Annotated in this window: 41 protein-coding genes and 1 pseudogene (1 of these 42 only partly in view); 25 read left to right on the top strand and 17 right to left on the bottom strand. The window is 70.2% G+C overall.

Going from position 1 to position 57,671, the window contains the following annotated elements; genetic code table 11:
* The 3 genes in view from ACGFU6_RS08515 to ACGFU6_RS08505 are tightly spaced (at most 3 nt apart) and all read right to left on the bottom strand, a layout consistent with a single transcriptional unit that may run on beyond the window.
* Positions 1-468, bottom strand: the 5' portion of a protein-coding gene (locus tag ACGFU6_RS08515) for an NAD-dependent epimerase/dehydratase family protein (protein WP_393609035.1). Its footprint begins 606 nt before the window's first position; only the first 468 of its 1,074 coding nucleotides appear in the window; its start codon is at positions 466-468; its stop codon lies beyond the left edge, outside the window.
* A complete protein-coding gene (locus tag ACGFU6_RS08510) occupies positions 465-1,181 on the bottom strand; it encodes a 2-C-methyl-D-erythritol 4-phosphate cytidylyltransferase (protein ID WP_393609034.1) in 717 nt (238 codons plus the stop codon). Before ACGFU6_RS08510 ends, ACGFU6_RS08515 begins: the two co-directional genes overlap by 4 nt.
* Before the next feature lie 3 nt (positions 1,182-1,184).
* Entirely contained in the window at positions 1,185-2,687 is a 1,503-nt protein-coding gene (locus tag ACGFU6_RS08505; RefSeq protein ID WP_393609032.1) for a CDP-glycerol glycerophosphotransferase family protein, read from the bottom strand.
* 631 nt (positions 2,688-3,318) lie between these two features.
* On the opposite strand from ACGFU6_RS08505, the pseudogene ACGFU6_RS08500 reads away from it, so the two are divergent.
* From ACGFU6_RS08500 to ACGFU6_RS08475, 6 genes and pseudogenes are all read left to right on the top strand, one after another.
* Positions 3,319-5,561 (top strand): annotated as a pseudogene (locus tag ACGFU6_RS08500) (MMPL family transporter).
* A 7-nt stretch (positions 5,562-5,568) separates the two neighbouring features.
* On the top strand, positions 5,569-6,714 hold the full coding sequence (locus ACGFU6_RS08495) for a histidine kinase (protein WP_393609031.1): 1,146 nt from the start codon (positions 5,569-5,571) through the stop codon (positions 6,712-6,714).
* Positions 6,715-6,762: 48 nt separating this feature from the next.
* Positions 6,763-7,665, top strand: a complete 903-nt coding sequence (locus ACGFU6_RS08490) for an FAD-dependent monooxygenase (RefSeq protein WP_393609030.1) — start codon at positions 6,763-6,765, stop codon at positions 7,663-7,665.
* Between the two features lie 93 nt (positions 7,666-7,758).
* Positions 7,759-10,926: a discoidin domain-containing protein gene (locus ACGFU6_RS08485; protein WP_393609028.1), complete on the top strand. Its 3,168-nt coding sequence runs from the start codon at positions 7,759-7,761 to the stop codon at positions 10,924-10,926.
* A gap of 253 nt (positions 10,927-11,179) precedes the next feature.
* A complete protein-coding gene (locus ACGFU6_RS08480) occupies positions 11,180-12,889 on the top strand; it encodes an MFS transporter (RefSeq protein WP_393609027.1) in 1,710 nt (569 codons plus the stop codon).
* Positions 12,886-14,313, top strand: coding sequence for an amidase (locus tag ACGFU6_RS08475; RefSeq protein WP_393609025.1), 1,428 nt, complete (start codon positions 12,886-12,888; stop codon positions 14,311-14,313). The genes ACGFU6_RS08480 and ACGFU6_RS08475 overlap by 4 nt, the downstream gene beginning before the upstream one ends.
* Before the next feature lie 57 nt (positions 14,314-14,370).
* Here the strand turns inward: ACGFU6_RS08475 and ACGFU6_RS08470 are convergent, their stop codons facing one another.
* Together ACGFU6_RS08470 and ACGFU6_RS08465 are read right to left on the bottom strand one after the other, a co-directional pair.
* Positions 14,371-17,142 carry an FUSC family protein gene (locus tag ACGFU6_RS08470; RefSeq protein WP_393609024.1) on the bottom strand — a complete coding sequence of 924 codons (2,772 nt, stop codon included), beginning with the start codon at positions 17,140-17,142 and terminating at the stop codon, positions 14,371-14,373.
* A complete protein-coding gene (locus tag ACGFU6_RS08465) occupies positions 17,139-17,609 on the bottom strand; it encodes a MarR family winged helix-turn-helix transcriptional regulator (RefSeq protein WP_393609022.1) in 471 nt (156 codons plus the stop codon). Before ACGFU6_RS08465 ends, ACGFU6_RS08470 begins: the two co-directional genes overlap by 4 nt.
* A 414-nt stretch (positions 17,610-18,023) precedes the next feature.
* Between ACGFU6_RS08465 and ACGFU6_RS08460 the strand changes: the two genes are divergently transcribed.
* Positions 18,024-20,801 (top strand): CDP-glycerol glycerophosphotransferase family protein, encoded by a 2,778-nt coding sequence (locus tag ACGFU6_RS08460; protein ID WP_393609020.1) that lies wholly within the window; start codon positions 18,024-18,026, stop codon positions 20,799-20,801.
* A gap of 305 nt (positions 20,802-21,106) precedes the next feature.
* Here ACGFU6_RS08460 and ACGFU6_RS08455 read toward each other — a convergent pair whose 3' ends face one another.
* Positions 21,107-22,456: a pyridoxal phosphate-dependent decarboxylase family protein gene (locus ACGFU6_RS08455; RefSeq protein WP_393609019.1), complete on the bottom strand. Its 1,350-nt coding sequence runs from the start codon at positions 22,454-22,456 to the stop codon at positions 21,107-21,109.
* Between the two features lie 401 nt (positions 22,457-22,857).
* Here ACGFU6_RS08455 and ACGFU6_RS08450 point away from each other — a divergent pair, with 401 nt between their 5' ends.
* Both ACGFU6_RS08450 and ACGFU6_RS08445 read left to right on the top strand, forming a co-directional pair.
* Positions 22,858-23,631, top strand: a complete 774-nt coding sequence (locus tag ACGFU6_RS08450; RefSeq protein ID WP_393609017.1) for an aspartate/glutamate racemase family protein — start codon at positions 22,858-22,860, stop codon at positions 23,629-23,631.
* Positions 23,632-23,716: 85 nt separating this feature from the next.
* A complete protein-coding gene (locus ACGFU6_RS08445) occupies positions 23,717-25,390 on the top strand; it encodes a PucR family transcriptional regulator (protein ID WP_393609016.1) in 1,674 nt (557 codons plus the stop codon).
* A 15-nt stretch (positions 25,391-25,405) separates the two neighbouring features.
* On the opposite strand, the gene ACGFU6_RS08440 is transcribed toward ACGFU6_RS08445, so the two are convergent.
* A complete protein-coding gene (locus ACGFU6_RS08440; protein ID WP_393609014.1) occupies positions 25,406-25,993 on the bottom strand; it encodes an isochorismatase family protein in 588 nt (195 codons plus the stop codon).
* Between the two features lie 176 nt (positions 25,994-26,169).
* Between ACGFU6_RS08440 and ACGFU6_RS08435 the strand changes: the two genes are divergently transcribed.
* The 11 genes from ACGFU6_RS08435 (at position 26,170) to menC (ending at position 38,975) form a co-directional block, all read left to right on the top strand.
* Positions 26,170-27,492: a serine hydrolase domain-containing protein gene (locus ACGFU6_RS08435; protein WP_393609013.1), complete on the top strand. Its 1,323-nt coding sequence runs from the start codon at positions 26,170-26,172 to the stop codon at positions 27,490-27,492.
* 27 nt (positions 27,493-27,519) lie between these two features.
* The gene (locus ACGFU6_RS08430) at positions 27,520-28,467 is read left to right on the top strand and encodes a serine hydrolase (protein WP_393609012.1); all 948 of its coding nucleotides are present in this window, start codon (positions 27,520-27,522) and stop codon (positions 28,465-28,467) included.
* Positions 28,458-29,354, top strand: a complete 897-nt coding sequence (locus tag ACGFU6_RS08425; protein ID WP_393609011.1) for a serine hydrolase — start codon at positions 28,458-28,460, stop codon at positions 29,352-29,354. Before ACGFU6_RS08430 ends, ACGFU6_RS08425 begins: the two co-directional genes overlap by 10 nt.
* A gap of 218 nt (positions 29,355-29,572) precedes the next feature.
* On the top strand, positions 29,573-31,156 hold the full coding sequence (locus tag ACGFU6_RS08420) for an ABC transporter substrate-binding protein (protein WP_393609009.1): 1,584 nt from the start codon (positions 29,573-29,575) through the stop codon (positions 31,154-31,156).
* Entirely contained in the window at positions 31,153-32,142 is a 990-nt protein-coding gene (locus ACGFU6_RS08415; RefSeq protein ID WP_393609007.1) for an ABC transporter permease, read from the top strand. The genes ACGFU6_RS08420 and ACGFU6_RS08415 overlap by 4 nt, the downstream gene beginning before the upstream one ends.
* Positions 32,142-33,959: a dipeptide/oligopeptide/nickel ABC transporter permease/ATP-binding protein gene (locus ACGFU6_RS08410; RefSeq protein ID WP_393609006.1), complete on the top strand. Its 1,818-nt coding sequence runs from the start codon at positions 32,142-32,144 to the stop codon at positions 33,957-33,959. The genes ACGFU6_RS08415 and ACGFU6_RS08410 overlap by 1 nt, the downstream gene beginning before the upstream one ends.
* Positions 33,956-34,648, top strand: coding sequence for an ABC transporter ATP-binding protein (locus tag ACGFU6_RS08405; protein ID WP_393609004.1), 693 nt, complete (start codon positions 33,956-33,958; stop codon positions 34,646-34,648). Before ACGFU6_RS08410 ends, ACGFU6_RS08405 begins: the two co-directional genes overlap by 4 nt.
* A gap of 78 nt (positions 34,649-34,726) precedes the next feature.
* Positions 34,727-35,749, top strand: coding sequence for a dipeptidase (locus tag ACGFU6_RS08400; protein WP_393609003.1), 1,023 nt, complete (start codon positions 34,727-34,729; stop codon positions 35,747-35,749).
* A gap of 232 nt (positions 35,750-35,981) precedes the next feature.
* Positions 35,982-37,064, top strand: a complete 1,083-nt coding sequence (locus tag ACGFU6_RS08395; RefSeq protein WP_393609080.1) for a M20 family metallopeptidase — start codon at positions 35,982-35,984, stop codon at positions 37,062-37,064.
* Positions 37,061-37,834, top strand: coding sequence for a GNAT family N-acetyltransferase (locus ACGFU6_RS08390; RefSeq protein WP_393609001.1), 774 nt, complete (start codon positions 37,061-37,063; stop codon positions 37,832-37,834). The genes ACGFU6_RS08395 and ACGFU6_RS08390 overlap by 4 nt, the downstream gene beginning before the upstream one ends.
* Positions 37,835-37,862: 28 nt before the next feature.
* Positions 37,863-38,975, top strand: coding sequence for an o-succinylbenzoate synthase (menC, locus tag ACGFU6_RS08385; protein WP_393609000.1), 1,113 nt, complete (start codon positions 37,863-37,865; stop codon positions 38,973-38,975).
* A 1,138-nt stretch (positions 38,976-40,113) separates the two neighbouring features.
* On the opposite strand, the gene ACGFU6_RS08380 is transcribed toward menC, so the two are convergent.
* Entirely contained in the window at positions 40,114-40,629 is a 516-nt protein-coding gene (locus tag ACGFU6_RS08380) for a hypothetical protein (protein WP_393608999.1), read from the bottom strand.
* Positions 40,630-41,451: 822 nt separating this feature from the next.
* On the opposite strand from ACGFU6_RS08380, the gene ACGFU6_RS08375 reads away from it, so the two are divergent.
* Positions 41,452-42,279, top strand: coding sequence for a YncE family protein (locus ACGFU6_RS08375; protein WP_393608998.1), 828 nt, complete (start codon positions 41,452-41,454; stop codon positions 42,277-42,279).
* Between the two features lie 25 nt (positions 42,280-42,304).
* Here the strand turns inward: ACGFU6_RS08375 and ACGFU6_RS08370 are convergent, their stop codons facing one another.
* Positions 42,305-42,937 carry a DUF2461 family protein gene (locus tag ACGFU6_RS08370; RefSeq protein ID WP_393608996.1) on the bottom strand — a complete coding sequence of 211 codons (633 nt, stop codon included), beginning with the start codon at positions 42,935-42,937 and terminating at the stop codon, positions 42,305-42,307.
* 251 nt (positions 42,938-43,188) lie between these two features.
* Between ACGFU6_RS08370 and ACGFU6_RS08365 the strand changes: the two genes are divergently transcribed.
* The 3 genes from ACGFU6_RS08365 (at position 43,189) to ACGFU6_RS08355 (ending at position 46,312) form a co-directional block, all read left to right on the top strand.
* Positions 43,189-43,650: a hypothetical protein gene (locus ACGFU6_RS08365; RefSeq protein WP_393608995.1), complete on the top strand. Its 462-nt coding sequence runs from the start codon at positions 43,189-43,191 to the stop codon at positions 43,648-43,650.
* 231 nt (positions 43,651-43,881) lie between these two features.
* On the top strand, positions 43,882-44,484 hold the full coding sequence (locus tag ACGFU6_RS08360; RefSeq protein WP_393608993.1) for a transposase family protein: 603 nt from the start codon (positions 43,882-43,884) through the stop codon (positions 44,482-44,484).
* A 403-nt stretch (positions 44,485-44,887) separates the two neighbouring features.
* Positions 44,888-46,312: an MFS transporter gene (locus ACGFU6_RS08355; protein WP_393608991.1), complete on the top strand. Its 1,425-nt coding sequence runs from the start codon at positions 44,888-44,890 to the stop codon at positions 46,310-46,312.
* Here the strand turns inward: ACGFU6_RS08355 and ACGFU6_RS08350 are convergent.
* From ACGFU6_RS08350 to ACGFU6_RS08320, 7 genes are all read right to left on the bottom strand, one after another.
* Positions 46,281-48,326 (bottom strand): prolyl oligopeptidase family protein, encoded by a 2,046-nt coding sequence (locus tag ACGFU6_RS08350; RefSeq protein WP_393609079.1) that lies wholly within the window; start codon positions 48,324-48,326, stop codon positions 46,281-46,283. The two genes, ACGFU6_RS08355 and ACGFU6_RS08350, sit on opposite strands and share 32 nt — an antisense overlap.
* Positions 48,327-48,377: 51 nt before the next feature.
* On the bottom strand, positions 48,378-49,592 hold the full coding sequence (gene manD / locus ACGFU6_RS08345; protein ID WP_393608990.1) for a D-mannonate dehydratase ManD: 1,215 nt from the start codon (positions 49,590-49,592) through the stop codon (positions 48,378-48,380).
* A gap of 63 nt (positions 49,593-49,655) precedes the next feature.
* Positions 49,656-50,531, bottom strand: coding sequence for a carbohydrate ABC transporter permease (locus ACGFU6_RS08340; RefSeq protein WP_123529795.1), 876 nt, complete (start codon positions 50,529-50,531; stop codon positions 49,656-49,658).
* A complete protein-coding gene (locus ACGFU6_RS08335) occupies positions 50,528-51,490 on the bottom strand; it encodes a carbohydrate ABC transporter permease (RefSeq protein ID WP_393608987.1) in 963 nt (320 codons plus the stop codon). Before ACGFU6_RS08335 ends, ACGFU6_RS08340 begins: the two co-directional genes overlap by 4 nt.
* Complete coding sequence (locus ACGFU6_RS08330; protein WP_393608985.1) at positions 51,490-52,809, bottom strand: ABC transporter substrate-binding protein; 1,320 nt, start codon at positions 52,807-52,809, stop codon at positions 51,490-51,492. Before ACGFU6_RS08330 ends, ACGFU6_RS08335 begins: the two co-directional genes overlap by 1 nt.
* Positions 52,810-53,007: 198 nt before the next feature.
* Positions 53,008-53,832, bottom strand: a complete 825-nt coding sequence (locus ACGFU6_RS08325) for a FadR/GntR family transcriptional regulator (RefSeq protein ID WP_393608984.1) — start codon at positions 53,830-53,832, stop codon at positions 53,008-53,010.
* Between the two features lie 140 nt (positions 53,833-53,972).
* Positions 53,973-55,019 (bottom strand): NAD(P)-dependent alcohol dehydrogenase, encoded by a 1,047-nt coding sequence (locus ACGFU6_RS08320; protein ID WP_393608982.1) that lies wholly within the window; start codon positions 55,017-55,019, stop codon positions 53,973-53,975.
* A gap of 151 nt (positions 55,020-55,170) precedes the next feature.
* Between ACGFU6_RS08320 and ACGFU6_RS08315 the strand changes: the two genes are divergently transcribed.
* Positions 55,171-56,034, top strand: a complete 864-nt coding sequence (locus tag ACGFU6_RS08315; RefSeq protein ID WP_393608980.1) for a helix-turn-helix domain-containing protein — start codon at positions 55,171-55,173, stop codon at positions 56,032-56,034.
* A gap of 34 nt (positions 56,035-56,068) precedes the next feature.
* Here ACGFU6_RS08315 and ACGFU6_RS08310 read toward each other — a convergent pair whose 3' ends face one another.
* The gene (locus tag ACGFU6_RS08310) at positions 56,069-57,226 is read right to left on the bottom strand and encodes a PAS domain S-box protein (protein ID WP_393608978.1); all 1,158 of its coding nucleotides are present in this window, start codon (positions 57,224-57,226) and stop codon (positions 56,069-56,071) included.
* Positions 57,227-57,671 lie beyond the last annotated feature (445 nt).

Here is a 57,671-nt window from a genome sequence, read left to right as displayed (position 1 = left end):
CTCCGCCGAGGACATCAGCACGAATCCCCGGCTGGCCTTCTCCACACAGAGGTCGAGCAGGTTGAAGGTGCCCAGCAGGTTCGCCTTGATCGTCATGACGGGCTGGCTGCCGTGCAGGGCGGGCCGTGCCGCGCTCGCCCCGTGGATCACGTAGTCGACGGGGCCCGGCAGTTCGAGCGGAGCCGAGACGTCCTGGACGACCAGGTTGAAGTCCGGGCGGTCCAGGACGTCCGCCAGCAGCAGCCGGGCCTTCTCCTCGTTGCGCACCAGGCCGTGCACGGTGATGCCCGCGCCGTGCCGGTCGTTCAGTGCGAGCAGCGTGTAGACGACGTACGACGGCAGCATGCCGCTCGCACCGGTGACCAGCACGGTGCGGCCGGAGAGCTCGCCCCACGGCAGGTCACGGTCGAGGATCTCGTCGAGGTCGTGCGCCACGACCGGACTGGAAACGGTGGTCAATGGAATCACGTACCCACGATCTGCTGGTTTTCGAGGATCTCGAAGAACGTCCGGCACAGGTAGAAGTCCTCGGACGTCGTGATCTTGATGTTCGAGCGGGGGCCGACCACCCGGTAGATCTTGCGCCCGTAGCGGTGCATGAGGGAGCAGGAGTCGATGGTGTCGTGCTCGCCCTCCTCGACCGCCCGGTCGTACAGGGAGAGGATCTCGCCGAGCCGGAAGCTCTGCGGGGCCTGCGCGGCGTAGATGTGGTCGCGCGGGATCACGTCGTCGATGTGCTCGTACTCACTCGACACCACGGTCTCGTTGAACTTGGTGCAGGTGATGGCCGAGCCGTGCTCGCGGACCGTCTCGATGTTGGCAGTGATCAACTTGGCGTCGATCAGCGGCCGTACGCCGTCGTGCACGAGCACGACGGTGTCGTCGGGGCACTCCTCGGCGACCGTCCTGAGCGCGTTGTGCCGCGACTCCTGACCGGTCTTGCCGCCGTCGATGATCCACTTGACCTTCTGGATCTCGTACCGCTTGAGGAGCTTCTCCATCAGTTCGCGGTACTCGGGGAGTATCGCGATGGCTATGGCGTCTATCTCGGGGTGCGCCTCGAAGTGCTCAAGGGTGTGGATGATGATCGGCTTGCCGTGGATCTCCAGGAACTGCTTGGGGAGAGCACGGCTGTTCATCCTCGAACCAATGCCGCCGGCGAAAAGCAGGGCAACGTTCACAGGTCATTCCTCCGACTGGTCGCTGAGCGGCTGGTCGCCCACCGCGGTGTTGTCCGGGACGGTGTCCAGCCACTGGTGCTGACCGCCTGTTTCACGGCCTCCGTGATCTCCGACGACCAGCCAGTCGATCACGCGGTCCGCCGAGTTGGTGTCGACGTAGTCGAAGTTCTCCCGCCGGAACTCCTCGACCTTGGAGAGGTCGAAGTCCTCGTCCTGCAGGGCCTTGAGCAGGTCGTCGAAGGTCACGCAGATCTTGCCGGGTGCGACGCTGTCGTAGTCGCGGTGGAACCCGCGGATCACCGAGTACGTGTCCTTGTCGTACGCGTAGAACAGGATCGGCTTGTCGAGCAGCGTGTACTCGTAGATGACCGACGAGTAGTCGGTGACGAGCACGTCGGTCACGTGCAGCAGGTCGTTCGTGTCGGGGAACGACGCGAAGTCGACCAGCCGGTCCGAGTACTCGGCGGGGATCGGCGGGGGCTCAGAGATGAAGTGGTGCATCCGGAAGAGCACGACGTACTTCTCGCCGCAGACCTCGTGGAGCTTCTCGAAGTCGATGCGGTCGTAGTCGTAGTGCGCGTCGCTGATGCTCTTCCCTCGGAAGGTCGGCGCGAACAGCACGATCTTCTTGCCCCGGAACTGCGGGTAGGAAGCGAAGAAGTCGTCCGTGACCTTCTGGGAGTGCTCCTCGTTGAGGAAGGTGTCGATACGCGGAAGGCCGGTCGGCACGACCGCCGTCTCCTCGACACCGAACGCCTCGGCGTACACCGGCACCAGGTGCTTGGACCCGGTGATGACGTAGGTGTACTTGCGGTGGGCGTTGGACAGCTTCGGCGAGCCGTACTTTCCGAACCGGCTGTAGCCGACCGCCTTGAAACCGCTTCCGGCGTGCCAGAGCTGAATTATCTTGGTTTCCGGCGAAATGGTCAGGTTGCCGAGAAGCCCGAAGTAGTCGTCCATCAGCACGGTGTCCGACGTGGCGAGCAGATAGATGAGGCGGAGCGTGCTCCACTTGTTCGCCGTCGACGGTATTCGGAACGAGTGGTTGAACTTGTACTTCTTGTCGAGGTCCCGCTCGATCATCCGGTCGTGGACCCGCGCCAGGTTGCCACCGAGGCCGGTGCGCATTTCCGAGGCGAAGAGAATCTTGTTCCCACGCGGCGGGTTCAGCCGGCGAGCGGCCCAGTAGAAGCGGTTGGCGAGCTTGCGTCGCCGGGCTCGCGGAAGCACCTTCAGTGCCATTCGCTTACGTATGGGCTGCTTCGTCTTGCTCTTGCCGCCGCCCCCGCCCCCGCCGCGGAACAACTGGTATGTCCGCATGAGGAACTCGGGGCTCTCGTCGTCGTCCGAAAGCCCGAACGAAATGACGTACACCGAGCGGTTGCGGTCGTAGAGGAAGACGCGGGAACTGACGTCGAGCCGATCCGTCGCCTTGAGGTCGAAAGTGGCCCCCGGCAGATGCTCGTCACCGAGCACCGGAACAATCCGCCATGTGCCGTTGGGCACTTGACGCCGATCCTGAAAGTTGGTGACGTTGATATCCAAGCGGTGCTGTTCGGCGTCGATTTGCCGAGAGTTAACCGGGAATTCGCGCCCGTTGTCAACAATCAGGAAGCTGAGAGCACTAGCATCCCCAGTAAAGTCCGAGACCTCCACAACGAGACTGAGGTGCACACGCTCCCAGGAAATCGTCGCTATTGAGCAACGCGCCATCGTCGTCCTTCCAATTTGTGAACCGTTACGCCTTCTACGAGGCATGTGCGACGGCCACAGAGCCTGCCAGCGCCAGGTGAGACGATTGCCGGAGCATAGCTTACCGAGTCACACGAGCCCCAAGTCGAGACGGGGGCCTGTCATGCGGTGCTGCGGTCGAGTGTGCCCGTCGGGGCCCTCCCGCAGGGCATGGCCCGGACGGAGCCCGAGCGCCGGCAAGCCTGTCCGTCACTCCGTGCGGAGCCCCGCTGAACCCGGTCGGCCTGTGGTGCGCACGTACTAGGACGCACGAGCGGCCGGTCCGGTTGCACCAGAACAGGACGGTGTCGCGGGACGATGACCGGCGGGGCGCCGGAGGGAAGTGTGGGAAGCGCGCAAATCACGCGCATCCCCCTTGCCTCTCGGTGTCTGGAGTGATCAACAGGTGGCGAAAACCCTTTACCGGATCGGACGGTGGGCCTTCCGGCGGCGCCGGCTCGTGGCCGGCCTCTGGCTGAGTGCCCTGGTGCTGGCCGGGGTCGCGGCCGCCGTGGCGCCGGCCGGGCAGGAGGAGGACCTCTCCATGCCCGGGACCGAGTCACAGAAGGCGTTCGACCTGCTGGACGAGCGCTTTCCCCAGAACAATTCCCAGGGTGCCGAGGCCCGTCTGGTCTTCCGGGCCCCGGACGGACAGCGGGTGACGGCCACGGAGAACAGGGCTGTCGTCGAGGCCGCGCTCGGCTCCCTGGACGGCGGCGGCCAGATCGCGTCGGCCACCGACCCCTTCGAGAGCGGCGCCGTCAGCGAGGACGGCACCATCGCTTACGCCACGGTCACCTATGCCGTGGACGCCGCCGACCTGACCGCGTCCGCGAAGGGCGCCCTGCGGGACGCCGCCGGCCGGGCACGCGAGGCGGGGCTGACCGTGGAGACCGGCGGCTCGGCCCTGGACTCGGAGGAGGAGCCGGGCGGCACGACAGAGATCATCGGCGTGGCGGTGGCCGCGGTGGTACTGGTCCTCGCCCTCGGATCACTCGCCGCGGCCGGGCTGTCGCTGCTGACCGCCTTCGTGGGCGTGGCCATCGCCTTCGGCCTGGTCTCGGCGCTCGCCGTGCCGCTGGGCCTGACCTCCACCGTCGCGGTCCTGGCGCTGATGCTGGGGCTGGCGGTCGGCATCGACTACGCGCTCTTCATCACCTCCCGTTTCCGTGACGAACGGGCCCGGGCGCCGGGCCGGAGGAGTCCGCGGGCCGGGCGGTGGGCACGGCCGGATCCGCCGTCGTCTTCGCCGGCGCGACCGTCTTCATCGCCCTGGCCGGACTGGGGGTCGTCGGAATCCCCGAGCTGACCAGGATGGGGCTGGGCGGCGCGGGTGCCGTGGCCCTTGCCGTGCTCGTCGCGCTGACGCTGGTGCCCGCGCTGTTCTGCTTCTTCGGCCGGAGTGTGCTGCCGCGCGCCGTCCGCAGGGCGCTGCGGCACGGAGGCGGCCGCCGCACGGTGGCCGGCGCGGCCGGGAGACCGGGGCTCGGCACCCGCTGGGCGCGGTTCGTGGTGCGCCGGCCGGTGCCCGTGCTGGTGGTCGCCGGACTCGGGCTCGGCGCCGTCGCCCTGCCGGCGCCGGGCCTCGAACTCGGGCTGCCCGGGGACGAGTCCAAGTCGGTGCGAACCACCGAGCGCCGCGCCTACGACCTGCTGTCGGACGGCTTCGGCCCCGGCTTCAACGGCCCGCTGACCGTGGTCGTGGACACCTCCGGGTCCCAGGACAGCCGGGCCATTACGGACCGGGTGATCAGGACCGTACGGGCGTTGGACGGAGTCGCGTCGGTCGGTGATCCGGTCCTCAGCGAGAACGCGGACACGGCCGTGCTCACCGCCGTACCGCGGACCGCGCCCAACAGCGACGAGACCAAGGACCTGGTGCACGCGATCCGGGGCGCGGTCTCCGGCGTCGGGGCCGATACGGGCGCCCGCGTTCTGGTGACGGGCACCACCGCTCTGAACATCGACATCTCCGAAGCCATGTCCGACGCCCTCGTCCCCTACCTCGCCGTGGTGATCGGCCTGGCGGTGCTCCTGCTCCTCGTGGTCTTCCGCTCCGTCCTGGTCCCGGTCAAGGCCGCGCTCGGATTCCTGCTGTCGGTGGGCGCCGCGCTCGGCGTGCTCGTCGCCGTCTTCCAGTGGGGCTGGGGCGCGGACCTGACCGGCATCGAGCAGACCGGACCGGTCATGTCCCTGATGCCGATCCCGGTCATCGGGATCGTGTTCGGCCTCGCCATGGACTACGAGGTCTTCCTCCTCAGCCGGATGCGCGAGGTCCACGTCCACGGCGCGTCCCCCGGCGAGGCGATCGTCAACGGCTTCCGGCACAGCGGACGCGTGGTGGCCGCCGCGGCGGTCATCATGATCAGCGTGTTCGCCGGATTCATCGGGATGAGCAGCCCGACCATCCAGACGATGGGTGTCGGCCTGGCCGCCGCCGTCCTGTTCGACGCCTTCGTGGTGCGGATGGCGATCGTGCCCGCCGTGCTGGCCCTGCTCGGCCATCGGGCCTGGTGGCTGCCCCGTATCCTGAACCGCGTGCTGCCGAATGTGGACATGGAGGGTGAAGCACTGAGCGGGCCCGCACCGGCGCCCGGGGCCGCGCCGGACGCGTCGGCGGGGCGGCGGCTGCCCGTCGGCCGGGGCTGAGGCGGCCATGACGAGTACGGGTGGCGGTGGCCCGCGACCGCGCGGCGCGGGGTGGCGGGAGGCAGCGATCGCGGCGACCGCGTTCACGCTCTGTCTGCTCGGTGGGGTGGTGCGGGTCGACGACACGTTCTCGGCGCCGCCTGCCGCCGCCTACCTGATCGCCGTGGTGTCCTGTGCGGCGCTGGCGGTACGACACCGGGCGCCGCTCGCGGCGCTGGCGGCCACCACCGCGAGCGGCGTACTGGTCCCGCTCCTGGGTCTGCTGCTCAGTCCGCCGATCGTGGCCCCCGCGGTGATCACCGCGTACTCCTGCTCGCTCACCGCGCGCACCGAACGGCGCGCGGTGGGCGCGGTGTCACTCGCCTCGCTGGTGCTGCTGGTCGCCTCCACCCCCTTGTCCGGGGGGCTCTCGTGGCAGGACGCGAGCAGGATGGCGTCGGTGGCGGTGTCCGTGTCGGTGGCCGGCGTGCTCGGTCACTCGGTGCGGAACCGGCGGGCCTATCTGGCCGCCGTGGAGGAGCGGGCGCTGCGGGCCGAGAAGAGCCGGGACAGCGAGGCGCGCCGGCGCGTGGCCGAGGAGCGGGTGCGCATCGCCCGGGAGCTGCACGACCTGGTGGCCCACCAGATCACCCTGGCCAACGCGCAGGCCACGGTCGCCGCCCACCTCTTCGACATCCGCCCGGAACAGACCCGCAAGAGCCTGGGGGAACTCGTCGGGACCACCGGCCAGGCCCTCGACGAGCTACGGGCCACGGTCGGTCTGCTGCGCCAGTCCGGGGACACGGCCGCGCCCGCCGAACCCGCACCCGGACTGCCCCGGCTGCCCACCCTCCTGGAGTCCTTCCGCCGCGCGGGTCTGGAGGTGTCGGTGCACCAGGAGGGCCCGGCCGGGCCGCTGCCGCCCGGCGTCGACCTCACCGCGTTCCGCATCGTCTCCGGACCCGCGCTCGCGTACTGGCTGCACCGGTCAGGATTCGAGGTCACCGTGGTGGAGAAGGCAGAGGCGCCGCGCGGCGGTGGATATCCGATCGGCATCCGCGGGACCGCCGTGGAGGCGGTCCGGCGGATGGGAATACTCCCGCAATTGCGGGAGGCGCACATCGGCTCACGCCGTTGTACTTTCCTCGACGCCGACGGCGGCGAAGTGGCCTAGGTCAAGCCGCATTCCATTGCCGGAGGTGCGGAGGGGCAGGATCTGGAAGTGCGCCGCGGGGATCTGGCCGGGCTCCTCCACGCGAAAGTCCGTGACGACGTGGAATTCGTTTTCGGCGACTCCATCGACACCCTCGACCAGGCGGGACGGGCGGTCGACGTCACTTTTCGCAGTGGGCGTCAGCGCACGTTCGACCTGGTGGTCGGTGCCGACGGCATGCACTCGAACACCCGAGAGTCCCTGTTCGGCCCCGAGGAACAGTTCCACCGGTACCTGGGGTACTGCTTCGCCATATTCACCATGCCGAATACCTTCGGGTTTTCCCACGAGCTCATGATGTGGAATTCCCCCGGGAGAGCGGCAGCCCTGTACGCCGTCGGGGACAACGACGAACTGCACGCCTTCCTGAATTTCCACCGGCCGGAACCGCCGCTCGATGCGCTCCGGAATCCCGACGCCCAACGGGACCTGGTCGCCAAGGTGTTCGCAGGCGCGGGATGGGAAGTACCGGGCATGGTCGATGCCATGCGCGACGCCGACGACCTGTTCTTCGACACGGCCGGTCAGATCCGTATGCCGCACTGGTCGAGCGGCCGCGTCGCACTGGTCGGCGACGCCGCGTACGCGCCCTCGTTCCTCACCGGACAGGGCACGAGCCTCGCACTCGTCGGGGCCTACATGCTCTCCGGCGCCCTGGCCGCCTGCCGCGACCACTCGGCAGCCCTCGCCGCCTACGAGCGTGGCCTTCGCGGGTTCGTGGCCATGAATCAGGCCATGGCCGACAACGGCGCGGCCCTACTGTTCCCCGTCACGGCGCGGGCCCTGGAGCAGCGCGACACCATGCTGCGCGGCCTCGTCACCATGCCTGCCGCGCCGGCCCGACCTGCCCACTCGGCTCTCGTCCTGCCCGATCTCGCCCCGTTCACGACCCGGATGCGTCGGCTGCCGTGAACTGACGGCGAGCGAGAACCCTTGACTGCCATCGAGTCGGGAGACAGGATGGCTCAAAATCTTTGACAACGTTGTCACACTCGGAGACCACCCATGCCAAGCAATCCGACCCGCTACGACAGGCGCAGGTTTCTCCAGCTTGCCGGTGTCACAAGCCTCCTGGCCGCAAGCCCACTGCCCTTCGCGGGTGAGGCGGCAGCCTCCGGAACACCAGCTCCCGCCACCGGCCACCACCCCGTCGACACGCACCCCGGCAGCGTCGCGGACACCTACTACCAGGTGCTGCTGACACACACCCGCTGGGCGGAGACGCAGTGGGACTCCGCTCTCGGCCACTACACGGCCAAGGACTTCGGCTTCGCGGTGGTACTCGGCAACGCCGTACTGCTGACCCATGGGACATACGACTCCGAGCGCGCCGGTATCGCCAAGGACGTCCTCCTTGCCCGCACACTGGCCACCCTCAAGCACTTCGCCGCGTCCAACCGCCTGACAGGCGGAACGGAATGGGGGCGAACCCTGTTCTTCGACACGACGTTCCAGCTGTACTTCGTGCTCGCGGCCAGGTTGCTCTGGGAACAGCTGGACCCCGGAACACGTAAGAACGTCGACACGATCGTCGCGGGACAGGCCCAGTACACCGCTTCGCTCGGCACCGATGACGACCCCGCCTCCGGCGACTGGACGCCCAACGGCCTCAAGGGCGGACATGTCGGTGACACGAAGCTGGAGGAGATGGGCGTCTACGCCCAGTCGCTGGCTCCTGGCCTCGCCTGGGCCACCGCCGACCCCCGCCATGCCGACTGGGCGGCGGCCTTCGGCCGGTGGACCAGGAACGAGGCGGGGCTGCCCGCCGCGGACCTGGCCAATCCGGCTCTGGTCGACGGTGTCGCCGTGAGCGCCAATACCGCTACGAACCTGTACGACTCGTTCATCGTCGAGAACCACAACTCCTTCGGCCCGCACTACCAGGCGGAGTTGTGGCGTACGTCCGGCCGCAATGCCGCGCACTTCATCACCGCGGGACAGCCCATGCCTGAGGTGCTGACCGCGCAGCCGAACGCGGCACCGCTGTGGCGCACGCTCCAGATGGTCATGAGCGACTCGGGCGAACCGCTGATGCCGATGGTGGCGGACCGCGAACACCTCTACGGGCGCGATGTGATTCCGCTGGCCTTCCTGGCACAGGTGACCGGTGACCGTGCCGCCGCCTGGGCGGAGGCGGCCATGGCGGAGCGGCTGCTGCCCTACCAGGCCTATGCCCCGGCCAACCGGCTCGCCAAGTTCTCGGGCGAGGCGAAGTACGAACCGGAGGCACGGGCCGAGATCGCCATCAGCTATCTGCTGCACAGGTGGCGCGCGGCACACGGGGGCGTCGTCGCGCCCCTGTCCGGCCGGGAGTTCTTCGCGCAGGCCGAAGGAGTGAAGGACTTCGCCGAGGGTCCCGGCCTGGTCGTCCAGCAGACCTCGGCCGCCTGGGCGGCTTCGGTCAGCAAGCCGGGGTTCGTGAAGTTCGCGTGGCAACCGGCGCATGACGACTGGCTGTTCGCGCTCAGCGGGAACACCCCGATGTTCCTGCCCTCCACCGGCGCGAAGGTCCAGGGGCGTTCGGTGACGACGTACCGGAAGATACGCGACGGCCTCGACGCGACGGCCACGCTGTTCAGGCTCGACTCCGGTTTCGCGGGGTTCACCACTCTGCCCTCCGGCGCCGTCGTCTACGCCACCAGTGGCACGGCCGCCGGTGAGGGGCAGCTGCGGCTCCACAACCTGACCATGCCGGGGCTGGCGGGCCTGGAGGGCAGGCGCACGTACACCGCGGCCGAGGGATCCGCGCGGGTCGACTCCGCGGACAGTGGCAACACCGCGGCCGGCCCGGGGCCGCGCGTCGACACGCTGGCACTCCCCCGGACCTCCTTCCGTCACGTCCGGATGCAGGGGATCCTCGGCCATCCGCAGTACGGATACTCCCTCTACACCTTCGCCGTCCGGGACGGCGCCGACGGTAGCGACCTCGCCCTCGGCCGTGTCGCCACCGCTTCGTCGGCGGCGCAGGGCAGCGGGGCAGAACGTACGGTGGACGGCGACGAGGCGAGCCGCTGGGCCGTAGCGGTCGGCGAACGGGGCCGCCAGGACAGCTGGTTGAGCGTGGACCTCGGCTCCACCACCGCGTTCGACCACGTCACCCTGGCCTGGGAGTCCGCAGCCGCCTCCGCCTACCGGGTGCAGGGCTCCGACGACGGCGAGAACTGGACCGATCTGATCCGGTTCCCCGAGGCCGACCTCACCAGCCGCGGCGGCTGGCTCTCCGTGGACGGGAGGGCCGGGCTGGTGGTCAGGGGTGCCGGCAATCCGCTGGCCGTCTACGGCGACGTGGTCGTGCTGTCGGACGGTCCGGCCGAGGCCCTGACCGTGGAGGGTCATCCGTCCGGCGATCCCGCCGAGGTGCGGGCGGCGGCGTCCCTGGACGCACCGCGCGCCGCGAATTCCGCCGTCCGTGCCAGCACCGCCGGAGGCCACCTGAGTCTGTTCAACCTCTCGGCGGACCCCGTGACCACCGTGGTCGCCGTTCCCCGGCAGGGCACCGGCGTGCAGCTCTACGCCGGTACCCAGACCGTGACCGCCACCGGTTCGGAGTTCGCCACCGAGCTGGACGGCGCGACGGCGGCAGTCGTCGCGGCCCGCTTCACCCTGCGGCCGGCGGCGGGAAGGGCGGTCCCGGCGGGCATCCGGGCGGAGGTGATCGACGGCTCGACGCTGCGGCTGACCGGGCCCTCGTGCGAGCTGGTCGTCACCGCGAGCAACGGCCGGCGTGCGAAGGTGCGGCTGCGCCGGGGCAGGACCGTCAGGCTGTCGGTGCCGGGCACCGTCGCCCATCCGCTCGCCGATGCCGCGCTCGGCTGCGACACCTTCCCCAACGGCCCGTTCCCCACCGGCATGTCGGACCCCGCGGCCGCCGTCGACGGCAGCTCGCGGACCTCGTGGACGCCGGGGCCGGACCGCGCCCGGATGGTGGTGGACCTCGGGGCGTCCCTCCCCATCACGCGCGTCCTCGCGGAGTGGACCGCCGGCAGGATCCCCCGTTCGGCGGTCGAGTTCAGCACCGACGGCATCACCTACCGGTCCGGCGGGGGCCTGCGGGTCCGTGCCGCCACCGGAAGTCTCTCCACCCGCGCCACGGCTCGCTATGTGGCGCTCGATGTGTCGGGCTGGAGCCACGGGCACGCACAGCTCAGGGCGCTGTCGGTCCTCCCCGAGTAGATCTCGCGCACTGGGCACGGTTGTGCGGACAGCGGATGTCCGCACAACCGTGCCCACGCCGGGCGGGCCGCAGACGGCGACAGGGACGGTGACGTTCCACGGCGGCCACGCGGAAGTCGTGCCAGACCCCTTCGCCATGGGCCTCGATGCGAAAGTCGTGCTCGACCCCTTCTCCGTACCGACTGGTCGGTACTAGCCTCGCGACCGGCGGGTCCGCACTGTGGCGCGCCGTTGACCAGCGCTTGGAGGCAAGGTGTCGATTTCGCCACCGGCGGCGACAGCGCCGCGCACGACCAGGACGGCAGTATCGGTACTGCGGGGCCTGGGCACGCGACGGCTCGACCGCTACCCCGAACGCGGCGCGCGGTACTGGTACTTGGGGATCGTCGTACTCGTCACGATCGTTCTCTACTACCAGCTGTACATCCAGTACGCGGTGTCGACCGCCATCATCAGCCAGTACCACATGACGTTCATGTACTTCGTGTACATCTCGGTGGCCGCCAACGCGGTAGGGGCGTTCTCCTCCCTGGTGGCCGGTCTCGCGGACCGCTGGGGCCGGGCCAACATCGTGGTCTACGGCCTTCTGGTGGTCGGCCTGATCACTACGTTCGCGCTGCCCAACGCGCCGGGGAAGGTGAGCTACCTGCTCATCTACTCCGCCGTGGCGTTCGTCGAGGGCATGATCCTGGTGGCCACGCCCGCTCTCATCCGTGACTTCTCACCTCAGCTGGGCCGCGCCTCGGCCATGGGCTACTGGACCATGGGCCCGGTCATCGGCAGCCTCGTCGTCACCGCCGTCACCTCGCGCACCTACGGCGGCACCACCACGTGGCAGGACGAGATCCGTTTCGCCGGCATCAGCGGCCTGGTCCTGTTCGTCGCCGCCCTGGTCGGCCTGCGCGAGCTCACCCCGGCGCTGCGCGACCAGATCATGGTGAGCCTGCAGGACCGCGCGCTGGTCGAGGCCCGCGCCAAGGGCATCGACACCGACTCCGCGCTGCGCGGTCAGTGGCGTCAGATGCTGCGCCTCGACGTCATCGGGTCGGCCGTCGCGATCAGCTTCTATCTGCTGCTGTACTACGCGGCCGTCGGCAACTTCGTGCTCTACTTCGCGACGGCCTTCGGCTACTCGGCGCAGCGCGCGAACGCGCTGTTGAACTGGTACTGGGGAGCGAACGCGGTCACGCTCGTCGTGGCGGGTCTGGTCTCGGACCGGCTGCGCGTGCGCAAACCGTTCATGCTGCTGGGCGGACTCGGGTCCATCGGGTTCACCCTGTGGTTCACCCTGCGCGCCACCGAGCCGCACACCGGGTACTACACGTTCGCCGTGATCGTGGCCGGCATCGGTGTGACCAGCGGCATCGCCTACTCGCCGTGGATGGCCGGCTTCACCGAGACCGTGGAACGGCACAACCCGGCCGCCACCGCGACGGGGCTCGCCATCTGGGGCTGGACGGTGCGCATCACAGTCGCCCTGTCCGCCGCCTTCGTACCCCTCGTGGTGAACACGGTGACCCCGCTGATCGAGCACGGGCCGGCGGTGGAACGGGCCTCGGTCCAGGCCGCTCCGGCGCTCGCCGTGACCGGGGCGCATCCCCGGCTCTTCTCGGAGCTCGACGCCTACGCACCGGACAAGGTGCCGCCCGCGCTGCTCGCCCGTGCGCAGAAGGAGGTCGGCGCCGAGCAGCTGCGTACGGTGCGGGAGGCGGCGCCGCAGCTGAAGATCCTGCGCGAGCACGGCGCCGAGGTGCGGCAGGCCAGTGCCGACAACCCGGGCAAGTGGCAGATCTGGTGGTGGGTGTGCCTGGGCGGGCAAGTGCTGTTCCTTCCCTTCGTCTTCCTCATGACCGGCCGATGGCGGCCCAGTGACGCCCGCCGTGACCTCCGCGTGCACGAGGAGGCCGTGGCGCGACAGGTCGCCGAGATGGAAGCAGCCGCCGGGAAAGGACACGTCGCATGACCACCCCGACGCGACTGCACGAACTCACCGCGCTCGAACAGGCCGCCGCTGTACGCGGGGGCGAGGTGGACCCACTGGATCTCGTGCGCCACCACCTCGCCCGCACGGAACAGTTCGACGAGCGCTTCGGCGCCTTCCTGACGCGCACGCCCGCGGCGGCGCTCTCCGCGGCGGCTGCTCTGCGGGGGCGGGAGGCCGCTGACCGGTCGGCACTGTTCGGTGTGCCGACCGCGGTCAAGGACCTCGTCGACACGGCCGGGATACCGACCACATACGGGTCCAAGGCCTTCGCCGGGCACGTCCCCGCCGTCGACGCCCACACTGTGACCCGGCTGCGCGAAGCCGGCACGGTCAGCCTCGGAAAGACCAACACGCCCGAGTTCGGATGCTGTTGCTACACGGACAACGATCTCGCCGGCCCCGCCCGAAACCCCTGGAACCCGGCGCTCTCCGCCGGGGGCTCCAGCGGCGGAGCCGCGGTGGCCGTGGCGCTCGGTCTGGTGCCCGTCGCGCACGCCAGTGACGGCGGCGGTTCCATCCGGATCCCGGCGAGCGTCTGCGGCCTGGTCGGCATCAAGCCCTCGCGGGGGCGGGTGAGTTCGGGGCCGTCCGGCGCCGAGGTCACCGGCCTTGCGGTGCAGGGTCCGCTGGCGCGGTCGGTACGCGATGCCGCGGCCCTGCTCGATGTGCTGGCCGGGCCCGAGCCCGGCGATCCGTACTGGGCGTCGCCGTTGCCGGACGGCGAGACGTTCCTCGGCCACGCCGAGCGGTCACCGGGGCGGCTGCGCGTCGGCCGGTACGCCGCTCCGGCCGCCGAGGGCGTCGCGGTCGACCCGGCGTGCCTGGCTGCCTGGGAGCACGCCTCTCGCCTGCTGGAGAGCCTCGGACACACCGTGGAGGACATGCACACGCCCTTCGGCCCGGAGATCTCCGAGCACTTCGTGACCGCGTGGGGTGTGCAGTCGCTCGGGCGTCCGCTGGACTCCGGACGGGAGGCGCTGCTGCGGCCGGTGACCCGGGCCTGGCGGGAGTACGGGCGCGCGGTGTCGGGCGAGCGGTTCGCCGCCGCCGTCACCGGGATGCACGCCGCGGCGCGGCGTGCGATCCGCGCGACGCAGCGGTACGACGTCGTGCTGACCCCGACCCTCGCGACGCTCCCGCAGAGCGTCGAGCACTTCGACGAGTCCGGCGACCCGCTGGTGAACCTGCACCGGCAGAGCGCGTTCAGCGCGTTCACCAGCCCCTGCAATATGACGGGCCAGCCGGCCGTCAGCCTTCCGCTGTACTGGGCCGACGGTGGCCGGGTTCCGGTCGGGGTCCAGCTCGTGGGCCGGCCCGCCGACGAAGCCACGTTGATCGCGGTCAGCGCCCAGCTGGAGGAGGCGTGCCCCTGGCGGGACCGGTACGCGCGCCTGCTGTCGTGAGGACGGCGCCTCCGGTCCCCCGCCGTCGTGCCGTGCTCCGGACCGCGGCCGCCCCCGCTACAGGCGCATGTCGTGCCCGACCGCGCCGGTCCGCTCCGTGCGCGGCACGGCCAGGAATTCCGCGTGCGGGGCGTGGGCGGCCGCCGACACGACGAGCGTGTGAGGGCCTGGCCGCAGCCCGCCCACGCGGTACCGGCCCGACTGCACCCGTCCTGCCGCGACCCGCTTCCCCTTCGCGTTGATCACGGTGACCCATCCGGCGCAGCCGGCCGGGTGCCGGGCACACCGTACCGAGCCGGCGACGGTGACCCCGCCGTGCGGCGCGGCATGGTCCACCGGGGCCGGTTCCGTACGGGGTTCGGCGGCGGCCGGGCCGGTGCGCGCGGTATCCCCGTGAACGGCGGGGTCCCCGTGAACCGCGGTGTCCCGTGGCGACCTGCGGGTGGCCCACTCCGCCACCAGTGCCTGCGTGCGGCGTTCCATCGGTGAACTCGCCCGGTGCTCCGGCGGGGTGCCGCGCACGGTGAGCCCGCACCTCTCCGCGTACCCGGCGAGCGATTCGTCGAGCGCGGACAGCTCCCGCAGCGCCGTGCGGATGCGCGCTGCCCGGGGGCCCGGGGGCGCCGTGTCCAGCTCCGCCTTCAGGTCCCGTACCAGCGGGCTCACCCGCTCCCACGACTCCTCGGGTTCGCCGGCGGCGAGCGAGCGGTCCAGTGCCTGCAGCGAACGGTTCAGCGTCGCGGTGATGCGCGCGAACCGTTCGGCCTGCCGGGGCGCCAGGTCGATGTCGATGTCGGCCGCCGCCGCGAGGGCGCGGGCGTGACCGGTGGCCGTGGAGAGCAGGGCGGTGCGGTGTTCCGCCGCCCTGCCCCGTACCCCGAGCGGCATCCTGACCAGCGGCCGGGCCAGGCTCACGACCTGGAACAGCGCGGAGTCCACCGCGCGTGCGGCGCCGCGCAGGCGGACAGGCGCATCGGGGTCCTCCCAGCGCAGGGCGAGCTGCGAGACGAGGCCGTCGACGGCGGACACATAGCCACGCTCCGCCTCACGGGTGATCCTGCGGCCGGAGAGCGGAAAGATCACCGCCGCACACGCGGTCGCGACGAGTACGCCGAGGCCGTTGTCCAGCAGCCGCTCACCGAGGAGGTGGTCCATGCCGCCGTAGGGCGTCGTCAGCCCGTACAGCTGCACCAGCGCGACGACGAGTCCGGCGACCCAGAAGGCGTACGCGCGCTGCATCCCCCAGGCGCCGAGGGACAGACCCGCCACGATGACCGTGAGCATCACGTAGACGTGACCGTGGCCCACCAGGTGGAGCAGCGCGATACCGATCACCGCGCCGATCACGGTGCCCGCCATGCGGTGGCCGAACTTGCGCAGCCGCTCGTGCGTCGTGTTCGTACCGAAGAGGGTGATCATCACGCCGACCAGCCCCCAGTAGAAGCGGTGCGGGTCGATGGCGTCGGTGATCGGGCACACGATGGCGGCGGCGACCCCTGCGTGCAGCGGTACGCGTGCGAAGGGAATGGCCCGGCGCCAGCTGGTCTCCGTGCCCGCCGCGAGCACCCGCTGTGCGGCGGCGCCCGATCCGGCGGGGCGGTTGCGCTCCAGGGCCACGGTCGGCAGGAAGGGCACCTTCGCCGGGGACTGCGGGGAGCTCCAGCCCAGCGCGAGCCACCTGGAGAGCGAGCCGGCCAGGGAGTCCAGCAGCTGGGCCACGCGGTAGGCCGGTTCGACGCTGTCCGCCCGCCGGCCCGCCGCCTCGGCGTCACGGAGCACCTGAGCGGCCTGCCGGCGGATGATCCCGGCTGCGGGGCGCAGCCCCTGGGCGCTGCCGAGGGGGGTGTCCCGGGCGACGAGGAGACCGACCGCCATCGCCTCGCGCAGGCGGGCCGGCACGTCGAGTCCGGCCAGGTCCTGCACGGCCCGGCCGATCCCCCGCAGGGCCAGCTCCGCGTCGAAGAGGTGGCGGTGCAGCAGCTCGGCCATGTCGGGGTCGGCTGCGACCTCCGGCTGGGCGAGCCGGCCGTCGATGGTGACGGTGGTGATGTTGAGACGGCGCAGGGAGCGTGACATGCGGCGCACGGCCCGCTCCTGGTCGGCGTCGGGGTCCAGGGCGTCGATGGCCGCGTCCGCCACCCGGCGGGCTTCCACGACGAAGGCCCGCTGGGTGCGCAGCAGGTCCTCGCGGGGCATCGGGTAGCACAGCAGCAGCCGCGTCACGAGCACCGCGACGGCGGACACCAGGGCGACGGCGAACGCCTTGCCCGCCATGCCCGCCGGGATGTTCGCCATCATGCCGACCATCAGGCCGTTGAAGAGCATCATGCCCGTGAGCAGGTAGAGCTGTCCGAACCGGGCGAGGAAGAAGGTCAGCGCGAGGGCGCCGACCATCAGGCTGATCTCCAGGCCGCGGTCGTCGTGCAGCTCGGCGGCGAGCCACAGGACGGCGGCGTAGGGGAACGGCATCCAAAGGATGGCGCGGGTGAGTCGCTGCCAGGTGTTCTCGGCCACGGCGAAGGCGCTCATCAGGCCCATCATGCCGCCGACCATCATGCCGATCATGGCGGGGATGTCGAGGGCCCGCGCCATCCCGTAGCCGACGGCGAGGGCGGTCACCATGGCGACGAGCGTGCGCCATCCCGCCTGCAGCTGGCCGAGGCCGGGATCTGCCGCGAGCACCCAGTCCCAGCGCCGTCGGGGTCCGCCCACCCGGCGCGGTGCGACGGCGCGCGGAACGCCTGCCGCTGGTGCGGGGGTACCGGTGGGAGGTGCGGACGGTGCGTGCTCCGCCGTCGTGTCCGACGGGGCGGTGCCTGGGCTGATCAACTGGTCTCCGGTTCGATCGCGTTCAACAGGGTGGTGAGGGCGTCGCGGGCGTCGCTCACGGCGCGCTCGGAATCCTCGACGCCGGCGTCGAGGCCGCGCAGGAGCGCTGCTGCCATCCGGCGGCGCCCCTCGCAGAGCAGTTCCCGGCCGGCCGGTGTGAGGGACGCCTCCACGACGCGCCGGTCGGCTGCGCGGCGTTCGCGCGATGCGAGGCCGCGCTCTTCGAGTCTCTGCAGGACCACGGTCACGCGCGGCTGGGCCATGCCCGTGTACGCCGCGAGTGCGGTCACCCGCCGTGGGGCGTCCTCCAGGGCGTCGAGTACGGCCGCCTGGCTGCGGGTGAGCCCGAAGTCGCCGGTGCGGAAGAGTGTCTGCGCGAGTCGTCCGATGCCTCTGAGGAGGCCCCTGGCAGCGCTCTCGATGCGCTGCTCGTCGGTGAGGCCTGGCGGGGACGACGATTGATGCATACACCAATTATATATATGTCAAGAGTGAGCCCGGAACCATGCGCGGGCAAAATGACCGGCCTGGACCGAACCGTCCGTATCGGACCGGGACGCCCGGCTCCTCGTCATCCCCCAGTGGTGGCCACCCGCACGGCGACGGGCAGCGCATCGGTCAGGGCCCCGGTCAACTCCACCCGGTTCGCGCACCGATGCGGCAGTATCGCCCCGGCGTACCCGAACAACCCCTTATCGTCGGCCCGTACACGTGACCGCCGAGCCACCCTGTACGCTCGCTCACCGGAAAGGTGCCCCGACTCACGCAACGGATACGACCTAGACACTCGCATCCTTGCAGGTCAGCGGCACCTTTCTGCTACCGGTCCACCCAAACGACCAATTCCGTTGAATGGTCAGGGTTGAAGAAGGGTGTTACTCATGGCGCAGTCTCTCGCCGATCTCGCATCGGCAGGAGTGCGGAGGATCTTGCGATTCTTTCCCGAGAGCTCACAGGCCGAGCGCGAGGAGTTGCGTGCCGCGGCGCGGGAACTCCTCGACGCCCACGGCGAGGGAGCACTCACCGGCCTCCCTCCGGGCGAGCGCGTCATGTGGCATCTCGCCTCCGAGGGACGTGCCGAGGATCTCGTCAAGGTGGTCCGGAGCCAGCGCAGAGACCCGGGCGCCTTCCTCGTGACAGGCACCCGGCGCCCCCGGCTGGCGCTGCCGGGGCTGCGGGACCTTGCGCTGCCGGACCGGATAGCCGCGCTCAAGAGCCGGGACCTGCCGGTGACGGCGCAGCTCACCTCGGTCGACTGGCGGGGCGACGATCTGGTGTGGGGAGGATACGCGTTTGTCGCGAACCTGCCACGTCGATCGGGCCGCATCATGGGCCGGTTCGCGGTGCTGGAGCACGGCGAGACCGGCGACCGCATAAAGCTGCGCCTGCGCCGCACCAGGAACGAGCAGGCAACCGTCGCCTCCGGACAGGCGCTCCACTGCTACGACGACACGGGTTTCGAAGTCGTCGTCTCCGCTCGTCGGCTGCGCGAACTCGCCGGGCGCGGTGCCGGCCAGTGGTTCCTGTACGTCGGGATACCGGGACCGGGCGGGGTCTACGGCGCGCGGGTGCGCCAGCGCGACGCGGGCACGGCCGGGCACAACCAGGTCCGTCATCTGGCGGACGGCTCACGCCTCGTGGTCGGCTTCACCAAGAATGCCGTGAGCATCACGGTGCAGCAGCCCCCTGTCGAGATCGAGTCCTGCACCGTCGCGGACGGCGAACTGCTCCTGGTAGCCAGGGCGCGCAGTGGCGCCGAGGTCCCCACCGCCGTGAGCATCGTCGAGGGCGACACCGGACTCGACAGCCCGCTCACTGCCCTGTCCGGTTCCACTGACGCGTTCCGGCGCTACCAATCGGTCTTCAGACTTGACCGGCTGGCCGCGAGCGACCAGCCGGGAATCAAGACCCGCCAGTTCAAGGTGACCTTGAGGGGAGCCGACGGCCGGGGCCAGGAGGCCCCCCTCGCCGAGGGCTTCACGACCAGCAGGCACTGGCTTGCCCCCGGCCGCGAGCTGGCCGTCCACCGGGACGGGCCCGGCAGGCTGATGCTGGCAACCCGAGCCGTCCGGCCCGTGGTCGACGCCATGACCGAGACGGGGTCGGGAGAGCTGGTGATCGAGGGTACGTATCCCAGCCAGGAGGCGTCCCGGAAGAAGGTCATCCTGCGGCACGGCGTCCGCTTCGAGGAGAAGGAACTGCCGGTCCAGCTCGCCGACGGGCGGTTCACGTTCCGGATCGCGCCCGAGCAAGCCCCTCAGGTGAACGGCCCCGAGCTTCCCCTGTGCCCCGGTCGCTGGTACCTGTTCTTCCGCGACGTGGACGCCTGGGACAAGTCCGGGGACGTCCCGGTGACCCTGCGGCCCGAGCAGGTCGGGGAACTGCCCATGCGCTTCAGCGGCCCGCAGCGTGCTTACACCGTGGACCGCCGCTACTTCGACCGCATCTTCATCGAGCCGGAACGGCTGCTGGGCCCCGATGAGCACGGCGCCTACCGGCAGCGCATACTGCGCGAGGCCTACTTCCACGAGCAGCGCGAACTCCCCCTGCGCGACGCGGTGGTCTACCTGAGCCTCGGCGGCAAGCAGTTCTCGGACTCGCCCCGGTCGGTCTACGAGGAGCTGGTGCGCCGGGGGGCGGAGGTCGAACACATCTGGACCCAGGACGGCGGACTGCCCGAGATGCCGCCGGAAGCACGTGTGGTGGCCGCGGGCAGCCGCGAGTGGTACGAGGCACTGGCGCGCAGCCGCTACGTCGTCGTCAACACCGCGGTGGGCGACTGGTTCGTCACCCGCCCCGGACAACGGGTCGTGCAGACCTGGCACGGCACTCCGCTGAAGAAGATCGGCAAGGACCTGCTCGGCTCTCCCCAGTCGAGCCCCTCCTATATCGCCGGCCTGCCGCACAGCTACCGGCAGTTCGACTTCGTGGTGTCGCCGAACGCGTACACCACGGAAATCATGCGCAGGGCGTACTCCATCGAGAGCGACATGCTCGAGAGCGGATATCCGCGCAACGACGTCTTCTACGCCACCGACCGCGACGCGCGGGCCGCGCGGGTCAGGGAGCGGCTCGGCCTGCCCGAGGGCAAGAAGGTGGTGCTCTACGCCCCGACCTGGCGGGAGGACCAGCGGCACGCGAGCAAGCTGTACAAACTCGATCTGCGGATCGACCTGGCCGCGGCGCAGGCCGAACTCGGTCACGATCATGTGCTGCTCTTCCGCAAGCACCCGAAGGTCCACGGGAGCGTGCCGGGTGTCGGCCGGGGCTTCGTGTGGGATGTCACCCGCTACCCGGACATCGCCGATCTGTACCTCGTCGCCGATGTGCTGATCACCGACTACTCCTCGGCGCTCTTCGACTTCGCGCACTCGGGTAAGCCGATGCTGTTCTTCACCTACGACCTGGAGCACTACCGGGACACGCTGCGCGGCCTGTACTTCGACTTCACCACCCGGGCGCCCGGCCCGCTGGTGGAGACCTCCGGAGAACTGGTCAAGGCCCTGCGCGACGTCGATGCCGTCGAAGCGGAGTTCCGGGAGAAGTACGCCCAGTTCAAGAGGGACTTCTGCGAGCCCGGGGACGGTCTCGCGACAGCGCGGGTCGTGGACCGCATGCTCCTCGGCGGACCGCACTCCGAAGCCTTGACCGACGGCTGAGCGCGGTACGGGCCGGCCCGTCCGTGCCGGCCGAGCTGCTGAGCGCGCGGTATGCGTGAAGGACGCTCCGAGGCGGCCGCGCGCTCCGTCCCCCCGCCTCACCGTCCACGAGCGGTTGGATGCGGCGTACGGCTTCACCGGCAACTACCGGCGGGTGAAGCCCTGCCGACCGGTCAGCGGCCACCGGAGAACGCCGGGACCCGCTGACTACACCCGCCCCGGCTGCCCGGCGTCCCCGAGCCACGCGCCGACGATCTGAAGCCCTTCCCGGAGCACCGGAGCCCCTGCGACCTCACTGGTCTTTCTCACACCATGGTGTCGAGGATCTCCCGGACCAGGTCGAGTGAGGTTGCCGGATTCAGGAACGCGAAACGGCAGACGGTCCGGCCTTCCCAGCCCGTTGGCGCAACGAAGCCGGTCTGGTCGGCCAGGAGCCGCTTCGACCAGGCCGTGTAGTCGGTGCGGGTCCACCCGGTCCGGTGGAACAGGACGACGGACAGCTCGGGGTCACGAATCAGTTCGAGGTGGGGGGTGTCGCGGATGAGCGCAGCGGTGTCGGCGGCCAGGGAGAGGGCGCTTTCGATGGCCTGCGTGTAGGCCCGGGTGCCGTTGACAGCGAGGGAGAACCACAACGGCAGGCCGCGGGCGCGGCGCGTCAGGTGGTAGGCGTAGTCGGCCGGGTTCCATTCGGCGTGGCTGCCGGTTTGCAAGGCGTCGAGGTAGGAAGCGTGCTGGGTGTGGGCCGCCTTGGCCAGGGTCGGGTCGCGGTAGAGCAGGGCGGCGCAGTCGAACGGGGCGAACAGCCACTTGTGGGGGTCGATGACGAGGGAATCCGCGTGCTCGATCCCCAGGTAGCGCTGGCGGACGGTGGGAGCGAGCAGGCCGGCACCGCCGTAGGCGCCGTCCACGTGGAACCACAGCTCGAAGTCCCTCGCGGTCCGGGCGATTCCGGCGAGGTCGTCGATGATGCCGGCGTTGGTCGTGCCCGCCGTGGCGACCACGCCGATGACGTTGGAAGTGTCGGGGGCCGTGGCGAGTGCGGCCTGCAGGGCCGTGCCGGTGAGGCGGTGGTCGGTCGTGGGTACCACGAGCGGTTCCGCGCCGATGATGCGCAGGGTGTTGTGTATGGACGAGTGGGCTTGATCGGACAGGGCGATCCTGACGGGGTCGTGGTCGCCGAGGCCTCGTTCGAGGCGGGCTGTGTCCCGGGCGGTCACGAGGGCGGAGAGGTTTCCGGCTGAGCCGCCGGAGACGAAGCAGCCACCGGTGGCGGCCGGCATTCCGGCCAGGTCTGCGATGAGTCGCAGTACCTGGTTTTCGGCTGCGATCGGTCCTGATGCCAGTTTCCAGGACACGCCCTGGATCGACGAGCAGGAGACGAGCATGTCGAACAGCACGGCGGCTTGTGTGGGAGCGGCGGGGACGAAGGACAGGAAACGCGGGCTGTCGCAGGCGACGGAGGAGGGGGCGAGGTGCTCGGCGTACAGGCGAAGGACGTCTGCCGGGTCCTGGCCCTCGGGTCCGAGGAGCCCTGCCAGAGCGTGTTCGAGTTTGTCCGGCTGGCCAGGGTGGTGGAGCGGCGTGGATCCGGTCTCGAGGCGGTCGCGTACGTGCTCAAGAATCAGGTCGGTCAGGGCAGCGTCGTGCGTGTGCATGGAGAGGCTTTCGCGTTGATGGGCTGTGGGCCGCCCGGTTTCGCAGCGGGTGCGACGACGGCCGGCGGGTGACCGTGCAGTGGCGCGTCCGGCCGCCGAGATGGCTGACGGCCAGTGAAACCGGGAGCGCGCGGACGGTCTTCGGGGGCACGCACATGCTTGTGGCACCTGCTTCGTCGTGAGGACCGAACGGGCTGGGCGGGCAGACGACTGGGGTGGCGTGTGCGCCGTGGTCGGGATGAGCGGCCCAATGCGAGCCGGTGGTTTTGGCCCGTGCGACAACTTCTCGGGCGCGGTGGCAGACCAGGATCTTTCCTGTATCGCCACCGAGATACCGCCACCGAGATCAGGAAGGCCGACTTTCCTTGAGTAGTCCCGATTTCCTGCCACCGCTCACGCGAGTGTCTGCCCCGCGCTCCGGCGTCCGCCCGTTGTGTGAAGGCGGAGCGGTGAGGCGGGCTCGCCCGGCTCTGGGCATCCTCGGGGGGATGGGGCCGCTGGCGACGGCCGACTTCTACCGCCGGCTCGTCGCGCGGACCCCGGCCGACTCCGATCAGGGGCACATTCCGGTGCTGATGTGGGCCGATCCGGCGGTCCCGGACCGGACCGCCGCGCTGCTGGGCCTCGGTCCCTCCCCCGTACCGGCGCTCGTCGCGGGCGCGCGCTGGCTGAAGCAAGCGGGCGCGCGGTGCCTGGCCGTCCCGTGCAACACCGCGCATGCCTATGTCGAGCAGGTGGCGAAGGCCACCGGCATCGAGGTACTGGACATGATCCAGGCGGCGCTGCACGCCGCGGCAAGCACGGGACCGGACACCACACGGGTGGGCATTCTCGCGACGCAGGGAACGCGCCGGGCCGGCTTGTACGAGCGTGCCGGTTCCCGCCTCGGCATCGAGGTACTCCAGGTTTCCGCCCGCCTGCAGATCACGTCGGTCGATCCGGCCATCCGCGCGGTCAAGGCCGGGGCAGAGCTGGTCGAGCCCGAACAGCAGATCGCAACGGCCGCCAAGGCCCTCAAGAAGCAGGGAGCACAGGTCATCATCGCCGCATGCACGGAGATCCCGCTGATCAGCGGAGTGGCGGCGCGCATCATGCCGGTGGTCGACTCCACCGACGCCCTGGTGGACACCGCGGTGTCCCGGCTGTGGCGAGCCGGTCAACCCTGTTCGTCCTGAGCCACGGATCTCCTGACGTATCCTCGTCCGCAGGTACGAATTCGCAGGGCTTTCACGGTCCTAACCTGCGGAGATGATCAGGCACATGTCGACACACCCCGCCAGGAGCCTCAGCCGGGTGCTCGATGATCTCGGCTCCACTCTCCTGGACCTGCTGCACGGCGACACCGGACGGGCCGTCGAAATCGGTGGCGTCGGTATTCACGACCCTCACGACGAGCAGCACTACCCGTCGCACGCGATCGTGCTCGGCAACGCGGTCAGCGGACCCGAACAGATCGCTGAGCTCCTGTACGACCTCCAGGCCCATGAAGCCGCGGCCTTGGTGGTCAGGGGCCCGATCGACGACGCGGACCGGATCGAGCGGGCGGTGGCCGAGACCGGCGTCGCCCTGCTGGCACTGACCCCTGGGGCGTCCTGGGCCCAGTTGGCGGCGATGCTGCGCACCCTGCTGTCCGAGGGGGACGTCGGTGAGGGTGAGGAACACACTCTGGGCGGGGTGCCGTCCGGCGACCTGTTCGCCCTCGCCAACGCCATCGCCACGCTGCTGAACGCGCCCGTCACCATCGAGGACCGCCGATCCAAGATCCTTGCCTTCTCGGGCGGGCAGGACACGGCCGACGCCCCTCGGGTGGAGAGCATCCTGGCCCGGCAGGTGCCCGAGCGGTATCTGCGCCACCACGAGGAACACGGCGTATTCAAGGAGCTGTACCGCAGCGAGCGCCTTGTGCACGTACCGGCACCCACGTTGGGTGACCAGGTGGCGTTGCCACGGGTAGCGGTGGCGGTGCGGGCCGGGGACGAGTTCCTCGGCTCGGTCTGGGCAACGTTGCGCGAGCCGCTGACCGGCGAGCGGGAGGAGGCTTTCCTGGAGGCGGCCAAGCTCGTCGCCCTGCACATGCTCCGCTTCAGGGCGGGCACCGACGCCGAGTACCGGCTACGCGCCGACCTCGTCGCGACCGCGCTGGAAGGCGGCGCCGGAGCGATCGCCGCGCTCGGCCGCCTGGGCCTGGTCGATGAGCCCACGCTCGTCATGGCCATGGGACTGGCGCCCGGCCATGGCGAGGACCACGCCCATGTCACCGCCGAGCACCAACGCCTGGCCGCGGCTCTGGCCGTGCACCTGAGTGCGGTCCAGCCACGCTCCGCCGTGGCCCTGCTCGGCGATGTGGCGTATGCGCTGTTCCCGGTGACGTCGGATACGGCCCGCGCCCGCGAGCGCGCCGCACAGGTCGCCTCGAACTTCCTGCACCGCACCGGCGGCCGAGCGGGCGCCGTCATAGGGATCGGTTCGGTGGCCTCGGAACCGGCCGGCCTCGCGCGCTCCCGGGCCAATGCCGACCGCACGCTGCGCGTACTGTTCAGCGGCCGGGCCTCTCAGCGCGTCGCCGCGATCGCCGACGTGTACGTGGACGCGCTCCTGCTGGAGATGCGGGATCTGGCGATCAGCAACCGCGACGAGGTCTCCGGCCCACTCGCCCGCCTCGCGGCCTACGACGCCAAGCACAACGCCCACCTGGTCGAGACGCTGCGCGCCTGGCTGGACGCCTTCGGAGACGTGATCGGCGCCTCCACCAGCGTGTTCGTCCACCCCAACACCTTCCGCTATCGAATCCGCCGGGTGGCCGAGGTGGGGCAGATCGACCTGCAGGACCCCGCGGCCCGGTTCGCCGCGATGCTCCAGCTGCGCTTGATGGCCATGGACGAGGACGGTGGGGCCCGCTCCGGGGGAACGGGCCCCACGCCTTCGGTCGTTTGATCGGCCCCGCCGGGTTCAGAGGCGGACACCTGGTGGGGGCGTGAGGTCGCGGTGAGTGTCGTGGAAGGTGTCCGCGCACTCGATGGTGCGCACCCAGTCGTAGAACAGTTCCTTGGTGGACAAGGTCTCGATCCCCTGTCCGGTCACGCGTCGCAATCCCCGGTCGTGCGCCCGGCCGGGCGAGTAGGCGGCGTCGTCGATGACGACTACACGCTTGCCCGCGTCGTGCAGTTGGATCGCGGAATGGGCGACGCAGATGTCGGTCTCGATCCCGACCAGGACCATCGTGGTGCGGCCGGTGGCTTCGATCGCCGCGGCGATGCCGGGGTTGTCCCACACGGCGAAGGCGTTCTTCGCCAGCGTGACGGCCTTCGCCGGCAGTGCCTCACGGATCTCCGCAACGGTGTGGCCGCTGACGGCAGGATCCTCCTCGGTCACCACGACCGGGACGGCCAGGCGGTCGGCCACCGAGGTGATCCAGGCGATGCGCCGCACCATCTCCTGGAACCGTTGCCGGTCCACGTCCAGCCGAGTGGGCGGGTAGAAGTTGCTCTGCACATCAATGATCACCAGCGCGGAGTCGTCACGGTCGATCAGCGGCATCTCGTCTCCTCAAGATCTCCAGGGTGACGCCACCATAGGAACCGCGCCGGGTCCGGCATTCGTCTGCCCGCTCAAGCCGTGACCAGCCGTTTCGTACCAGGAGACGAACCGCCCCGGGGCCTGGCGTGCGTACGCTGCGGGCCAGGTTCCACCAACTACTTGCGAAGGTGTGCGTGATGGCCGATATGGAGCACTGGGCGAGCCGTCTCGCGGCGCTGGCCGCCGAGAGCGAGGTGCCGGGCGCGAGCCTGGCGCTCTGGTCCGGCGGCGAGCTGTACGAGTGCGCCACAGGTGTGCTGAACACCGCCACCGGCGCCTCCGCGCACACCGACTCGCTGTTCCAGATCGGCTCGATCACCAAGGTCTGGACCGCGACCCAGCTGATGCTCCTGATCGAGCAGGGCCTTGCCACGCTGGACACCCCCGTCGTGGAGGTACTGCCCGACTTCACGGTCGGCAACCGGCGGGCCACCGCCGCGATCACACTGCGGCATCTGCTCACTCACACCTCCGGTATCGACGGAGACCTCTTCGTGGACACCGGGCGGGGCGACGACTGCCTTGAGCGGTACGTCGAGGCGTGCGCCGCACTGGAACAGACCTTCCCGGTCGGGGACTCCCACTCGTACTGCAATTCGGGCTTCGTCATCGCCGGCCGGGTGGTCGAACAGCTCACCGGCAAGGTCTGGGACCAGGCCCTGCGTGAGCAGGTCTGCGAGCCTCTGGGCCTGACACACACCTGGACGCTGCCGGAGGACGTGCTGCGATTCGGTGCCGCCATGGGCCATGGCGATGACGGGAGTGTCGCGCCCGCGTGGGGGCTGCCGCGGTCGATCGGCCCCGCAGGGCTCATCTGCGCCACCGCTGCGGACGTGGTCTCTTTCGGCCGCGCCCACCTCACCCCCGGAGCGCTGCTCGCCGACCCGGCCGTGATGCGCAGGGCCTTGGTCGACCTGCCCAACCCGCACTGCGGCGGACGGCAGTGGGGCATCGGCTGGAGCCTGGACGAGTGGGACGGCCAGCAGGTGGCGGCCCACACCGGCGACACCATCGGCCAGCACGCCGCGCTGTGGGTCCTGCCCGGCCTGGAGACCGTCATCTGCCTGCTGGTCAACGGCGGTCGCAGCGCCGATTTCCAGCACCGCCTGGTCAGTGAACTCCTCGACGCGCTGCACGGCATACGAGTTCCTGACCCGCTCGCGCCGCCCGCCGAACCGGTGGACGTGGACGTGGAGGCGTTCACCGGCGTCTACGAACGGGCGGGAAGCAGGATCCAGGTGACCTCCCACCAGGCCGGCCTGCGCCTGCGCACCGAGCCGACCGGGATCCTGGCCGGCCTCGCGCAGCCGCGGACGCTGGACCTCACCGCGGTCGACGCCACCACGTTCGTCGGCCGCACCGAAGGCGACCCGACGTGGGACGCGGTGGTGTTCGAGAACCGCGTCGACGGCCCGTCGTATCTGCACTACAGCGGCCGCGCCACCCCCAGGACCGGCTGAAGCCGCCACACCGATCGGAGCGCCTGCATGTCCCCAACCCCTACGGCCGGCCCGGTGACCGACGCCCTGAAGACGGTCTTCGACGAGGCCGGTGTGGCCGGCTTCGTACACGCCCGCGACATCGACAGCGACCACGAGGTCGTACTGCGAGCCGACGAACCGGTCATCGTCGCCTCCCTGCGCAAGATCCCGATCGCGCTCGCCTACGCCCGCCGGGCGGCCGCGGGGCGGCTGGACCGGGCGGCGCGGCACACGATCGCCTCCACCAACCGTGAAGGCGGCGGCATCGGCACCGACAGCTGCCTGCACGACGTCACGATGAGCACCCGTGACCTGGCGTTCTTCATGCTCTCGATGAGCGACAACGCGGCCACCGACAAGCTCATGGAGATCCTCGGCGTCGAGTACGTCCGCGAGGTGGCCGCCGAGCTGGGCTGTCCGCGGATACCGGTCGGCCGCTACCGCGACCTGTGGAACCCGGTCTGGGAAGAGCTGGGCATCGATACGAACGGCGACATCGACGCCCAGCTCGACGCGGTCGGCGAGGAGCGCATCCGGGGCCTGGCCATGCTCGACCCCCACCGCTCCGCGTCCAGCACACCCCGCGAGATCACCGCTTTGCTCACCGCGATCTGGCGCGACGAGGCCGGCCCGGCCGAAGCCTGCGCCGAGGTGCGCGACCTGATGAGCCGGCAGCTCTCCACCCACCGTCTCATCGCCGGCTTCGCCAGTGAGGTGAAGGTCGCCGCTAAGAACGGCTCCCTGTGGGGTGTCCTCAACGAGGCCGGTGTCGTCGAGTACCCCGACGGCGGCCGGTTCGCCGTCGCCGTCTTCCTGCGCACCCCCGCCCTCGGCGGCCGCAACCCCGCAGCCGACACCGCGATCGCCCGCGCGGCCCGGACCGCCGTCGACCACCTGCGCGCCACCCGTGCCCAGAAAACCGCCCCACACCGTACGGAGACGACATGCCCATAGCCGGCACCGACCGCGTCCGCACCGAGCTCTGCGACGTCTTCGCCCGAGCAGGGGTGGAGGGGTTCGTCCACGCCCGCGATCTCGACACCGGCGCCGAGTTCGGCCACCGAGCCGATGACCGGGTCTCTCTCGCCTCCGTCTTCAAGATCCCGATCGTGCTGGAGTACGCACGCCAGGCAGTTGCGGGACAGCTGGATCCGGCCGCGCGGCACACCGTGACCTCCGCCTACCGGGCGGGTGGCAGCGGCACCGACGGATGCCTGTACGACGTCGAGATGAGCGCCCGCGACCTGGCCTTCATGATGATGACGATCAGCGACAACGCGGCGACCGACCTGCTCCTGGACATCGTCGGCCCCGACCGGGTCCGCACTCTCCTGGACGGGCTCGGCTTCACGGGATTCGGCGTCTCCTCCTGCCACGCCCTGGACGACGACATCCGCCGCGAACTCGGCCTCGCCCCTGGCTCCTCCATCGATGACCAGCTGCCCGGCATCCCCGACGAAAGGCTGCTGGCCCTCGGTGTGAACGACCCGCACCGCAGCCCCTCAAGCACCCCGCGCGAGGTGACCGCGCTGCTGGCCGCCATCTGGCGTGACGAAGCGGGACCGGCCCGGGCGTGCGCGGAGGTCCGCGGCATCATGGGCCGGCAGGTGTGGCAGCACCGGCTGGTCTCCGGGTTTCCCGAGAGCGGTGTGCGGATCGCCGGCAAGACGGGCACCGACTTCGCGATCCGCAACGAGGCCGGAGTCGTGGAGTATCCGGACGGCAAGCGCTACGCCGTCGGGGTTTTCCTGCGCTCCGCCCGCGTGGCCGACCGGCAGCCGCACACGGACCGCGCGATCGGCCGGGCCGCCCGGGCAGTCATCGACCATCTGCGCGCCTGATCGCACGGCACTGCCCCAGCCGCGCCCCCGCCTGCCCCGGACCACGAACGTGGTCCGGGGCTCTCGCGTGTGCCGGCCCGCGTGCCCGGCACACACCAGACCTGCCGCTTTTGGACAGCGGTCCGAAAACCACCTGCCGTCTTTGTCGCCAGATCTGAATCAATTCCGGCCAGCAGCCGCGAATGTGAGGCAACCTTTCCGCCCCAAGGGAGCCCCGAATGAACAGAGCCCGAGCGATTGCCGCGTGTCTCGCGGCGTCGCTACTGGTGGCCGGCTGCGGCAGTGCCGGCGGCCAGGCCGGATCGGCCGGTGGTGACGCCTTCAGCTTCGCACTCAAGAGCGACCCCGGTCTGCTCGACCCGGCCCAGGTGCAGAACACCACCACGTACACCGCCCTGTCGCTCGCCTACGACACCCTGGTGAACATCGGCTCCGACGGTCGCGTGGTCTCGGGCCTGGCCGAAAAGTGGGCGGTCAAGCCGTCCTCGGTCACCTTCACGCTGCGCCGGAACGCCACCTGCTCCGACGGCAGCCCGGTGCGGGCGAGCACGATCGCCGCGAATGTCGACCACATCACCGACCCGGCAACCAAGTCGCCCGCCTACGGCGTCGTGGTCCCCGACGGCCTGACCGCGAAGGCCGACGACACCGCCGGCACGGTGACACTGTCCACCCCCGCGCCGTTCGCGTTCATCCTGCAGAGCACCCGGTACCTGTTCATGGTCTGCGGCAAAGGACTCAAAGACCGCTCCCTCCTCAAGAGCGGCACGTCCGGTTCGGGCCCCTTCCGGCTCACGTCGGCCCGGCCGAACCAGAGCTACACCTTCACCCGGCGCACGGACTACGCCTGGGGCCCCGGCGGAGCCACCGCCTCCGACCCCGCCATGCCGGACTCGGTCGTCCTCAAGGTCGTCGGGAGCGAGTCGACCGCGGCGAACCTGCTGCTCTCCCACCAGCTGAACGCCGCGCAGTTCGCCGGACCCGACCGTGCACGGGTGACCAACGTCCCGGGCATCACCGCCACCGCCCAGCCCAACGGCACCCAGGAGTTCTTCTTCCACCAGGGCACCGGACACCCCGGGCACAGCCGGGCCGTCCGCACAGCCCTCCTCCAGGCAGTCGACCTGCACGACCTCGGGGCGATCGCCACGGGCGGCACCGGAGAGCGACCCACCGGCCTGGTGACGCAGCCGCGCACCTGCCCCGCCGACACCGTCAGCGGACACCTCCCCGCCCACGACCCGCAAGCCGCCGAGACGGCCCTGGAGGCTGCGGGCTGGCACCGTTCCGGCGACGGGGTCCGCCGCAAGGGCGGCAAGAAGCTCACCCTCCGCATGATCTACGGCACGTCGGGCGGCGAGACGATGGCGGCCGCGGCCGAGTACCTGGCCGACGCCTGGAAGAAGGCCGGCGTCGACGTACGACTGCGGGCCCTGTCGGACGCCGCCTACGGCGAGATCGAGACGGTCACCCAGGACTGGGACGTGGACTGGGCGCCGCTCGGCGTCACGCTGCCCACCCAGCTGCTCGGCGCACTGTCGGGTCCCTTCACTCCCGACGGCGGCAACTTCGCCCACCTCACCAACAGGACCTACGACAAGCTCACAGCCCAGGCCAGCACGCTCCCCGGAGCAGCGGGCTGTGCGCAATGGTCAGCGTCGGAGAGCGCGCTGTTCGACAGCGGCGACCTCATCCCCGTGGTCGACAAGACCCTCAGCACCGCGGCGCACAACGCGACGTTCCGCATCACCGCCGGGTTGCTCGACCCGACGTCGATCCGGATGACGGGAGCCGACAAGTGAGCACCACTCCCCTGCGACGCGCGCGGCGCCTGACCCCGCGGTTCCTCGCCCGCCACCTGCTGCGCCTTGCCATCTCCCTGGCCGTGCTCGTCGTGGCGTCCTTCGCGATGATCCACCTGATCCCCGGCGACCCGCTGCGACAGATGCTCGGCCCCACCGCCCCCAGGCAACTCGTCGATGCACGCCGCGCCGAACTCGGCCTGAACGACGCGCTGCCCACCCAGTTCCTGCACTACGTCCAGCACGTGTGCAGCGGTGACCTGGGAACCTCGTTCTTCTCCTCCCAGCCGGTGAGCGGCATCATCGCCGCGGGCCTGCCCAACACGCTGGCGCTCGCGCTGCTCGCCACCCTCGTCGCCCTCGTGGTGGCGGTCCCCCTGGGCATGTGGGCCGGAGTGCGCACCCACAAGGGACGCCGACGCGGTACGGAGACCGCGTTCACCACGCTCACCGGCGCCGCCGTCGCCATCCCCGAATACCTCTACGGCCTCGCGCTGCTGCTCGTCTTCGCGCTCGGCCTGGGGCTGCTGCCGCCCGCGGGGCTGACCGGGCCCACCTCCTACCTCATGCCCGTCACCGCGCTCTCGATCGCCCCCGCGGCGATGATCGCCCGACTGGCCCGGGTGGAGACCCAGCGCGAACTGGACACCGACTACATGCGCCTGGCGCACGCCAAGCGGCTGCCCGCCGTGCGGCTGTACGCGGTGCATCTGCTGCCCAACACCCTCACCGCGACCCTGACCATGGGCGGCCTGCTCCTCGGCGGGCTGATCACCGGCAGTGTCCTGGTCGAGAACGTCTTCGCCTGGCCCGGCCTCGGGCAGCGGACGGTCGAGGCCATCACGCAGAAGGACTATCCCGTCGCCCAGGCCATGATCCTCGTCTACGGCGCGCTCGTCCTGATCATCAACTTCCTCGTCGACATCGTCCTCGGTCTCCTCGACCCGAAGTCCGCCCTGTCCGCCACCAACCGTCAAGAGGGCTGATGCGCCGCCTGCTGAGAAACCCCGCGAGTCTGCTCGGCGCCGCCCTGGTCGCGGTCATGGTGCTGCTCGCTCTCATCGGCCCGCCGATATGGGAGGCCGCCGCGACCCGCATAGACCCCGGCCGGATCAACCAAGGGGCATCGAGCGCGCACCTGCTGGGCACCGACGCGCTCGGCCGCGACCTGCTCGCGCGCGCCCTGGTCGCCACCCGCCTCACCCTGGGCCTCGCCTTCCTCGCGACCCTGATCGGCACCGTCTGCGGAATCGTCCTGGGCGCACTGCCCGCCCTCCTGCCGCACCGGGCCGGACGCGTGGTCATCGCCGGGGTCGACATCCTCGTCGCCTTCCCCGCCCTGCTCCTGGCGATGTTCACCGCCGTCGTCACCGGCCTGGGAGCCCGCGGCGCCGTGCTGGGCATCGGCGTGGCGATCGCGCCGACCTTCGCCCGCCTCACCCACACCCTGACCGCGTCCATCGCCGGTGCCGACTACATCGCGGCCGCCCGCATGCTGCAGGTGCCCCGCCGCCGCGTTCTGACCCGGCACCTGCTTCCCAACATCGCCGAACCACTCATCCTCAACACCGCCCAGGCCATGGGCTCCGCCCTGCTCGGCCTGTCCGCGATGTCCTTCCTCGGCATGGGCGTCCAGGCCCCGTCCTACGACTGGGGGCGCCTGCTCAACGAAGCCTTCGGCCACGTCTACATCACCCCCTCCGTCGTCGTCGCGCCAGCCACCGCGGTCGCACTCGCGGGGCTCGGCTTCATGCTCGTGGGCGACACCTTCGCCAGGGCCGCCGCCGGCTCCGGCGGCCCCGCCGGCCAACCCGCCGCACCCCTCATCGCCCTGGCCACAGACGCTCCGCTACCTGACGCGGTCCTGGAAGTGCGCGAGCTGACCGTCGCGTTCCCCGGCGGCATCACCCCCGTCCGCCAGGTGTCGCTGACCGTACGTGAGCAGGAGATCGTCGGTCTGGTCGGCGAGTCGGGCAGTGGCAAGAGCATGACCGCCGCGGCGATCGGACAGATCGTGCCCTACCCCGGGCTGGTGGGCAGCGCCCGCACCCGGCTGTGCGGTGTGGACCTCGGCTCCTTGAAGGAAGCCGACCGCCGCAAACTGCTCGGCACCTCCCTGGCCATGGTCTTCCAGGACCCCACGTCCTCCCTCAACCCCGCCCTGCGCGTGGGCGGCCAGCTCACCGAGGTCGCCACCCTGCACGACGGAGCCACCCGCACCGAGGCACGGGCCCGCGCCGTCGAGCGGCTTGCCCGGGTACACATCAAGGAACCCGCCCAGGTCGTGCGCCAGTACCCGCACGAACTGTCCGGCGGCATGCGCCAACGCGCCGTCATCGCCATGGGATTGATGGGCACCCCGCGCCTGATCATCGCCGACGAACCCACCACCGCACTCGACGTGACCGTCCAGCGCGAAGTGATCAAAGTGCTGCGCGAAGCCGTTGACAGCACCCGCGCCGGCGCCCTGTTCATCTCCCACGACATCGCCGTCGTCAGCGAACTGTGCGACCGCATCGCCGTGATGTACGCCGGGCGCATCGTCGAGGAACTCCCGGCCGCCTCCCTGCGCGACGCCCGCCATCCCTACACCCGGGCGCTGATCGGCTCGCTCCCCGACATGGACACCGACCGCTCCCGCCCCCTGTCCACCATCCCGGGGCGCCAGCCCGCCCCTGGCGACGTCACCGACGGTTGCGCCTTCGCCGACCGCTGCTCCCTCGCCACCGACCGGTGCGCGACCCGCCCCGAACTGCGCACCGCCACCGACGGACACGCGGTGGCCTGCTGGGAGGCGCCGTGAACATCACCGACGTGACCGTACGGTTCGGTTCCTTCACCGCCGTGGACAACGTCAGCCTGAAGGTGGCAAGGGGCGAAGTCACCGGCCTGGTCGGAGAGTCCGGCTCGGGCAAGTCGACCCTGGCCCGGGCCGCCGCCGGTCTCACCCCGTACCGGGGCACGATCTCCGGTGTCGAGCGCGGGCAGGTCCAGATGGTCTTCCAGGACCCCTACTCCTCCCTCAACCCGCGCATGAGCATCGGCGAGGCCATCGCCGAAGGCACCCGCGTCCCGCGCGCCCAACGGCCCACAGAACTCGCGCGACTGCTCGAACTCGTCGCCCTGCCCGCCTCCTACACAGGCAAGTACCCGCGCGAGCTCTCCGGCGGTCAGCGACAGCGCGTCGCCATCGCCCGGGCCCTGGCCGCCCGCCCGCAGGTACTCATCGCCGACGAGATCACCTCCGCCCTCGACGTGTCCGTACAGGGCGCGGTCCTCAACCTGATGCGTGATCTGCGGACCGAACTCGGCCTGACCATGCTGTTCATCTCGCACAACCTCGCCGTCGTGCGCTACGTGTGCGACGCGGTCGCCGTCATGCGCCACGGCCGCCTGGTGGAGTCAGGCCCGGTCGACGAGGTGATCACCACCCCGCGGCACGCCTACACCCGCGCCCTCCTCGACGCGGTACCCCGGCTCGACCACACCTGATCCCGCCCCCCCTTCCGCCGACGGCCTCCCCCGGACGGCTGTCGGGCCCCTTCCTTCATCACCAGAGAGGCACTCTTCGTGACCTTGGACCTGCACCACCGCGCCGTCGTCGCCGACGCACACAACGATCTCCTCATGGCCGTCGCCGCCCGCCCGCCCAGGCGCTGGGGCAGCTTCTTCCGCGAACGCTGGCTGCCCCAACTGCGCGAAGGCGGCATCGACATCCAGGTCCTGCCGGTATTCATCGACGACCAGTACCGGCCCGAAGGAGCGCTGCGCCAGACCCTCCGCATGATCGAATGCGCCCACAGCCTGGCCGAGGACAACGCCGGCGACGCCGCGCTGTGTCTGAACGGCGCCGATATCGACGCCGCGCTCGCCCAGGGCAAGATCGCCCTCGTCCTCGCGCTGGAGAGCGCGCCCGGCATCGACGCTTCCATCGAGCTGTTCGCCACGCTGTTCCGCCTCGGCGTGCGCATCGCGTCCATCGCCCACTGGGGACGCACTCCGCTCGCCGACGGCAGCCGCGAGGACGCCACCCGCAGCAGGCTGCCCGCCCCCGGCATCGAGGCTCTGCGCGAGATGGAACGCCTGGGCATGCTCTTCGACATCTCCCATCTGAGCGCGAGCGGCGTCACCCACGTCCTGGAACTCGCCACCCGGCCGCTGATCGCGACCCACTCGTGCGCCCGCGCGCTGCGCGACCACCACCGCAACCTGACCGACGACCAGATCCGCGGTGTGGCCGCCACCGGCGGCGTGGTGTGCGTGAACTTCGTTCCGGACTTCCTCACCGACGACCAGGAGAAGGTGAGCGCCGACCGCATCGTCGACCACATCGAGCACATCGTCTCGATCGCCGGCATCGACCACGTCGGGCTCGGCGCGGACTTCGTCCGTGAGGTCATGACCGATGTCACCCCGCCCTGCTGCGAGAGCCTGGACGACGAGGACCCGATGTTCGACTTCCCCGGCCTCGAGGGCCCGGCCGGGATGCCCCTGGTCACCGAAGCCCTGCTGCGGAGGGGCCTGGCCGAGGACGACATCGTCAAGGTCCTCGGCGGGAACACGCAGCGGCTCATGAGCAAGCACATGGGCTGACCGCAGAAGAGCCAACGTGGCGAGGTGGCGTCCGGCGGGCCGCCCGCCGCCGCCCCGGCTCAGCCTGTTCGGTTCTGGATACGAACCGGCCGCCCAGGTTGTCACAGCACCACCAACTCGACCCCGGCCTGCGAATTTAGCGTGAGGGTCATCCCACTTTGGAGGACTCACCGTGCCGCATGACCCCGTAACCCCCTTCGCGCCCGCGGACCGCAGGCCCTCTCTCGACGCCATGCTCAGCGACCTCGGAGAACTCGTGACCTACGAGTCCTACTCCGCCGACCACGAAGCGGTGGCCCGCAGTGCCCAGGTGGTCGCCGCCCAGGGCCTGCGCCTGCTCGGCGCCGAACCCCGGATGCTGGTGGTCGAGGGCGTCACCCACGTCCAGTGGACCTTCGGAACGCCGCGCATCCTGCTCCTGGGCCACCACGACACCGTCTGGCCGACGGGCTCTCTCAAGACCCACCCCTGGTCGGTGGAACAGGGCATCGCCCGCGGCCCCGGCGTCTTCGACATGAAGGCCGGCCTGGTCCAGATGTTCCACGCCCTGACCCTGCTGCCTTCCCTCGACGGCGTGTGCGTGCTGGTCACCGGAGACGAGGAGACCGGCTCGGACACCTCCCGCCCCCTCATCGAGGAGCTCGCCGGCCAGTGCGCGGCCTCCCTCGTCCTCGAGGCATCGGCACCCGGCGGAGCCCTGAAGACCAGCCGCAAAGGCGTCTCCCTGTACGACATCACAGTCCATGGCCGCGCCGCCCACTCCGGACTGGAACCGGAGAAGGGTGTCAATGCCGCGACGGAACTCGCGCACCAGCTCCTGGCCCTGCAGGCCGTCGCCGACTCGGTCAACGGCTCGACCGGCCCGGGAACGACCATCACCCCGACGCTGATGTCGGCCGGCACAGCGAGCAACACGGTTCCCGCACGGGCCGAGTTGAGTGTGGACGTCCGTGTCCCCACCGCGGCCGCGCAGGAGGCGGTCGACCAGCTCATCAGAACCTTGCAGCAGCACAATCCCGGCGCCCGCCTGCAGATCGACGGCGGCCCCAACCGCCCGCCCCTGGACCCCGATGCCTCCCGCAGGCTGTTCGCCCTCGCCGACGAGAAGGCAGCGCGGCTCGGCCTCGGCCCGCTGGAGCGGGCGGCCGTCGGCGGTGCCTCCGACGGCAACTACACCGCCGGCGCGGGCTGCCCCACCCTCGACGGTCTCGGCGCGGTCGGCGACGGCGCGCACGCCGACCACGAACACGTGATCACCGCCACCATGCCGGCCCGCGCCAGGCTCCTGGCCCACCTGGTGGGAGCGCTGCAGTGAACCAGCCCGCCATCCGCGAACTCCACACGATGCGGGAACTCGACACCGTCGCCCGGCTCTTCGCCCACGTATGGGGAACAGCCCCGGACGGCGCACCCATCTCCGCCGAGATCATGCGAGCCCTGGCACATGCCGGCAACTACATCGCCGGCGCCTACGAGGACGACCGGCTGATCGGGGCGTCCGTCGCCTTCTACAGCGACCCCATAGGCACCGGCCTGCACTCCCACATCACCGGGGCCGTCCAGAGCCGCGGCGCCGGCCTCGCCCTCAAGCTCCACCAACGCCAATGGGCACTCACCCGCGGCCTGAAACGGATCACCTGGACCTACGACCCGCTCATCCGCCGCAACGCCTACTTCAACCTGGTCAAGCTCGGCGCCCGCCCCGAGGAGTACCTGACTTCCTTCTACGGCGAGATGGACGACGCCATCAACGGCGGCGACGAATCCGACCGCGCCCTCACGGCCTGGGATCTCGACGCGTCCCCCGAGCCGCCGGCGCCCTCCTCCCCCGAACTGCCCGCCGATGCCGTCCACGCCATCCGCAACGACGACGGCCGCCCCGCGACGGGCACGGCCGACGCCACCACCATCCTCATCGACCTGCCCGACGACATCGAGGCCCTTCGCCGTTCGGATCCCGGCGCCGCCCGGGCCTGGCGGCTCGCCGTACGCCACACCCTCGGCGGCCTGCTCGCCGACGGCGCGCAGGTCGTCGGTTTCCACGACCGACGCAGCTACGTTCTGCGCCGCGCCCCCGCCGCGTAAAGGCAACAACTCCCAGGAGCCACCCGCAATGAAGACGAAGATCTCCGGCGTCGAGCTGCGCCGTATCGCGATGCCGCTCGTCGCCCCCTTCCGCACCTCCTTCGGCGTCGAAACCAGCCGCGACGTCCTGCTGGTCCGCGTCGTCACCTCCGACGGCGAGGGCTGGGCCGAGTGCGCGGCCATGTCCGAGCCCCGCTACTGCTCCGAGTACGTCGACGGAGCCCTGGACGTGCTGCGCAAGTTCCTCATCCCCGCCCTGCCCACCGGCGGCGTCGACGCCGCCGCCGCCGTGGGACGGATTCTGGAGCCCTTCACCGGCCACCACATGGCCAAGTCCGCGCTGGAGAGCGCCGTCCTTGATGCCCAGCTCCGGTCCTCCGGCGAATCGTTCGGCTCCTATCTCGGCGCCGCCCGCGACCGGGTCCCCTGCGGCGTCTCGGTCGGCATCATGGACTCCATCCCCGAACTCCTCGACGCCGTCGAGGGGTACGTCTCCGAGGGCTATGCCCGGATCAAGCTCAAGATCGAGCCCGGCTGGGACGTCGAGCCGGTCCGCGCCGTCCGCGAGCGCTTCGGTGACGACCTGCTGCTCCAGGTCGACGCCAACGCCGCCTACACCCTGGTCGACGCGCAACAGCTGGCGAAACTTGACGACTTCGGCCTGCTCCTGATCGAACAGCCTCTGGCCAACGACGACATGGTGCAGCACGCCCAGCTCGCGAAGCTGCTGCGCACACCGGTCTGCCTGGACGAATCCATCGAGTCCGCCGCCGACGCCGCAGCAGCCATCTCCCTGGGTGCCTGCTCCATCATCAACATCAAGCCGGCCCGGGTCGGCGGCTACCTCGAAGCCCGCCGCATCCATGACCTCGCCCGCGCCCACGGCATCCCCGTCTGGTGCGGCGGCATGCTCGAGACCGGAATCGGCCGCGCCGCCAACGTCGCCCTCGCGGCCCTGCCCGGCTTCACCCTCCCCGGCGACACCTCCGGCTCGAACCGCTACTTCGCCACCGACATCACCGAACCGTTCGTCCTCTCCGACGGCCACCTCGACGTCCCCACCGGCCCCGGCCTCGGCACCCAGCCGCTGCCCGAGATCCTCGACGCCGTCACCACCTCCCGTGAATGGATCGCACTCTGACCCAGCCGGCGCAAGGGCTCCCGGGTGGTCGGCCGTCCGGGAGCTCGCCACCTTCGGCCCTGCCTCACCGTGCCGCCAGGTACTCGTCTTCCAGGACGAACCGGTCCCGGCACATTCAGCACCGCCCGCCGACGACCCCACCTGCCGCTCCTCGATACTGGACCGCCTCACCGCATCGGGTGCGTCCTGGCCGACCCGCCAGAGCAGGCCGGCCAATTGCTGGTGCACCGTGGGCCTGTTGCCTTTGACGGTCAGTATCCAGTCGGCGCAGCGTTCGTCGAGCTAGTGCGATGCGCCGGAAATTCTGGCGTTAAGTTGCCACAGTCTCTGAATGTCGTTTTCGGGACGCTCCTCCGTGCTCCTTCAGAAGGCACTCGTTTCGGCCGCCCCCGAGTCGCTGAACGGCCCTTCCGCGAGTCGGCATAGCGGTTGCACGCGTAGCCGGCCCCCGAACTATGCCACCCCGCCACATGTGCGCCTGACCTGCATGTTTCTACCGTGTGCCGACACGTACCCGTCCCCATCGCACACGAGGAAGTGGCGTCCATGGCCTCTGCGGCCACCGCTCCCCCACCCGCCTCCAACCATGCATGATCTGAGCTCGGCGGTGCCCCAGAACTCCACGCCGCATTCGACTGCGTCCGCCTCCGTGTGCGCCGACGCGACGGTGCAGTTTTCGTCCAAGGCCTCCTCGCCGTGAGCCTGGCCATCGATCGGTCACAGATGGCGAAAACGCTTGAGCACCGGAAAACCCGACTTTCGAGCTGTTTGAGGGAGGGTGCGGGCGCTTCCGCCGGTCGTCAGTCGAGGTGCTCGCCAAGGCAACTTCACCGTCCTCGACCAGGCTGCCGGCACAGCCTCAGCGCGCGGCTTCGGCATGCCGCCGGACACGCGGGCCCACAGCGTCCACGGACCGGGCCGGTGCCACAACTGCCGCCGCCCGACAGAGCCCGTTGGTGCGGGTCCACTTGGAGGCACGTACCGAGTCAGCGAGCTGCGGGGTACGGCTCCGGATACGGGCGTCCGTCCGGAGCCATAGCGCTTGACTCTGCGACGTACGGATGGACTCGGTAGGCCCGGGGAGCCCACCCGTACGGTCGCAGGCCCGCCGAGGCCGCAAGCTGCACCGGTCGGCCGGTTACAGGGAAGCGTCGGCCAAGGCGACAGTCAGCGCGTCCTCGTCGCGAGTGAGGTGCTCGATCGTGACCGAACCCGCCGCACCCTCATAGCTCCCGATGCCTCCGGTGATCGCGAAAACATGCGACCACTGGCGCGAGTTGGCCAACAGTTCGGTCACGGCAGGAAGCGGCCGCTGGAAAGCGGTGGCAGCCGTGATCATGCCGTCGGCAAGGCTCAGAACCAGTGTCGCCATGACGAACGAGCCGTCCGGACCCACAGTGACGGGCAGACAGTGCGCGTTCTCTGTGCCCACGTTGCGACCCTCGGCGTCCGTCAGGTCGTACCGGACGAAGTACGGGAGGCCCACCGTGAGTACGTCCGGAATGTTGGCGCCCGTGCGCGTCCCCTTCATGCTGATCTGGCGGGCAGCCTTGCGCGCCGCGTGGGCGGCGCCACCCGCTCCCACCACCAGTCCCCCGGCGATGGTCGCCGCGGAAGTCAACTGCAGAATGCTCCTGCGATCCATGTCAGCCATCGGCTGCCTCACACCCTTGCTTCTCGTCTGCCCGGGCGCACTCGCGCCCCCCGGGTAACGATCTTCGGAGGCAGTACGGATCGTCCGATGCCCGCAATTCACCGGAACGCAGGAACGCGCAATCCCCCCACTCCCAGCAATGCCGGACGAGGGCCGACCGTGCAACGCCCTTCCCGTTCTTCGGCGGCTCAGGCACGCTGAGCGGACGTGCGCCAGCACCTCGACCACGCTACGTACCCCAGCCCCGGGCCATCTGAGCAACGATGTGCACCCGCTGGGTGCTGATGGCCACCGGCACCGTATGGGCTGACCGCCGACGGCCACAACGGCCCGCAGGCCGCGCAGCCGCACATCGTGGGCCGGACCACCGCCCTGATCATGCGCCCGGGCCCGTGGCCGGCTGACCGCACGCTCAACCGCATCCCGTCACCACTACCCGAAGTCACCTGCGGCCTGACGCACTCCGGGGCACACCCCGCGTGCGCTCCCCGCGCGCATCCACCGCACCCCGCACCCGTCTGTACGCGCCACACCGCGTTACGTCGCCTGCTCAGTGAACAGACAACGCCCCTCGTCGATCGCGAAGGCCGCGAGAACGTGACGTCAGGGGCGACCACGCCGGATTTCCGTTTCGTGTGAGGCATCACCGCGACCGACCGACACCTCGCCTCTGTAGGGATAGTCAACTCGTTATCGGCCGGGTCCGTTCGTGTCTCGACGGCGTCCGGGACGTCAGGGGGAAACGATTTCCACGCATCAGCGATGTGAGCACGAGCGGGTCGCCGACCGCAGACCCATCAGAGCGGTGCCGACCGGAGGACGGTGGAAGCAGCGCGCGATCAGCGTGCTGTCGTCACTGGCGCTGGCGGCAGTCGCGGTGCCATCGGGGCCGGCGGCGGTACCGCCGGGGACATATGCCTTCATCGCCGGCAACGGCACCGTGACCGCTATCGACACCGCCACCACACGGCGGCCGCGAGCATCGACATCGGCGGCAACCCCCGCTCCATCGCCCTCGCCCCGGACGGCGCACACGCCTACGTCACCAGCGCGGGCAACGACAGCGTGTACGTGATCGCCACGGCCACCAACACGGTGATCACAGCCATCGGCGTCGGCTGCAGCCCGCACGGGGTGATGGTGACCCCCGAAGGCTCGCGTGCGTACGTCGCCAGCTACTTCGGCAACAGCGTGTCGGTCATCGACACAGCGACAAACACGGTGTCCGACACCGTCGGCGTCGGAACCCACCCGTGGGAGGTCTCGCTACCGCTGGGCGGTGAACACCTCTATGTCACCAACAGCGACAACGTGTCGTTGATCGACATGGCCGACAACTCGGTGACCTCCGGGATAGCCGAGCCGATCGGACGTATGCGCAAGCTCAGGAGGGAAAATTGCGGCCGGATGGTGCCCTGGCGGGGTGGGACATGTACTTCGAGGCGCCTTCCACCGAGATACCGCCGAGATTCCGTCGATCGAGCAGTTCCTTGGGTGTTTGTGGCCAACCGCGTTTCCCGTCCTTCGCTTTCCCACGGCTCCGCTCAACCCGGCAGCCGTTCGGCCCCGACGTCAAGCCCGTCGGCAGCCAGGCGGCGGATCGCCGCACGATCGGCGTCGTTCTCCATGTCCGCTTACCGGCAATGGTGACTCAACGCTCCGGTTCGAGATGACGTCAGGCGACAGGCTTGACATGGCGGACCAGCCACATCAGCAGAGTGTCCAGGTCGGAGGCGGCCGAGAGAACCCGATCGACCGCCTCGGGGGTGTGCAGCCAATCCTCGCAGCCGAGGGGCCGAGTGGCGATCAGCGAACGGTGGCGCAGCAGGTTCGTACGGGAGTGGTCCGCCGGATAGCCGCGCGGCGGACGTCTCATCACGTCCCCGGAGATGTCATAGCCCTTCTTCCGCACGTCCTCGACAATCGCGGACAGTTCGCGGCCGCTCCTCTCGGAGGCCACGGCTCTGCGGAACATGTCCACCTGGCCGGGATCGGGGTACCACCAGGCGCCCTGGACCCGCAAGCCGTCCAGCGAGAACAGGAGACTGATCTCGATCTTGCGGCCGAGCCGGATCACCGCGCTCTGATGCTGCCACCACCAGGAGTTGGTGCGGTAGTGCCAGACCGAGAAGTTCTCGTACCGGGAGTCCGCATCTGCGACCTCGTTGAGCAAGGCGATCATCGGCTGCCGGATCAGACGTTCACGTTCTGCGCGGTAGCGCTCGCGAGTCGCGTGCGTCGGTTCGCCCTGGAGCTGCCACAACACGTCCATGGCCTGTTCCGGCCAGCCGGTGAACTGTTCGCGCATGCGCGGAGAATAGCGCACCCCACGATCCGCGAGCCGAACGTGAGTCGGGCGAGTGACAAGCCGACGAGGGTGCAGGGAACGATGTGCCACTGCGCCTGACCCGAGGCGTACACCCACTGAGGCCCGGCGCTTCGAGATCGGCGTGCGCCCCGTCCGGACGAGCCCGGGAGCTGTTCCCCCAAGCCCTGCGTCAGCTCCTACGTCGCCGATGTTATCGAGGGGCCTGGATGCGAGTTCGTACGCTGGTCAGCGTGGCGGTATCGACGTACGTGGTGCTGGGAGCGTGCGGGTGCGGTCAGGAGAAATCGCAGGAGAACACGTTCTCGGCCGCGAAGCCCTCGCAGGCGTCCGCATCGGTGCGGCCCGAGGAACCATCGGTGTCGCCTCGGACCGAGATGTCGTCGGCTGAGCCGACCGGCGACAAGTCCGCACCCCGAACGAAGGAAGGCGCGATCCAGCGGTACGAGCAGTACCTCCATGCTGTGGGACGTGAGGGCATCAACACCGTATGCGAAGTGGCGGGGCCGGCCGCGAAGCAGGCAGAGGACCAGGGGTTCGGTCCGTGCACGTCGACGTTCGTCGTCACGTTCCAGATGATCTCGCCTGCACAGAAGAAGGCCCTGCGAACCGCCACGGTGGACCCGAAGCGCGTCGATGCAGTGCCCCCGCCCAGGGTTCTGGCGCAGATCCTGGGGAGCCGTCGCGGAGCGTGACACCGTTGTTCGATTGCGAGTGATGGCTCGTGCGAGACGGCGTACGCCTTGTCACCTGACAGCTGGAAGTGATGCTCCCTCAGGTTTCTTCCATTCCCTCCTGTGGTCGGCTGTCGACGGCGATGGTGCTGGCCATGCAGACCGACGCGCTGTTCTGGGACTCACTGGTGTTCGCGGGGATCAGCGAGGTAGAGGTCGTGGCGGTTACGGGCCGCGTTCGGCACGGTCGAGGTGGTGGCGAGAGGCCGCGCGACTGGCTCTGGGTGTCAGGACTGCGGATGCTTCTCGGACCGGGTCCACGACCGTTACCAGCGCAGGCTGAAGGATCTTCCGCTCGCTGAACAGGGCTTTGTGATCCAGCTGACGGTGCGGCGATTCATCTGCGGATCGGTGGACTGCCCACGCCGGACGTTCGCCGAGTCGTTTCCCCGGCTGGCTGCCCCGCACACACGGTTCACCAGGCGGCTCAACCACGCCCTGGAGCAAGTGGGGCTCGTGTTGGCGGGGCGGGCCGGCGCCAGGCTGGATCATCCGACATCCCACGGCCCTGACCGAGGAGGACCGGGGCGGTCTGAAGGGCGTCCCGGCCCGCTGTCCCGAACTGAACACAGCTGCGGGACACGTCCGCGACTTCGGCGAGACACTCACCGACCGCCTCGGCACCACGCTCCTCACCTGGATCGACGCAGTCGATGCCAGCCGGCTGCCCGGGCTCACCGGATTCGCACTCCATCTGCGCCGAGACCTCGACGCCGTGGTTGCCGGGCTCACTCTGGACTGGAGCGCGGGCAGTATCGAGGGCGCTGTGAACCGAACCCACGCAGAACTCCCTGATCACCCTTGAGCGGATCGGCCGCGCGGAGACCTGGAAGCCCAGCGCTTTGTCCGTGCTCGCAGAATCGAGCGGCAAAACCGGGTCGGTCTGTCAGACCACCTACCGCGCAAAGGGCCTGGGCCAATCAGCCCCAAGATGCCCGATTGCAACGGAGCGTAGTCAGCACAAGACCAGCACCGGAGTCAGCACCGCACCGTCGAATCGCCACGAACTACGCGCATCGTACAGCGCTCGTTTCGACCGCCTCCGACCCCCTGAACCGCCGCTCCGCACCCGGCATGGTGGCCGCACGCATAGCCGGCCCCCGAACTATGTCACCCCGCCACATGTGCGCCTGACCTGCATGTTTCTACCGTGTGCCGACACGTACCCGTCCCCATCGCACACGAGGAAGTGGCGTCCATGGCCTCTGCGGCAACCGCTCCCCCACCCGCCTCCAATCTCCGGCGCATCGTCGCCGCGAGCCTCATCGGCACGACCATCGAGTGGTACGACTTCTTCCTCTACGGCTCAGCGGCCGCCCTGGTCTTCAACAAGCTGTTCTTCCCCGACTCCGACCCGCTCGTCGGAACCCTGCTGTCCTTCCTCACGTACGCCGTCGGGTTCGCCGCGCGGCCGATCGGCGCGCTGGTCTTCGGGCACTACGGCGACCGGCTCGGGCGCAAGAAGCTGCTGGTGCTCAGCCTGTTGATGATGGGCGGCGCGACCTTCGCGATCGGGCTGCTGCCGACCCACGCCACCGTCGGGGCCGCGGCCCCGGTGCTGCTCACGGTGCTCCGGCTGGTGCAGGGGTTCGCTCTCGGCGGTGAGTGGGGCGGCGCCGTGCTGCTGGTGTCGGAGCACGGGGACGCGAGGCGGCGCGGTTTCTGGGCCTCGTGGCCGCAGACCGGGGCGCCCGCCGGGCAGTTGCTCGCCACCGGGGTGCTCTCCGCGCTCACCGCCGTGCTGTCGGACTCGGCCTTCGAGTCCTGGGGGTGGCGCATCCCCTTCCTGCTCTCGGGCGTGCTGGTCGTCATCGGTTTGTGGATTCGTCTCTCCGTCGATGAATCGCCCCTGTTCAAGGCGGCGCTCGTACGGGCCGCGGAGCGCGAGGCCGCGGCCGGGGCGGCGGAGAGGATGCCTGTGGTGGCCGTGCTGCGGCACCACTGGCGCGATGTGCTGATCGCCATGGGCGCCAGGATGGCGGAGAACATCAGCTACTACGTCATCACGGCGTTCATCCTCGTCTACGCGACGACCTCGGCGGACCTGAGCAAGCAGACGGCTCTCAACGCCGTACTCATCGCCTCGGCCGTCCACTTCGCCGTCATCCCTATGTGGGGCGCGCTCTCCGACCGGGTCGGGCGCAGGCCGGTCTACCTGTTCGGCGCGGTCGGGGTCGGGGTGTGGATGTTCCCCTTCTTCACGCTGATCGACACCCGGAGCTTCGGGAGCCTGCTGCTCGCCGTCACGGTCGGACTGATCTTCCACGGGGCGATGTACGCGCCGCAGGCTGCGTTCTTCTCCGAGATGTTCGCGACCCGGATGCGGTACTCGGGCGCGTCGATGGGCGCGCAGTTCTCCTCCGTCGCGGCCGGCGCCCCGGCGCCGCTGATCGCCACCGCCCTGCTCGCGGACTACGACAGCTCGACGCCCATCGCCCTGTACGTCATCGCCGCGGCGCTCGTCACGGTGCTGGCGGTCGTCTGCGCCAAGGAGACCCGGCACCGCGACCTCGCGGACGTCGAGCCGGACGGCGGCCGGGCGGCGGCGCCCGCGGCGGTGGCCGCGGCGGTGGCCGCGGACGCCCGCTCCGTCAGCCGGAGGCCGGCCGAACCCGTGGAGTGAGGTACTGCCACAGGAAGGTGTGCATCAGCGCGTTGTTGTGGGCGGCCTGTTCGTTGTCGCCGGCGCCCGCGTGGCCGCCGCCGGTGTTCTCGTGGAGCAGGACGCGGTGGCCCAGTTCCCGCAGCCGCGCCGCCGCCTTGCGGGCGTGGCCGGGGTGGACCCGGTCGTCGCGGGTCGAGGTCGTCAGGAGCACCGGCGGGTAGTCCTGATCCGCGCCGAGCCGATGGTACGGGGAGAGCGTGCGCAGGTGGGGGCGGTCTCCCTCGTCGTCCGGGTCGCCGTACTCGGCGATCCACGACGCGCCGGCGAGCAGCTCGTGGAAGCGGAGCATGTCGAGCAGCGGCACCTGGGCGACGATCGCGCCGAACAGCTGCGGGTAGCGGGTGAGCATCGCGCCCATGAGCAGGCCGCCGTTGCTGCCCCCCGCCGCGCCCAGCATGGCCGGGGTGGTGATGCCCCGGGCGACGAGGTCCTCGGCGACCGCCGCGAAGTCCTCGAAGGCCCGTGGCCGCTGCGCGCCGAGCGCGGCCCGGTGCCAGCTCGGTCCGTACTCGCCACCGCCCCGGATGTTCGCGATCACGTAGGTGCCGCCGCGCTCCAGCCAGGCACGGCCGGTGGAGGCCGCGTAGTACGGGGTGAGGGAGACCTCGAAGCCCCCGTACCCGTAGAGCAGGGCGGGCCCGGGGGCGGAGTCGGGGCCGGAGCGGTCGGGGCCGATCACGAAGTACGGCACCCGCGTACCGTCCTCGGAGGTCGCGAAGTGCTGTTCCGCGGAGAGGCCCGCCGTGTCGAAGCGTGCCGGGGCCTGCTTGAGGATCTCCGAGCCGGCGCCGATCTCCCCGTGGTACAGGGTGGACGGCTGCAGGAATCCCGACACGTCCAGGAAGTACTCGTCGCAGACGTCCGGGTCGGTGTCGACGACGCTGACGGCGGACAGCGCCGGGACGTCCGCGAGCGGGCTGCGGGTCCAGCCGCCGGGGGCCGGGGTCAGCACCTCTATACGGGTGCTGACGTCGCGCATCGTCTCCAGGATCAGGTGGTGCCGGGTCCAGGAGTGGCCGGCCAGGGCCGTCCGCTCGTCCGGGGTGAACAGCACCTGCGCGGTGCGGTCGCCCGCGAGGAAGGCGTCGAAGCCGAACGCGAGCAGGGCGCCCGCCGGGTGTCCGAGCCAGGCGGATTTCGGGCTCACGATCAGATACTCGCGGTGTGCGTAGGCGTCGGCGTCGTCCGGCACCTCGATCCTGACGAGTGTGCCGTCGGCGGCCAGGAGATGCGTCTCGCTGTGGTGGAAGTCCAGCGACCGGTGGACGAAGTCGCGTTCGAAGCCGGGTGTGCTGTCGTGCCAGCCGCCGGCCGCGACGTCCTGTGTCCGGGCCTCGAACACCTCGGCGGCATCCTCGACCGGTGTGCCGCGCCGCCATCTGCGTACCGTGCGCGGGTAGCCGGAGTCGGTCAGTGAGCCGGGACCGAAGTCGGTGCCGATAAAGACGGTGTCGGCGTCGATCCACCCGATCCGCGTCTTCGCCTCCGCCACCCGGAAGCCGTCCTCGACGAAGGTCCGGGTGGCGAGGTCGAACTCGCGGACCACGACGGCGTCACCGCCGTCGCGCGACAGCGACACCAGGGCGCGGTCGTACTCGGGGTGCCGGACCCGCGCGCCGGCCCACACCCACTTCTCGTCCTCCGCTGCGGCGAGCGCGTCGACGTCGAGGACGACCTCCCACTCGGGGTCGTCCTTGCGGTACTGCTCCATCGTCGTACGCCGCCACAGACCGCGCACGTGCCCGGCGTCGCGCCAGAAGTTGTAGAGGTGCTCTCCGCGACGGACGGTGTACGGGATGCGGTCCGAGGCGTCCAGCACCTCGCGCAGCCCCTTCTTCAGGGAGGCGAACCCGGCGTCGGTGGCCAGAGCGGCCGCCGTCTCGGCGTTCCGTTCGGCCACCCACGCGAGCGCGGCCTCACCCTCGATGTCTTCCAGCCACAGGTACGGGTCGTTTTCGATCACACCCCGAATTGTGCAGGCCCCGGACGCGCGGCGGGACCACACCCCCCGATGCCCGGCGGATCACCAGTCGTGGACGGTCCCGTCGTGGAGCCGGTTGACCGGAAGGTACGCCTGGGCGTACGGGTGGGCGGCCGCCAGCTCCTCGTCCAGCTCGACCCCGATGCCGGGGGCCTCGCCCGGGTGCAGGTACCCGTCCGTAAAGGTGTAGGAGTGCCGGAACACCTCCTGGGTGCGGGCGGTGTGGCCCGAGTACTCCTGGATGCCGAAGTTGTGGACGGCCAGGTCGAGGTGGACGGCGGCGGCCATGCCGACCGGGGAGATGTCCTCCGGCCCGTGCACGGCACTCCTGATCTGGTACTGGGCGGCGAAGTCGAAGAGCTTGCGCAGCGGTGTGACACCACCGAAGTGGGTGACGGCGGACCGCACGTAGTCGATCAGCTGCTCGGTGATCAGCGACTGGTAGTCGTGGACCGTGTTGAAGACCTCGCCGATGGCCAGTGGCGTGGTGGTGCTGCGGCGCACCAGACGCAGCGCCTCCTGGTTCTCGGCGGGTGTGCAGTCCTCCAGCCAGAACGGCCGGTAGGGCTCCAGGTCCTTGCCGAGCCGGGCGGCCTGGACGGGGGTGAGCCGGTGGTGGGCGTCGTGCAGGAGCGGCAGCTCGGCGCCGAACTCGGCGCGTACCGCGTCGAAGACGGCGGGCATGTGGCGCAGGTAGGCCTCGGTGTCCCAGTCCTCCACCAGGGGGCGCGCCTGCTGGTGGAGGATCTGCGCACCGTCGTCGTCGGTGTCGGACACTCCGTAGACGGCCTTGAGGCCAGGGATGCCGGACTGGATGCGGACGGCGGGGTAGCCCTCGGCGAGCCTGGCCCGTACGGAGTCCAGGAGTTCGGGGATGTCCCGGCCGTTGGCGTGGCCGTAGGTGCGGACGCGTTCGCGGCTGGCGCCGCCGAGCAGCTGGTAGAGCGGGAGCCCCGCGGCCTTGGCCTTGATGTCCCACAGCGCCACGTCGACGGCTGCGATGGCGGCCATCGTCACCGGTCCCCGCCGCCAGTAGGCGCCCCGGTACAGCGACTGCCAGGTGTCCTCGATCCGGTGCGGGTCGAGGCCTGTGAGCAGGGGTGCGACGTGGTCGGTGAGGTAGCTGACGACGGCGAGTTCCCTGCCGTTCAAGGTGGCGTCCCCGAGGCCGGTGAGCCCCTCGTCGGTCGTCAGCTTCAGGGTGACGAAGTTGCGGCCGGGGCTGGTGACGACGACCTTGACGTCGACGATCTTCATGCGTGTGTTCTCTTTCCGGATGTCGGGGATGTGCGGGCCGGCCCTGGGCCGGGCGGCGGGCTCTCAGCCCTTGGTGGCACCGGAGGTCAGCCCGGCGACCAGGTATTTCTGTCCGAGGACGGCGGCCAGTACGACGGGCACGGTGATGAGGGTGGCGGCAGCCATCAGCCCGCCCCAGTCGGTGCTCGCGTAGGAGATGAAGTTGAACAGGGTCACCGGCACGGTCTGGGTGCGGTCGTCGGCGAAGACCAGCGCGAACATGAAGTTGTTCCAGCTGAAGACGAAGGCCAGCAGCGAGGCGGTCGCGGTGCCCGGCGCCGCGAGCGGCAGCGAGATGCGCCAGAAGGCGCCGAAGGCGCTCAGTCCGTCGGTGCGGGCGGCTTCCTCCAGTTCGACCGGCAGCCCCGCGAAGAAACTGATCATGATCCACATGATCAGCGGGACGGAGACGAACATGTGGCTCAGCACCAGCACGGTGTAGGAGCCGACGAGTCCCATCCGCGCGAACAGGTAGTACCAGGGGACGAGGAGCGAGATCGCCGGGACGATGCGCGCGACGAGGATCAGGGAGCCGGTGCGGTGCATGTTGAACCGGCCCACCGCCCAGGCCGCCGGTACGGCGATGACGGCGGACAGGACCGTCGACACCACTCCGACCAGCAGTGAGTTGCCCATCGACCGGACGATCTGTCCGGCTTCCACGATGCTGCGGAAGTTGTCCAGGGTGGGCCTGAACCACAGCCCGACGGACGGGTCGGTGACCTGCACGTTGGTTTTGAAGGCGGCGGCGAACATCCACACGAGGGGCAGCGCGAAGACGAGCGTGACGATCGTGATGGCGGTGCCGCGCAGCCACGCCCCGCCCCGGCGCCTGCGGGCCCGCGGAGCGGTGTGCGGGGCGCCGGAGGGCCGGGTGGCCCGGGAGACGGTGGCACTCATGCGTTCTTCCTTCCGCCACGGCGGCGCAGCAGGACCACGACGCCGATGATGAAGAGCGTGAACAGGACCAGGACGGCGGCGGCGAGCCCGTACTCCTGGTAGTCGAAGGTCAGCCCGTAGGCGTAGACGTTGAGGGTTTCCACCTCGAAGTCCGATCCGCCACCGGCGCCCTTGGTGGCGTAGAGGATGTCGAAGGTCTTCAGCGCGTCGACGGCGCGCAGCACCAGGGCGGTGGCGAGCGTGGGCCCGAGCATCGGGAGGATGACGTGGCGGAACCGCTGCCAGCCACCTGCTCCGTCGACCAGCGCGGCCTCCTCGGGTTCCTCGGGCAGCGTGGTGAGCCCTGCGAGCAGCAGCAGCGTCATCATCGGCGTCCACTGCCACACGTCGATGAGCATCAGCGTCGGCAGCGACTGGCTGACTGAGCCGAGGAACTCCTGACGGGGCAGGCCGACGGCTGCGAGCAGGTGGTTGGCTATGCCGTTGGTGGGATCCAGGATCAGCAGCCACAGGATGCCGATCGCGACCGGTGTGGCGAGCAGCGGGATGATCAGGACGGTGCGCACCCAGCGCATTCCCCGGAACGGCCCCCGCATCAGCATCGCCAGGGCGAGCCCGAGCACCGTCTCCAGGACCACCGCGCCGACGGTGAAGACCAGGGTGCGGCGGGCGGCCGGCCAGAACCTGCGGGTGTCTTCCAGGGCGTCGGCGAAGTTGCGCAGGCCGATGTGGCTCTTGCCCGCGTTCACCGCGCCGAAGGCGTCGGTGAGGCTGAGGTCGAGGGTGAAGGCCAGCGGGAAGACGATCATCAGGCCGACGAAGAGCAGTGCCGGGGCGAGCATCATCCACTTCAGCCGCCGGTTGGCCTGTTCGAAGGTGCGGGGCCGGCGTGCGCGGGGCGCCCTCGTCTCCGGCGGGCGGGGGGTGGCGCGGGCCGCGGAGACCTCGGTGGTGGACATCAGGACTCCTTGTGGCGGTTGTCGCGTACGAGGAACTCGGCGAACTCCGCGTCCGCGTCGCGTGCGACCGGCGGAACGGACTCGCCGAGGATGCCCGCGACCAGTGGACGGCCGACGATGTCGCGGGCCCGGCCGACCTGGAGGACCCGGGGCCGGTCGTAGCCGCGGCCGCGTTCGGCGTTGAGCCGCATGGCTTCGGCGAGGTCCGGCGGGAAGGAGGCGAGCGTCTTCGGGTCGGACCACACCGAGGAGCGGGCGCCGGGTATCCCGTCGGACTGGAGGGCGGCCGACATCCCGGGGCCCGCGGCCCACCTGATGAACTCCCAGGCGTCGTCGCGCAGAAGGGAGAAGGTGTTGATGCCGAGGCTCCAGGACGGGATGTTGTGGGGTCTGGCGCCTGCCGGTCCGGCCGGGAACGGCGCGAAGCCGACGCTCTCGCGCACCTTGGACACCTTGGGGTCGAGGAAGCTGCTGTAGATCGCGTCGGCGTCGATGTAGAACGCCGCCTTGCCCTGCGCGAAGATCGGCATCGCCTGTTCGAGGCTCATGTTGGTCGCGCCGGGCGGCCCGGCCTTGGCCAGCAGGCTGCCGTAGTACTCGTACGCGGCCAGGGCCTCGGGGCTGCCGATGCCGGACTTCCCGTCGATGACGAAGTCCCCGCCGTGCGAGTAGAGGAAGCTCGACCACTGGGAGACGGCGCCGCTGCGCTGGCCCCGGCCGACGTATCCGTAGAAGCCCTTGTCGCGCCGGGTGAGCTCCCGGGCGGCGTCCATCAGCGCGTCCAGGGTGCGCGGCGGCCCGCCGAGGTCCTCGACCAGGTCCTTGCGGTAGTAGAGCGCGGGGCGTTCGGTCACCACCGGGACGCTCAGCACCTTTCCGGCGGTCACGGACGCCTCGCGCGGGGCCTTCTGGAAGTCCGGCCAGCCGAACTCCGCGTCGTCCTCGACCCGGTCGCTGAGGTCGGCGAGCCAGCCGTTGTGGCCGAAGACCAGCTGTTCCTGGAGTGCGCGGACCATCATGACGTCGACGTCGGTGCCGGAGGCGTTCAGCTTGACGTTGTAGCTGCTCGACAGCTGGTCGGCGGTGAGCAGGGTCATCGAGACCCGCCGTCCGATCCGGTCCTCGAACTCCTTGACGCGGCGCTTGACCGCCTGGGACCACACATGGTTGATCGCCATGATCCGCAGCGGGGTACCGGCCGAGGGCTTCCCGCTCCCGGCCGAACAGGCGCTCAGCGCTCCCGCCCCGGCGGTCCCCGCGACTCCTGCCGCCAGCCTCCCGAAGGCGCGCCGGCTCAGGAGCTGGCTGCTCGTGGACATCCTTGTCCTCGTCTCTGTGCGGTGTGGTGCCGGGACTCGTGGTGCCGGGGCTGCGCGTCGCGTCCCGCTCCGGACCTGCCCCGATCCATCTGGTCCAACTGGTAGGACCAGTTGGTTTAGACGGGACCGTAACAGCAGAGGCGCCATGTCGGCCAGCCCCTGGGGGGAGAACCTGTCAGGGCCGAACCGGTCGCCCGGTTATTCCGCGGGCCCGTTGCCGCCCCGGCGGCCCTCCGCCTGGTCGAGCAGCGTCTCGATGTGGTTGCGGGCCATGGTGTCGACCCGCAGGTCGAGATCCGCCCCGTAGGTGCGCAGCCCCAGCGTCAGGTGCTCCCGCATCCGTACGCAGGCGAGGTCGACGTCCCGCGCCTCGACCGCTTCGAAGATCTCCGGATGGTGCGGCACGCCGGCCTCGGCGATCGACGGGTCGGAGTTCGAGCGGAGCATCATCTCGAACATCATCCCGCTGATCGAGGACAGCATGATCCGCAGGACCGGGTTCTTGCTCGCCACCGCGATGGCGTCGTGGAAGTCCATGTCCGCCTGGGCCTTGACGACGACGTCGGTGGCCGCCTCCAGGGCGTCCCGCGCGGACCGCATGGCCGCGATGTCCTCGTCTGTCGCCCGCTCGGTCGCCAGCCGGACCATCTCCACCTCGAGCGGGATCCGTGCCTCGATGAGCTGGCGCACGGTGGGGCGGCCCGCCCGGTACAGCGCGTCGTACCCCCTGGCCTGCCCGGAGGACTGCTCCCGAACGAAGGAGCCCCGTCCCGGGGCGACTTCGATCAGGTGCTGGGCCTCCAGCCGCCGCAGCACCTCGCGTACGACGTTGCGGCTGGAGCCGAAGTGGGCGGCGAGCTCGCGCTCCGAGGGGAGCTTGGTCCCGACGGCGATCTCTCCGGACCTGATGTCGTGCTCCAGCTGACGGGCGATGCTCTCGGTGAGGAGCCCGCGCCGGGCGGGGTCCGCGACCGGGCCCGGCCACTCGGAACCTGACGGGGAGGAGGGGGCGGGCGGCTGCATGATCGCAGCGTACAGGCCGGTCGCGGCCCGTACACGAGGCCTGACCGGCCGCCTGCGGCCCCGGTCCGCCGCCGCACGGCATCCGTCCGCCCCGTGTCCCACACCTGCGGGCCGGTGCGGGACACAGGGCGGGCCGGGCGTCAGATGGTGGCGGTGTCGATCACGAAGCGGTAGCGCACGTCACTGGCGAGCACCCGCTCGTACGCCTCGTTGATCCGGTCCGCGCTGATCAGTTCGATCTCTGCGCCCAGCGAGTGCTCCGCGCAGAAGTCGAGCATCTCCTGCGTCTCACGGATCCCGCCGATCCCGGAGCCCGCCAGGGTCTTCCGGCCGCCGATGACCGAGAACAGGTTCAGCGACACCGGCTCCTCCGGCGCGCCCACGTTGACCATCGCGCCGTCCGTCCGCAGCAGCGCGAGATACGCGTCCAGCGGCAGCGGCGCCGAGACGGTGGAGATGATCAGGTCGAACGAGCCCTTGAGCTGCTCGAACGTCGCCGGGTCGCTGGTGGCGAAGTAGTGGTCGGCGCCCAGCTTCAGTCCGTCCGCCTCCTTGCGCAGCGACTGGCTGAGCACGGTGACCTCGGCGCCGAGCGCGTGGGCGATCTTGACACCCATGTGCCCGAGGCCGCCCAGGCCGACGATGGCGACCTTCTTGCCGGGGCCGGCGTTCCAGTGGGCGAGCGGCGAATAGGTCGTGATGCCGGCGCAGAGCAGCGGGGCGGCCTCGTCCAGTGCGATGCCCTCGGGTATGCGCAGCGTGTAGTTCTCGTCGACGACCACGTGGGTGGAGTACCCGCCGTAGGTGGGCTCGCCGTCCTTGCCCACGGCGTTGTACGTGCCGACGTTGCCCTCGGAGCAGTACTGCTCCAGGCCGGCCTTGCAGTTGTCGCACGTACGGCACGAGTCGACCATGCAGCCGACCCCGACCCGGTCGCCGGCCTGGAACTTCGTGACTCCGGGACCGACCTCGGCGACCACGCCGGCGATCTCGTGGCCGGGAACCATCGGGAAGATGCCCTTGCCCCAGCCGTCACGGGCCTGGTGGATGTCCGAGTGGCAGATCCCGGCGTACTTGATGTCGATGAGGACGTCGTGCTCGCCGACCGGCCGGCGCGGCACGGTCGTGCGCTCCAGCGGAGCCTTGGGGGCAGGGGCGGCGTATGCGGCGACGGTGGTGACAGTCATCCGGAAGCGATCTCCTCAGAAGTGGGGGGTTGCCGTTCCAGTCTGCCTCCTACCCCGGCAAACACCCAGGTCACTGCTGTGCCTACGCCTGCTGTGCGTACTACCGGCAGGGTCATGCTGCCCACCGCGCCGTACCCGGATACTGGAGGACATGGACCAGCGCGCCGAACTCAGCGAATTCCTCCGCATCCGCCGGGGCCGGCTCAAGCCCGAGGACGTGGGCCTGCCGAACCTCGGGCGGGCCCGCCGGGTGCCGGGGCTCCGCCGCGAGGAGCTGGCGCAGCTCGCCGGTGTGTCCGTGGCGTACTACACACGTCTGGAGCAGGGGAACAGCGGGAACGTCTCCGGCGAGGTGCTGGACGCGATCGCGCGGGCGCTGCGGCTGTCGGACACCGAGCACGCCCACCTCACCCACCTGGCCAACCCGAAGACGAAGAAGAAGCGTGCGGCCGCCGCCCGCCCGCAGCGACTGCGGGCGGAGCTCCAGCATCTGATCGACGCCATGGAGTCGGTGCCCGCGTATGTCCTGGGACGGCGGATGGAGATCCTCGCGTCGAACCGGATGGCACGGGCGCTGCTCGGTGACGAGACGGCGCTGCCGCCCGAGGAGCGGAACATGGCGCGGATCGTCTTCCTCGACCCGAACTCCCGTGACCTGTACGTGGACTGGGAGTGCAAGGCCATCGAGCTGGTGAGCGCCCTGCGGCTGTGCGCGGGCTGCTGGCCGGACGATCAGCAGCTGTCCGCGCTGGTGGGAGAGCTCTCCGTGAAGAGCGAGGAGTTCCGGAAGCTGTGGGCCGCGCACACGGTCCAGGAGAAGGGGTACGGCACCAAACGCCTGCACCATCCGCTGGTGGGCGACCTCACCCTGTCCTACGAGACGCTGAAGCTGCCCGCCGACCAGGACATGTCCCTGATCACGTTCCATCCCGCGCCCGGTTCGGCGTCCGAGGAGTCGATGCGGCTGCTCGCCAGCTGGGGCCTCGACACGGACACCCGGACCGCACACCAGTGACCGGGCTTCCCCGGGCACCGGGCCGGGCCGCGTCTCAGGTGGGGCTGAGCGGATGGGTGGCCGTGGCGGAGCGCGGAGGCCAGGCGCGGGGTGCCAGGATGCCGAGGACGTAGGCACGGGCGACGAGGGCGGGTCTGGTCGCGGCACCGAGGAGTTCCCGCAGCCGGCTGAGGTGGTAGTCGACCGTCTGCCGGGACAGCCTCATCGAGGTGGCTATCTCACCGTTGCTGCTGCCCTCCGCGAGGAGGGCGAGTATCCGGATCTGTGCGGCGGTGAGCGGTGCGTGGGCTTCGTGGACGAGGCTCTGGTGCGTGACGACGGCCCAGACGTTACGGGCACGGGCGGCGGACCGGCCGACCGTCGTCAGATGCAGCTGCGCGCGGCGCTGCCGCCCCCGGACGTCGACGAGCACGGCGGACGTCTCCACCCGCCTGACGCGGCGGGCTATCAGGCCGTTCCATCTCCGGTGCAGCTGGGCGAGGTCGGGCGTCGGGGCGAGCAGAGTGTGCGCGCGACGGCCGACCAGGTCGGACCTGCGGGTCTCCAGCAGTTCGGCAGCCGCCGCGCTCGCCTGAACGACGCGGCCGTTCGCCGACAGGAGGGCGCAGGGCAGGCCGCTGTGGTCGCGCAGCGCCTGCAGGTTCTCCTCGGCCTCCCGGCGCTGCGCCATCGCCCGGGTGTGTTCCGTGATGTCCACGTAGATGCCCGCGATGCAGGTCTGGGCGTTCTCCTGCACGGGGAAGCGGTGTCCCGCCGCCTGACCCGTGGTGCCGTCCGAGCGCTGGTAGCCGAGTGTGTGGCGCACCGGCCTGCCGCGGGCCAGGATCTCCTGATCGAGCGCGCGGAACTGGACGGCGTCGGCATGGGCGTCGAAGTCCTCGATGTACTTGCCGACGACTTGCTCCGGAGTGGTGCCGTAGAGGTGGGCGTAGGCGTGGTTGGCCCACAGGTAGCGCCCGTCGCGGTCCCGGATGAAGGCGGCGGCCGGGGCGAGATCGGCGAAGTCGGCGAACGCGGCGTACCGGCGCGGGCCCTCGGGCCGGGCGCCGACCTCCACCGCGAGTCCGCGCGTGCGGCCCCGGCCACGGTTCTCGTCCAGGTGCCAGCTCACGTCGAAGGTGCGGCCGTCGAAGAGGGCCTGACGGCAGCCGTTCGCGGGTGTACGCCCCGGAGCCGGCAGTTCCTGGCGCATCCGGTCGAGGAATCGCTGCGCTGTGGGTAAGTCGGCGAAGGCGCCTCCTCCCCGCGCAAGAACGCGCCACTGACCGTCAACCTCCCACCAGGACACGCGTAGATGCTCAAGCATTTCCTTCAGACCTGAATCGTCCACAGGAGCCTTCCGTTCTTGGTCGTCCGACTGACGCGGGGTGCCATCGCCATGCGTATCCCGTGCGGAGCGCGAGCATGCCCGGTTCTCGGCCGACCTGGAAACGGCGGGCCCACCCCCTGCGGGACACCGATCGGCGCATGCGGAGCCGGACGACGGTGCGAGGCGGCCCGCAACTCTGGCATTTGCCTGAGCGGTAGGTGCTCTCGGGGGCATTGCGGCCCTCTGCCGCCTGATTCCCTTGTGTGTACGGGCGAACACACCATGTCACGGGCAGGGCCGACACTTCCGCCCGGTCGGCCGCCGGGGT

Source organism: Streptomyces sp. NPDC048462, from assembly GCF_043200175.1.
Taxonomy (GTDB): Bacteria; Actinomycetota; Actinomycetes; order Streptomycetales; family Streptomycetaceae; genus Streptomyces.
The sequence above is the reverse complement of the archived record's forward strand: the minus strand, read 5'-3'. Positions and strand labels throughout refer to the sequence as shown.

Bases quoted from the DNA above. Each gene is read 5' to 3' on its own strand.
- ACGFU6_RS08495 (WP_393609031.1), top strand. From the start codon at position 5,569: ATGACGAGTACGGGTGGCGGTGGCCCGCGACCGCGCGGCGCGGGGTGG.
- ACGFU6_RS08485 (WP_393609028.1), top strand. From the start codon at position 7,759: ATGCCAAGCAATCCGACCCGCTACGACAGGCGCAGGTTTCTCCAGCTT.
- ACGFU6_RS08475 (WP_393609025.1), top strand. From the start codon at position 12,886: ATGACCACCCCGACGCGACTGCACGAACTCACCGCGCTCGAACAGGCC.
- ACGFU6_RS08465 (WP_393609022.1), bottom strand. From the start codon at position 17,609: ATGCATCAATCGTCGTCCCCGCCAGGCCTCACCGACGAGCAGCGCATC.
- ACGFU6_RS08460 (WP_393609020.1), top strand. From the start codon at position 18,024: ATGGCGCAGTCTCTCGCCGATCTCGCATCGGCAGGAGTGCGGAGGATC.
- ACGFU6_RS08455 (WP_393609019.1), bottom strand. From the start codon at position 22,456: ATGCACACGCACGACGCTGCCCTGACCGACCTGATTCTTGAGCACGTA.
- ACGFU6_RS08445 (WP_393609016.1), top strand. From the start codon at position 23,717: ATGTCGACACACCCCGCCAGGAGCCTCAGCCGGGTGCTCGATGATCTC.
- ACGFU6_RS08440 (WP_393609014.1), bottom strand. From the start codon at position 25,993: ATGCCGCTGATCGACCGTGACGACTCCGCGCTGGTGATCATTGATGTG.
- ACGFU6_RS08435 (WP_393609013.1), top strand. From the start codon at position 26,170: ATGGCCGATATGGAGCACTGGGCGAGCCGTCTCGCGGCGCTGGCCGCC.
- ACGFU6_RS08430 (WP_393609012.1), top strand. From the start codon at position 27,520: ATGTCCCCAACCCCTACGGCCGGCCCGGTGACCGACGCCCTGAAGACG.
- ACGFU6_RS08425 (WP_393609011.1), top strand. From the start codon at position 28,458: ATGCCCATAGCCGGCACCGACCGCGTCCGCACCGAGCTCTGCGACGTC.
- ACGFU6_RS08420 (WP_393609009.1), top strand. From the start codon at position 29,573: ATGAACAGAGCCCGAGCGATTGCCGCGTGTCTCGCGGCGTCGCTACTG.
- ACGFU6_RS08410 (WP_393609006.1), top strand. From the start codon at position 32,142: ATGCGCCGCCTGCTGAGAAACCCCGCGAGTCTGCTCGGCGCCGCCCTG.
- ACGFU6_RS08395 (WP_393609080.1), top strand. From the start codon at position 35,982: ATGCTCAGCGACCTCGGAGAACTCGTGACCTACGAGTCCTACTCCGCC.
- menC (WP_393609000.1), top strand. From the start codon at position 37,863: ATGAAGACGAAGATCTCCGGCGTCGAGCTGCGCCGTATCGCGATGCCG.
- ACGFU6_RS08380 (WP_393608999.1), bottom strand. From the start codon at position 40,629: ATGGCTGACATGGATCGCAGGAGCATTCTGCAGTTGACTTCCGCGGCG.
- ACGFU6_RS08370 (WP_393608996.1), bottom strand. From the start codon at position 42,937: ATGCGCGAACAGTTCACCGGCTGGCCGGAACAGGCCATGGACGTGTTG.
- ACGFU6_RS08355 (WP_393608991.1), top strand. From the start codon at position 44,888: ATGGCCTCTGCGGCAACCGCTCCCCCACCCGCCTCCAATCTCCGGCGC.
- manD (WP_393608990.1), bottom strand. From the start codon at position 49,592: ATGAAGATCGTCGACGTCAAGGTCGTCGTCACCAGCCCCGGCCGCAAC.
- ACGFU6_RS08340 (WP_123529795.1), bottom strand. From the start codon at position 50,531: ATGAGTGCCACCGTCTCCCGGGCCACCCGGCCCTCCGGCGCCCCGCAC.
- ACGFU6_RS08335 (WP_393608987.1), bottom strand. From the start codon at position 51,490: ATGTCCACCACCGAGGTCTCCGCGGCCCGCGCCACCCCCCGCCCGCCG.
- ACGFU6_RS08330 (WP_393608985.1), bottom strand. From the start codon at position 52,809: ATGTCCACGAGCAGCCAGCTCCTGAGCCGGCGCGCCTTCGGGAGGCTG.
- ACGFU6_RS08325 (WP_393608984.1), bottom strand. From the start codon at position 53,832: ATGCAGCCGCCCGCCCCCTCCTCCCCGTCAGGTTCCGAGTGGCCGGGC.
- ACGFU6_RS08320 (WP_393608982.1), bottom strand. From the start codon at position 55,019: ATGACTGTCACCACCGTCGCCGCATACGCCGCCCCTGCCCCCAAGGCT.
- ACGFU6_RS08315 (WP_393608980.1), top strand. From the start codon at position 55,171: ATGGACCAGCGCGCCGAACTCAGCGAATTCCTCCGCATCCGCCGGGGC.
- ACGFU6_RS08310 (WP_393608978.1), bottom strand. From the start codon at position 57,226: ATGCGCCAGGAACTGCCGGCTCCGGGGCGTACACCCGCGAACGGCTGC.